The following is a 57,671-nucleotide window of genomic DNA, read 5'->3' on the forward strand; positions in this document are numbered from 1 at the left end:
CTTTACAACTTGCCGACCTGCTTCAATATTTTCACGAATACGTTGGGCAAAGCATAACGCTTCAACTCCCGCTCGCCGAACCAGCAGAATACGCCGCCATCATTCCGTTCGGTCTCGGGCGGGCCGGATTCGTCCGGGGCGAATAACGCTTGTCCGTCCGCGAATTCGACAAACCGGCAGCGATACACCCTCAACTTCCATTGAATATGGCTGAACGTATGCTCCGCATCCATCATCGGCCCGATCGGCTCCACCGTCAACCCGAACTCGTCCTGCAGCTTTTCGCGAAGAAAGCGCATCGCGGCTTCGTCCGAGCCGGCCGCCCCCTCTTCCTGGAGCATGTCCGGGAGTTGAACATGGGGCAGCTCCCACATGCGCGCAAGCAGCCCCTCCTTCGGACGCTGACGAATCAGCACCCGGCCCGCCTCGGCGCCGACGCCCTCGATATAAGCAACCGCCCGCGCTTCCGGACGCGGCGGCTTGGCCTTCGTCTTGACCGGCAGTTCGTCGGCCACGCCTTCCAATCTTCCCGCGCACATCTCCATAACCGGACAAGTCAGGCAATGCGGCGACTTCGGCGTACATACGGTTGCCCCGAGCTCCATCAGCGCCTGATTGAAATCGCCGGCTCTTCCTTCCGGAATAAGCTCGACGGCCAATTTCTCGATGCCGATACGGGTCGAAGGCTTGGCAATATCGTCGTGCAGCAGAAAATACCGCGAAAGCACGCGCATGACGTTGCCGTCGACGGCTGGCTCCGGTTTGTTGTAGGCGATGCTCAGCACGGCCCCCGCCGTGTAAGGCCCTACTCCTTTTAAGGAAGAGATCTCCTCCTTGGCGTCTGGAACCCGACCTCCGTAGCTTTCCTTGACTTCACGGACTGCGGCCTGCAAATTGCGGGCGCGGGAATAGTAGCCGAGCCCTTCCCACGCCTTCAGCACCTGCTCCTCGGGAGCGTCCGCCAATGCCTCGACGGTCGGGAACTGCTCCACAAACCGGTGGAAGTAAGGAATAACCGTCTCCACCCGGGTCTGCTGCAGCATCACTTCGGATATCCATATATAATAAGGATTGCGGCTGCGCCGCCAGGGCAGATCGCGTTTGTGCACGTCGTACCATTTCAACAATTCGGCGGAAAAATGCGTTTTTGCCTGAGTCGCTTCCAAATTCACCGTTCTCCCTTTCATGCTGTCATCTCATGTTCGATTTCTGCTATGATGTAGTTGTTTGCAAGCCTGCGCTTGCCGGAGGCGAAAGGAGCGTTGCGCCGATATGCTCACTACGGGTGAAATCGCCGCCCAATTGAACAAGCTTGTCTTCTCCATCCTGCTGACCGGCCACCGCAAAAACGAGCCGGCCTGGCTTCAGCCGCTGCGGACGGTCCGTCACCATTCCTTCTGGCTGATCGTCCGGGGAAAAGGAACGTTCACGATCAACGGCACGATGTATCCGGCCGAGCCCGGCAAGCTGTTCGTCTTCATCCCGGGCATGCTGGTGGAGCGGCGCAGCGACGCCGATCAGCCGTTTGAATATTACTTTTTACGTTTTCATTATACGGAAACTTACGAAGAGAAGGAACAATGGATTTGCCGGAGCCCGGCCGAGAGCCCTTTCCCGCTGCAAGGGATGTATTCGCTGCAAAATACGCCGCAGTTCATCTACTGGATGGAACAGCTGTTCATTTTGTGGCAGCGTCGCGGGCACATCACGGCAATGCGGCGCAAAATCCTGCTCCAGGAATTTTGGCTGGCGCTGCTTCAGGACTTCCGCGCCCAAAGAAGAGCGGGAGACACTACCGCCTCGATCGAGCTTACCCAGGACTATATGGTTCAGCATTATCAGGAGCAGTTGACGCTGGAATCGCTCGCTCAGCTGGCAGGCTTGAGCGTGAGCCACTATTCGCGCCTGTTCAAGAAGGTGATCGGCTACAGCCCGATCGATTACTTGACCCATTTGCGCATGGACCGCGCCAAGGAGCTGCTCGTCCTGTCCGACTACAGGCTGAAATCGATCGCCCAGAGCGTGGGGTACCACGACGAATTTTATTTCAGCCGCATGTTCAAAAAGATCGTCGGTCTGTCCCCTCGCGACTATGTGAAGCGTCACCGGGCGGAGCCGATACGGTAACCGGCCCGTTCTCCGAAAGGCTCGGGCCCGTTATGGGATTTCCATTCGTCACGCTCGGGGTGTACAATGGCAAATAGGGCTTCGCTTTCCATTCGCATGTCCAACGATCGGACGAGCTGCGCGTGAGTCGAGGACGAGGCTTGTACCACATGGACTTCGCAGGGCGGGGAAAGAAGCTAGCGACGATTCGGGGAGGAACCGCATGAACCTCAATGCCGGAAAGCCTTATTGGGCGATTCCTTATTTATATATTTGGGGCATTCAATGGATGGCCTCTTCACTGTTATATTATTGGTGGATGCTCGATCCGGCGGGGACGATCCGCGCGGTTTTGCCGTGGGTAGCGCTGGCGCTAAGCGCGGCCGTTGCATTCGCGCGCCGTCGGAACAAGCCGCAGGGCGCGCCGGCAGGCGGGTCTGCGCCGACTTGGCGGAACGTCGCGATAGCGGGGCTCTGCGCAGCGGTGGTATTGGCACTGTTTCTTGCCGTTCTGCTGTACGCGGGGGTTAACGCAAGCCCGCTGCTGTACGCCGAGCTGTTTCGCGCCTTCGCGTTAGCTGCCTTCTACGCTTATACGGGATGGCGCTTCGGACGCGAGCTTGTTTTTCTCGGCATATGGCTGATCGCTCTGCTTGTTGTCGTAGCCGGCTGGTACGCCGGATACGCCCCGATTGTGCTCGGCGTGTCCGAAGGAGCCAGCCTGATCGCCTGTGCCTTTATATTGCAGCTATGGCGCAAAACCGCCGGAACCCTATCGCTAACAGCCGGAAGCCCAGGGGCCGGCCGGAATTGACGCGCAGACTGCCGGGCTGCCGTACGGCGGCTGTATCCCGGCGGCTCCGTTCCATAATCCGACCGCCAAACCGGCCAAGCAAACCGCGCCCGGGGCGGTCGTTTCCCGTACCATCGCCAATCCAAACCGCTTCATGACATCCCTCCACGGGTTTGCTATACTTACGAACATACCCCCAAACGGCATTTGAACGTACCGAATTCCCGAAAACAGTCGCCCAGAACGTCCGGTTCCGCTCTCGCCGCCTATCAGAAAAAAGCAAGAGAGGTGTCTGTCCGTGCAATGGATCGCCATCATTCCGTATTTGTTCATCGGAGTAGGCCTATTGAATCTGTTTTTCCCGAGAACGGCATGGTTTTGGAATATAGGCTGGCAGTTCAGAAACGCCGAGCCTAGCGACGCCGCCGTCATGATGGGCAGGATTGGGGGCCTCCTGGCTATCGGTATCGGCGTGTTCCTGCTTGTGGCCGGCGTGTAGGTTTGGCCCCGCGTTAGCGGCGCTTCAGCCGATCCGACGAGAACTATCGTCCTCAAGACCGACCCGACTAACGTCCGTGGCTCTGCGGTGTCGTCCATCCTTTCACCCTACCCGACTTGCTCTTGTAAAGGTGCGTTGCCCCGGTAAGGTTACTACAAATCGCGAATATCCAGCACGCTGCCAGACGGATGGGAATCGTCGAACAGAACCCGAAGCAGCTTGTTCGCCGTCTCATCCGCCCCGGTCAGGGAGCCTGAATCCTTCAGCTCGACGAACCGCTGGTGATCACGGAACAGCTCGGGGCTCGTCTTGCGAATGTCCCGCTGCATATCCGTGTCGACCACTCCAGGCGCGACGGACAAGATGCGTATACCGTCCGTTTCGTGCCGCTGCTCTTCGCCTACGCAACGGGTGAACATGTCGAGTCCAGCCTTGGAGGCGCAATAAGCGCTCCAGCCCGAATAAGCCTTCCTTCCGGCTCCCGAGGAGATGTTCAACACGCGTCGATCGGCCTTCCAGTCCGCCGTCAGTCGCAAAAAGGCGGCCGTCAGCACGACCGGCGCGATCAGATTGACGCTCACATTGCGGGCCAGATCCATACCTGCAGCGACGGCAGCCGGTGCGATCGGCTCCACCATTCCGGCATTATTAATCAGACAAATCGTGTCCGCTTCGCCCGGTTCCACGCCGGCCAGAGCTTTCTCCATCATCTCGTCCAAGGCGGACGCATCGCCCACATCGCCGCTGATCCATTCCAGACCGGCCCCTTTGAGGGCAGCCTCCTCCATTAACGATCCCGCGCCGCTGCGCGCTATTCCGACCAACCGGTGCCCGGGTTCCATCAGTTGACGGAGCATTGCCTGCCCCAGTCCTTTCGAAGCTCCCGTTACGATAAACAGCTTCATTCTTCCGCCTCCATCCTCTTATTCGGTTCTTGTCTATGTATAAGCGCCCCCAACCGGCGTTTCGTGCGTGCCAACCCGGGGCCAGGACCGACATTCTGCCACCGATGCTATCAAATTCCCGCTTTCAAGGCAACTTTTAATGAGAGTATGCCCGTTCTCCTGTCCGAAAAGCTGAAAACAAACGGCAAACAAGCTGTAACACAATTGAAATATCCGTTTCAGCTTTCTTTAAGGGTACTGACCTATACTTCTAAGTAACCCCCTTTTTTCATATAGAATGGATAGATCCGCGGCCCGTTGCTTGCGGATCTCTTTTTTTTGCCGTTCTTTCCGCGAAAAAAGGAACAAATGTTCGCGAGTTATGGTACAATAGCAACACAGGCCGGAAGGCTTGGCCGACTATTCATCCGGGAGAACACCATGCTGCAAAAAACGCATAGCGCGGCCGGACTTGTGGCCGCCGAAGTCGTCATCGTTCAACAACAAATCCCGTTTTTGTCCTGGGAGGCCGGAGGGGCTATCCTGCTGGGATGTCTGGCCGGAACGCTGGCCGACGTGGACAAGCCGGGCTCGACGATGGCTAAAGTTTTGTTTCCGTTGTCTGCGCTCCTTCGTCTACTCGGCGTGAAGCACCGGACAATGACACATTCGCTGCTGTTCATCGCGGCGATCGGCTTGGCGGCGTCGCCGCTGCCGCACCTCTATTTTCTCGTGCTGATTGCCGCTTATGCGTCCCATCCCCTTATCGATCTGTTTAATGAGAACGGAGTCCAGCTGTTTTGGCCGCTAAAGGGGAAAATTCGCCTACTGCCGAAATTCCTTGCGGTCGGCACCGGTTCGCCGCTGGAAACGGCCGTTCGTTGGGTACTCCTCGGCTGGAGCCTATGGATTCCGTTCTCGACGATTCGGTTTTGAGCGCAGGCTCCATTTCGCGCCTTGCCCCGATTTCTTACCGTCTTTGACCGATTTGATAGGAGCTTGAGGTGGCGAGGTGCGCTTTCGTTTTCCGCATTTCTTGAGCGCAGAGCTAGACAAAGGCAGCCCTTCGGCTATCGCGGAGGGGCTGCCTGTTTGGCGCGAATCGATGTTCGGGCCGCATATGGCCCGCCTCTATAGCAGCAATAACGTAATCGCAAGCAGATCGAACAGCGCCAACGTTTGCACCGCTCCCGCTCCACCACCGTAAAAGCCCGGCCCCGGTCCGAAGCCCGCTCCCGGATACGGAAAAAAGCCTCTCGTTGTAGCGCCGGTACCTCCTTGCGGCTGCAAATAAACATGCTCCGCATCAACATGAACGATATGGCCGTCGTAAATATGACCGCTTTTCGTCTGTAAGCGGACAGGCCGGTTCATATACAGCTTGCAGATGCAATACGCATCTTCCTTCAGCATCGGGTCGTCCTCCTCCGTATTCCTGCCGCCGTCCGCCGTGTAGGCGGATGCGGGTCCACGATAGTATACGGGACGAACGCCCTCTCCGCTTGGGCGCTTGTCGGAGAAACGAGCCCATTTCGAATCCAGCTCCGTCGATAAAATGTCGGGCAATGTTCATGTATCGGCGCCCCTGGCGGACGAACCCAACGGCCGAGTTGTGCTAAGATGAGCTTATTGAGCATGGAAGCTTAACGAGCGAAGAGGAGGAGCACAATGAGACGATATGTCGGGAAATCGGCGGCGACCGGGGCTATACTGCTCTCGCTGACGGCGTTTGCTTTGACCGGATGCGGGGCGGATAGCGGAAAAAGCCCGCAAGCGGCGGGCGGCGATGCGGAGACGATTTACAAAAAACAATGCCTCTCCTGCCATGGCGATCAGCTGCAGGGACGCATCGGCCCGAGCACAAACCTGACCAAAGTCGGCGGCAAGCTGGATCGCGAGCAGATCGTCGCGCAAATTTCCAAGGGCGGCAACGGCATGCCCGGCTTCAAAGGAAAGCTCAACGAGACCGAGATCGGCACGCTGGCAGACTGGCTGGCGGCAAAAAAGTGACCCCGTCTGGCGGGAGATATCGTTAACAGGGCCGTCTTTGCGGCCCTGTTTTGTTTGGCGTTAAAAATTTATGACATAAATAATCGGTTTCTGTCCCGCTCGGATGGGCGCCTCTTGTTAATGCTATTAAGAGTATTATCCTCCCCGTTCTTGAGCAATCTCGCGGATATAATGATCTTTCGAACACTAGGGAGCGCCGACTGCCCGAGAAACACGCCATTTTCGGGTGGGAGCCCCTGGTTAATGCTAGTAAGAGCATTATCCTCCCCGCTCGAGAGCAATTTCGCGGATATAATGATCTTTCGCACACTAGGGAGCGCCGACTGCCCGAGAAACACGCCATTTTCGGGTGGGCGCCTCTTGTTAATGCTAGTAAGAGCATTATCCTCCCCGTTCTTGAGCAATCTCGCGGATATAATGATCTTTCGAACACTAGGGAGCGCCGACTGCCCGAGAAACACGCCATTTTCGGGTGGGAGCCCCTGGTTAATGCTAGTAAGAGCATTATCCTCCCCACTCGAGAGCAATTTCGCGGATATAATGCTCTTTCGCACACTAGGGAGCGCCGACTGCCCGAGAAACACGCCATTTTCGGGTGGGAGCCCCTGGTTAATGCTAGTAAGAGCATTATCCTCCCCACTCGAGAGCAACTTCGCGGATATAACGCTCTTTCGCACACTAGGGAGCGTCAACACTAGGGAGCGCCGACTGCCCGAGCTCCGACTGCCAGGGAAATCACGCTACTTTCGGATCGGCCAGCAACACCTCATTACGCCCCAGTTGCCTCCCGACAGGCTCGTCCACGGAGGTCGACGCAAAGGGTTCCGCGCGCTCCCTCTCCTGCACTCTGCACTCGCTCACTCTGTGATCGCTCAGTCTGTCTCCGCCACCGCGTAAGCACCGGCGGTAGTGGCCGAATGGGTGATGCTCAGATGGATGCGGAGCGGCCGCTCCTTGCCGAGACGCGCCCAAGCCGCATCGGCGATCGTACATTCCGGCTTGCCGCAGCTACCCGGCAGGACGCAGATGTCCTGAAAGCCGACTTCGCGGCCTATGCCGCAGCCGAGCGCCTTCACGACCGCCTCCTTGGCGGCAAACCGTCCGGCGACGAATTCGGCGAGCCGTCCGGCCCGACGCAACGCCAGCTCGCGCTCCCGCGGCGTCAGCACCCGCTCCACGAACCGCTCCCCGTGGGGCTGCGCCAGCAGCCTTTTCACCCGGTCGATGTCCAGCAAATCGATTCCGACTCCTGCTATCATGCCACCTGCCCCTTTCTTACGCTCGCTAGCGGCGCTTACGTTTTCATGTCCAATGAGCTATATTATATGTTATCGCAGGGAACGGCGTCCAATCTCGCACGCCTCCCTTCAGTCCGTAATCCCAATACGCACGCCGACAAGGAGGAACGACATGGATCAAGCGACCAAGCGCGAGCTGCTGGACAAGGACCGGCAGCGGGTATGGCACCCGTTCACCCAGATGAAGGACTACGCCAGGCAAGATCACTTGCTGATCGAAAAAGCCGAGGGCATCTTCCTGTACGACGCCGACGGCAACCGCTATTACGACACCGTATCGTCGTGGTGGGTCAACGTGCACGGCCACGGTCATCCGCGCATCAAACAGGCGATCATCCGTCAACTGGAAGAAACGGACCATATTATGTTCAGCGGCTTTACGCACCGGCCGGGGATCGAGTTGGCGGACAAGTTGCTCGCCATAGCGCCGCCCGGGCTCGGTAAAACCTTTTATTCGGACAACGGCTCTACGGCGGTAGAAGTCGCGCTGAAAATGTCCTTCCAATATTGGCGCCACGTCGGCCGACCATCCAAAACGAAGTTCGCCTATTTGGCGAACAGCTATCACGGAGATACGCTCGGAGCGGTCAGCGTCGGCGGCGTCGACCTGTTCCACGCCACGTTCCGGCCTTTGCTGTTCGACGGCTACCGGCTGCCCTCGCCCCTGGTCGGCGAATGGTCTGGCGGACGCCCGACGCCCGAGGCGGCCGAAACAAGCGTGGCGAAGGCGCTCGAAGCGGTGAAGCAACTGTTCGAGACGTCGGCCGGGGAGATCGCCGGCTTGATCGTCGAACCGATGATCCAGGCTGCCGGCGGCATGCTGATGCACCCCGCCGCTTATATCGCCGGCCTGCGCGAGCTATGCAGCCGGTACGACGTTCACCTGATCGCCGACGAGGTGGCCGTCGGCTTCGGACGCACGGGCACGATGTTCGCGTGCGAGCATGCGCACGTCACGCCGGATCTGCTATGCCTGTCCAAGGGTCTGACAGCGGGCATGATGCCGCTTGCCGCGACGCTTTGCACGGACGCCATTTACGAGGCGTTTTACGACGATTACGAAACGCAGAAGACGTTTTTCCATGGCCATAGCTTTACCGGCAATCCGCTTGCTTGCGCCGTTGCGCTGGAAAGCTTGCGCATCTTCGAGGAGGAGGGTGTGCTGGACAACGTCCGGGCTGCGTCCGACGCGCTGCGCGGTCATCTTCCCGGCTTGGAAACGTTCCGCCACGTTGCTAACATGCGTCATCTCGGGCTCGTGGCGGCTTTCGATCTGTACGCGGATGCAGCGTCACAAACTCCGTACCCGCCTAGCGAACGGAGAGGCTACCAAGTGTATCTCGAAGCGCTGAAGGAAGGGCTTATCCTGCGCCCGCTCGGCGATACGATTTATTACTGGCTTCCGCATTGCACGACAGTCGCACAGCTTGAAGATATCGTCAGCCGGACAAGCAGCGTGCTGGAGCGGCTCGGCTACCGGTAACGCCCCGACCGACGACAAAAAAGCACGGCAGTCGTCAGACTGTCCGTGCTGCGGTGCGGCTGCTGTCAGACTGTCCATGCTGATGCGCGGTTATCGTCAAACTGTCCGTGCTGCGGCTCGGCGGCCGTCAAATTCCCGGTATGGGCGACCGCTTGTGCTCGGTCTTCCTGTACTGCTTCTCCAGCTTCTCGCGGACGGCCGGGTCGATGTCCTTGCCCTCCAAGTAATCGCTGTTGTCCCCGTACGTAATGCCCAGCTCGTTCTCATCCGTCTGGCCGTCCCACAGACCGGCGGTCGGCGCCTTGTCCAGAATCGGCTGCGGCACGCCAAGACGTGAGGCAAGCTGACGTACCTGGCGCTTGTTCAGCGAGCTGAGCGGCGTCAGGTCAACCGCCCCATCTCCGTATTTGGTGAAAAATCCGGTAATCGCCTCGGAGGCATGGTCGGTGCCAACCACGAGCAGATTCAGGTCGAACGCCAGCGCGTACTGCATGACCATCCGCGTGCGCGCCTTGACGTTCCCTTTGCCTCCACGGCTCAAGTGGCGCGGAGTACCGAACGATTTGAAGGCGTATTCGACCTCCAGGGCGATTTCGTCAACCGCCTGCTCGATGTTCGTCTCCACCTTGTGCTTCAACTGAAAAGCCTCGGCCACCGAGTAGCTGTCGGCGATATCCGACTGCTCGCCGTACGGCTGGAACACGCCGAGCGTAATATAGTCCTGGCCGGTTTCCTTCGCCAGCTCGTCGGTCGCCTGCTTGCACAGTCCGGTCGCCACGGCGCTGTCGATCCCTCCGCTAATCGCGATAAGCAAGCCGGATACCCCCGTATCCAGCACGTACTGCTTCAAAAAGTCGACCCGTTTGCGAATCTCCGCATCGACATCGATCTCCGGCTTGACCCCAAGCCGGGCGATAATCTCCTGCTGCAAGCTCATCGTCTCCACACCTTTCCATCATCGCGAGCATTTTGGGCACTATTATTGCGTCAGACTTCCTAACATCAAGTATAGTACACCAATATCAGATTTCAAGTCTTTGTTCTACTCCGCAAATGCCACGGCGGCTCCGGCCGCTACGATCGTCCCTTCGTCGATGCCATCGCAAATCCGCTTCATCGCCCCTACGCGATCAAAATTGAAGACGTGGAGCGGAATCCCATAGTCGCGCGCCAGCAGGAACGCCGAGGAATCCATTACCTTGAAATCTTCGCGAATAACCTCTTCGTAAGGCAGGCTCGCATACCGTCTTGCTTGCGGATTTCGCTTCGGATCGCTGTCGTACACGCCGTCCACTCCTTGCTTGGCGACGAGAATCGCTTCCGCGTTCACCTCGAGCGCCCGCTGTACCGAAGGGTAATCCGTCGTGACGTAAGGCTGGCCGTTTCCCCCGGCAAAGATGACGATGCACCCCTTCTCCAAATGATGAATCGCCCGCAGCCGGATGTAAGGCTCGGCTACCGCATTGACGGCAAGCGCGGACATAACGCGAATGTCCCGGTCCGTCTTCGCCTTGAGCACGCCGCGAAGCATCAAGCTATTGATGACGGTAGCCATCGTGCCGATATTGTCGGCCTCCGCCCGCTCGATTCCCCAAGCCTCCGCCATATTGCCGCGAAAAATATTGCCTCCCCCGATGACGAGGCATACCTCGATACCGAGTCGGGTGACCGCCAATACTTCATCCGCGATATGCGCCAGCCGGTCGTGGTCGAAGCCGACTTCCTCCTTTCCTGCCATCGCCCCTCCGCTTAGCTTTACCAAAACGCGCTTGTATCTCATCGACGCATCCCTCCTTCTGGAATATCGGACAAAAAAATAGCGCCGGAGCCCGAAGGCCCGACGCGTGTCGGAACAGAAAATGCAAAAGGCGAACGGGAATGACGGGGAGTCAAGCCCAATGAGACGAGCAGGATGGCAAATGAATGATTGGACCCTGCAGAACGGATTTTTGCCTCCTCCAGCTTCCTCATCTTCTCGCCTCCTCTGCATACTTTTCAAAAGCATACCAAGATTGGGCATGCCGATGCAACTTTTCAAATTGGCCGATCTACCGCAAGAGTTGTTTCACGATATCAATAAATAATTATTATCATATATATAAAAACATTAAAGTTTCATTTATTGAAAAGTTTTCATACAATACAGATAAACTCTCCTCCGGAAAGGTTGATGAACGCCATGAGCCTGAACGACCGCTTGCCCGCTTCGAACGGCCAAGAACCAAACCTGCTTCGCGAGCAATTTCCTTACGACCGTCCCCCGCTCATCGCCTTTGACGGCGTCGAGGTGCCGATGGACCGTCCCACCGATCTATTCATAACGGATACGACGTTCCGCGACGGCCAGCAGGCGCGTACTCCCTACACCGTCGGGCAGATTACGGCGCTGTTCGATCTGCTGCATCGTTTGTCAGGCCCCCGGGGAGTGATCCGGCAAACCGAATTTTTCCTTTACAGCGATAAAGACCGGCAGGCGGTACGGGCCTGTCAGGAACGCGGCTACGCCTTCCCGGAAATTACGGCCTGGATACGCGCGGTGGCGAAAGACTTTCAGCTCGTTAAAGAAATGGGGATTCGCGAAACAGGCATACTGACGTCCTGTTCGGATTACCATATTCATCTGAAGCTCGGCATGAACCGCGCCCAGGCGATGGAACAGTATTTGTCCGTCGTGCGCGCCGCTCTCGCCGAAGGCATTCGGCCGCGCTGCCATCTTGAGGACGTGACCCGCGCAGACGTGCACGGCTTCGTCATTCCGTTCGTGCAGCAGCTTGTCCGGCTATCCGAGGAAAGCGGGATTCCCGTCAAGGTGCGGCTGTGCGACACGATGGGCTACGGCGTCAGCTACCCGGGCGCGGCACTGCCCCGCAGCGTCCCCCGACTCGTTCATGCGCTGCGAACCGAGACCGGCATCGCTTCCGCACAACTGGAATGGCATGGGCATAACGATTTCTACAAGGTGCTGACGAACGCGTCCACCGCCTGGTTGTATGGCTGCTCCGGCGTGAACGGCACGCTGCTCGGCTTCGGCGAACGGACCGGGAATGCCCCTATCGAAGGACTGCTGTTCGAATATATCGGCCTGACCGGGGATACGAGCGTCGACACCCGCGTAGTGACGGAAATTGCCGACTATTTCGAGCGCGAGCTCGGCTATGCGATCCCGCCGATGACGCCTTTTGTGGGCAAGTCTTTCAATGTGACGGCAGCCGGCATTCACGCCGACGGCATCGTCAAGAACGAAGAGATTTACAATATTTTCGATACCGACAAGCTGCTGAAACGTCCCCTAGGCATACTCGTTACCGATAAAGCCGGCACCGCGGGGGTCGCCCACTGGATCAACCGATACTTGGGCCTGTCCGGCGAAGCTCGCATCGACAAGCGCATCCCCGGCGTCCAGGCGTTGTACGAGTGGGTGGTCGGCCAATACGAGGACGGACGCACGACCAGTCTGGCGAACGAGGAGCTGGAGGCCGCGGCCCGGCGGCTGATGCCGGAGGTGTTCTTGTCTTTGCGGGACGAGAAGTTCGAGCCATCATGACCCTTTACATGTTATCAACAAAAAATTAAAAATATCCACATGTTTTTCTTGGTTATCTACATGTTATCCACAGGCTGTGTATGAAATAAACTTGAAGCCTTTTTCGTCTCCTACTGCTTGGGCAATTTCCACAAACCGCCTGTCGTAGTAATATCGTGGAGCCAAACACAGTACACAGTCAGAACAATAAAATAAGGCACGCCCCGAAACCCGGAAGCGCGCCTTGTACAAAACCCTTTATCGTTATGGATTCACTATCACGGTGAACATCTGATTCGTAGAAGCCGACTGACTGTCCGTCACCCGCAGCGTGAACGTGTATGACCCTGCCAGAGACGGTGTTCCCGAGAACACTCCCTTGGAGGAAATCGCCATCCCGGCCGGCAAGGCGCCGCTGATCAAGCTATAGGTCCGGGTGCCGACTCCTCCCGAGCTCTCGATCGTCAACGACTTATACGCTTTGCCTACCTGCCCGTTCGGTAAGCTCGTCGTGTCGAATTTGACTGGATCCGGCGGATCGATCACGACGGTGAACATTTGATTCGCGGAAGCCGGCTGACTGTCCGTCACCCGCAACGTGAACGTGTATGACCCTGCCAGAGACGGTGTTCCCGAGAACACCCCCTTGGAGGAAATTGCCATCCCAACCGGCAAGGCGCCGCTGATCAAGGAGTAGGTGCGGGTGCCGACTCCGCCCGAGCTCTCGATCGTCAACGGCTTATACGCTGCGCCCACCTGACCGCTCGGCAAGCTCGTCGTGTCGAATTTGAGCGGAGCCGGCGGATCGATCACGACGGTAAACACCTGGATTGCAGAAGCCGGCTGACTGTCCGTCACCCGCATTGTGAATGTGTATGCCCCCGCCAGAGACGGTGTTCCCGAGAACACTCCCTTGGAGGTAACCGCCATCCCAACCGGCAAGCCTCCGCTGATCAAGGAGTATGTTCGGGTGCCGACCCCGCCCGAGCTCTCGATCGTCAATGGTTTATACGCTATACCCACCTTCCCGCTCGGCAAGCTCGTCGTGTCAATTTTGAGCGGAGCCGGCGGATCGATCACGACAGTAAACACCTGGATCGCAGACGCCGACTGACTGTCCGTCACCTTCAACGTGAATGTGTATGCCCCCGCCAGAGACGGTGTTCCCGAGAACACTCCCTTGGAGGTAACCGCCATCCCAACCGGCAAGCCGCCGCTCATTAAGGAGTAGGTTCGGGTGCCGATCCCGCCCGAGCTCTCCATCGTCAATGGCTTATACGCTATGCCTGCCTGCCCGCTCGGCAAGCTCGTCGTGTCGAATTTGACCGGAGTCGGCGGATCGATTACGACGATAAACACCTGGATCGCAGACGCCGACTGACTGTCCGTCACCTTCAACGTGAACGTGTATGCCCCTGCCAGAGACGGTGTTCCCGAGAACACTCCCTTGGAGGTAACCGCCATCCCAGCCGGCAAAGCGCCGCTCATCAAGGAGTAATTTCGGGTGCCGACCCCGCCCGAGCTCTCGATCGTCAGCGGCGAATACGCGGCCCCGACTTTGCCGTTCGGAAGGCTGGACGTAACGAATTTCAACGGAGCGACCCCGCTCGTCTTCACGATTTCTGCTGCGGGCTTGGTTTGAATATTCCCGAGGTTGTCCTCGGCTACCACATAAAGCGAATACTCCGTTCCGGCAGTCAGGCCGTTGACCGGAATCGACGTCTCCGTATTCGCGGCGAACGCGCTGACCGCGGTCGAGATCGCCGGGCTTCCGCTTCCGGTTTGACCCGCTTTCACTTGGAGCGAACTCGGCAAGGGATCGCTCGGAAGAGCCGCAAGGGCGTACAGTCGCCCTTGTTTGTTTGCCTTGACCACAATAAACGCGCTCGTCTCCGAGCCAGTCAGCCATTTCGGATACCCTACGTCGAAGAGAGGAGGGGTAGTATCGGGCTGCACTACGGCACCTCCGCTATTGCCTCCCCCCACTGGAGGGACAACAACGCTGCCTCCTTCTTCCCCGTCCATTCGCCCCGGCTTCCGCTCGAAAGTCGTTCCTCGTGCGCCGGCATTCAGCGTGGCCGTTTCAATCGCGCCTTGTCCCGACATCGTGACAACCGCGTCCAGCACAAGATGCCCGATCGAAGCCTCTGGGGTTACGCGGCCGATGGAACCGCCGGAATCCGGACCGAACGTTACGTTTTGAATCGTGCCTTGCTCCAGTTGAAGCTTTGCCCCGGAAGCATTCACGACAACAGTGTCGAAAGCTCCTCTGAGCTCAGCTATGGAGCCACTGGCCATATCGGCCGCCAAAATTACCTCGCGAAACCCGTCCCCCGTCAACTGCTTCTCTTCCAAAACTGCACTGGAACATAAAGTGGTTTGTCCCACCTGCGTACGGCCCGATAAAACGATTCGAATGGGAGCGCTTGACGTACATACATTCAAGTCGCCTAGCGTGGAATCGACGCCTCTCACTAGGCTTGCCCCGCCGGTAATCGACGTTTTCCCGCGCACGAATACGTTTTGGAGCGTTATTTCCCCGCTCGCGCCTTCCCCTTTTATGTCCAGGTCCCCCAAGATCAACAGATTGTTAAGCGTGACGCCGGACGACTGGACAGTCGCATTCCCTATGAACGTAGGGATCCCTGCTGCGGATCCGAACTCCCCGGATTGAGTATACGCCTTCGGTCGTTCGGTCAATATGTAGCGGATGGTGTTGTTCAAGACCACAACCGCTTCCGCCCGCGTAATTTTATTCCCCGGCCGAAATGCCCCGTCCGGGTAGCCCGATAAGATGCCGACGGCTGCCAGCTCGCCGATCGCGTCTTGGCTCCAACCAGCGAAATCCGCCGTATCCAGAAACCGCGACACGTCGCTTTTCGTAGCCTCCACCTGCAGCAACGTATAGACCATGAAGGCCACCTCTTCCCGGCTCACGGCTTGATCGGGCCGGATCGTACCGTCCTCGTAACCGCTCACATAGCCGGCGCGGTTGGCGATGGCAATTGCTTCATAGGCCCAATCATTCTGTTTAATGTCGCGGAATGAAATGTCGCCTGGCGTCGATAGACCTAGCGCCCGGTTCACCAGCGAAATAAACTCCGCCCTCGAAATGTTCGAATCGGGTCTAAACGTCCCGTCCGGATACCCGTGAATCCACTCCTTCGCCCACCACTCCTGCAGCGTATCCGAAGCCCACGACGCGTATAGATCCCCAGGAGCACCTTCTTTGCTTTCCGCGAGTAAGACATGGAACGAAGAGAACAGCACAAATACCGATAATGCCATTGCAATAGCTTTTCGAAACACAGGGAACGTCATCCGAGAGCCTCCCTAAATTTTTACATCTAATCACATTTGTACTCACATCATATAAGGAAATGCATCAGACGCCTATGGGCTGTTGGTCCGGCAACGATTCATGGCTGCGGGAAACGACCGTCATGTCTACTTTATCGCTGTTTCCAGTGTCGATCAACATCGTTCTCCCTAACCGCGAACAACAATGCACTTAAACCAAATCGGTGCACGTCCTCTTTTCTCCTTTGACGTCTTCATTCTCCCGACCAAAGGCCCCTACCACACCTGCGATCACGGCGCTAATAAGCTATGCCGTAGTCGAAGAAAGGGTATTTGTAAACGGCGACACAAAAGACGAAGACAAGGTCTAATTCCGCATAGCAAAAAGACAGCCACCAACGAAGGCTGTCTTTTCATAAATCACGCCAGCATACGGCACGCCTGAAGGAACCAAACGAAGTTTCGAGACCGTTCCACGTTTCAATCGTTCAATACGGGGTTACGGTGTCCCGCTCTTCACCTCCACCCGGAGCGAAAGCGGAATAGCCGCAATGGCCGCACTCGCCGCATCCCGAAGCTCCGCATTCGACAGCTCGAAGCCCCCGAAACCCTCGGTTGTCTTCGCCTCGAACGCGAGTCCGACGAAGGCCTCTCCCTCATCCAGCCGTACCCCGGAGGCGTCCGACCATTGAAGAGTCAGCGTTCCCGGCTCGGTTCCCGGAATCACCTGAAGAAGCGTCGAACCGTGCGAGGCGGTCGCCCCTACAAAGTCGAAGCGCGCGGGGTCGAAGCGTATTGCAGCCTGGCCCCCATAGACGGCGCCGGATACACTTTCCTGTAGAGTATCCGCCACTCCGCTTGCTCGCAAGCTCAGGTCCAGCTGCGCGCCCGCCTGCACCGAAGACGGCCCCGTGAGCGCCAGCTCGGGCCGATGGAGCGGCTTTGCGTCAATATCCCCGGACTGACCGGCAGAGACGAACCCGAAGTAACCGCTCTGGTAGATCGGAGCCTGACGGTCGATCCAGTCGAACACTGGCTGCCCATTCACATAAAGCAGCAGCCGGACCCCGTCCTCCACGTTTACGGCCCCCACATAGACCGGCGTCGCCGTTCCGTCGAATCGGGTATTCGGGTACGTGTTGAAGAGGGTTTGCTTCCCTCCCACCCACTTCTGCAGTTCCCAAACCCCTTCCTTGAAAATCACGATATACGTCGTATCCTGATTGAGCGGACCGGCAGGCTTCTGGGAACGAAGCAGGATGCCCGGCCATTCGGAGGCTACTTGGAGAAAACTGTATTTCAGGTCCAGTACAAACAGACCGCTGCCGTACGGGGCAGCCGTATAGCGCGTATAGTCTTTGGAGAAGCGGGACCAGCCTCCGCTTACGGAGCCGTAGCTCTCCGACCAGCCCTGAGGATGGCCCAGTATGGCATCCAACCGCAGCTTCGGCAGATCGTCTACCGGGGTCGCTACTACACGGGCGTCATAAAGATTCGCTGCCGTATCGAGCTGCTGCATCACCGCCGCCAGTGCCGTCTTGTCCGGGTCCGCATCATTAAACGACGCCTGGGCTAGCGTCACCGCTTGCTGCAGCTCGCTCCTGTCGCCGGCGGCATATTGTCCCGGCAGTGTGCCAGCCTTCGTCTGCTGCACCAGCAATTGGGCGGCTTGAATCGCTCCCAGCAGCGCTCTGCGGGCCTGCAGCGATTCCTCCTTGGCTTTCAGCTGCTCCAGCGCCGCGTTCAACTGCGCAGGCGTAGCAGCCGGGTCATCGGCCGTCTGCCGGGCTTCGTCGATGCCCGCCGCAAAGTCGGCCAGCACGGCGGAGGAGAACTCTCCGGCAGTCGAAGCGCGCGCATGCAGCATTCGAGCATCGAGAATAAGCGCCCGAAGAGCGTCGCCCGCCGACTGATCGTCCAATGGCAGGATCACGCCGATGTCGTCATAGCTGACGATCTGTTCCACCGCCTGCGGCTTGTTGTTCCAGGTCAAGGTCGACTCCGTCCAGCTATCGTCGGCCAGGCCATAGACGGTACTCTTGGCTCCCGCCGCGGCGACGCCGTTCGCCAGCAGCTTCAGCTTCGCTTCCGTAATCGTGCTTCCGGCCAGTTGATCCAGCGGGAACTTCAAATAAAATTCCTCTTGATAGCCGCTGTTCCAGTTGGCCGCATTAAAGGACGTCGGGTTCGCATGGGTCGTCTCCGCTTCGGTCGTGCCGGTACGCAGCCGCACCCCGGCGCTGTCCGTTGCCGCCAGTTCGACCAGCGTCGCCGTGCCGGCCAGCTTCACCACCAGCTTCGGCTGATTGACTCCGCTGCGCTTCAGGGCGAAGGTCGTACGGCTCAAAGCCCCCTTCATGTTCAAAGTGGCCACCCGATCGTCGGCTGCCTGCGCCTGGATAAAAGATGTCACATCGTATTCCAGCCACGCATTGGCCGTTCCCTCCATGGTCCGGGTGTCCAGCTCGACGATCTCGCTGCCGCCGCTGCCCGCCCCGGCCTGACCCAAGTAGACGGTTGCGGAGGTATCCGAAATGCCCGTCGTAAAATCAAGCGTATGCTGCTTCCAGCCTGTGCCGTACACCTGCCGATTAACGGTAGGCCCGCCGTAATCCCGAACGCCGAAGGAAGCAAGCGCTTGGTCGGCACTTGTCTTGGTCCACAGCGAAAACGTATAGCGCGTATTCGGCTGCAGCCCCGTCACCGTCTGCGTCAGCTCGGAGCCTGCGCTCTTGAGCTGAACGCCTCCGCTCTGAATGCGCATGGCCGCCATCTCGGACGACCAGGCTCCTCCGGGCGAATAAATCGCCTTTACCTTGCCGCCGGTTACCGTCCACGACTGGAGATCGCCGGACTCGAACCCGTTGTTGCGTACCAGATTCACATAAGGAGGCGCCTGTTGGACAACCGCGCCGATCACCGGGGGCTGGGCAAAATCATGCCCCGTCTTGAACAGAGGCTGGCCGTATTCGTAAGCGCCCAGATCGGGAGCCGTGCCGGCGTAGCCGTCCGTAATGCCCGGAATGACACGCCCCGCATTAATCGCGGGAGAGGAGGCTTGCAGTCGGAAATCGTGCTGGGCGGCATGTTCAAACAACGGATCGAGGCCGGCAAGCAGATTATGGCTCTGCGCATATCCTCGCGACTCGCCGAAGTCGATGTCGCCGCCGGCGAATATGTTGTTGAAGACACGGTCTCCGAACATGTCGCCGCGGTAGACGATCGCCCAAGTTGCCATCCCTTTCGTGTTCGTTCCCGCCGTATTGTTGAAGACCAAGTTGTAATTGCTCGGCGAGTTGAGCCGGATCGGGTCCGAGTTCGGAATATTCCACAGCACATTATGATGAATGATATAATTGGTGCTCTGGTTATCGGTGTAAATACCCATCCCCAAATGCGTGTACATATCGTGCAGCGTGTTGTAGCGAATCTCGGACTGCCTCGCGTCGTCTCCCGCCGTATAGATCAGACCGCTGTCCTTGGTTACGAGGCCGCCATAGGACAAGTCGTTGCGCTCCACGATCATCTGCTCCAGATTATCGAGCTTCATCACGTCGCGCCCGGACCGGGTAAGCGTGTTGTAAGCGATATAATGTCCTTTCCCTTCCGCTGAGATCAGTCCGTTCCAAGTACCCGCGTAATTGCCGTCGTGCAAGTAGTTGTTCACGATGCGGTGGTTCTGCCCCTTGACGTCCAGCAGGCTGCCGGAGCTGTAGGCGAGCTCGCTGTTTACGATCTCGTTCGCTTCGCCGCGCAGCGTGATGCCGTTGTTGTCCGCGGCGGGGTTGCTTTGCGGATTGCGAGTGTTATGGGACACGTACGAAGCCTTCATCCCGTCGATGCGGACATGATGCGTCGTATCGCTCGTCTTGATGCCGGCCGCAAACAAATCCACGCCCTCGATCACCATATAAGACTTTCCGGAAACGTCGAAGCCGAACAGACGCTTCTTGGCTTCCACCAGCAGCGAGCTGACGGCAGAACCACCGGGAGGCTGCAGCACCAATTGCTGAGCCGCGCCATCGTACCACCATTCGCGATCGACATCGAGGGCGCCTTTGACCCCCGATAAATAATACGTATTGCCAATTTGCGCATCGTAATTGGAATTGCTCGCTCTCACGGAGGCAAAGGTCATGACCCCCGTAGCCGGGTTGAACCCGGTAATCGTACTATCCTGACCGACCCAAGCCGCTCCGCCGGCGAACCAGGCCGTCCCGCCGACCCAGTCGACCCCCGTCGGGATGCGGCTGTCGGTCAACGTCGTGTTGCTGCCCGCCGTCATCTCGGCGAGCGTCGGCTCCAACAGCGAGCCGGTGTTGTTCGGCCACCGGGCTTCGCCCGCCATCGTGCCGTTGATAAACACCTGGTTGCCCGAGCCCAGGCTCCATGGCATCGAAGCCTTGTACAGTCGGCCCGGCGCCTCGCTGTCTTCCGTCCAGCCGCTGAGAAGCTCGGCGCCGCTGATCGTCACCGTCTCGCCCGGGTAGCTTCTGAAGGTCAGCGGAGCTCCCTCGATACCCGACTGGACGGGAACGACCGTTTCCCGGTAAACGCCTCCCCGAATGATGCATACGTCGCCGGCTGTCATGACGTTCGCGGCCTTCTGGATCGTGCGCCACGGATTCGCCAGACTTCCGTCGCCCGCGCTGTCGCTGCCGTCGACCGACACGTAATAGGTCGACGTTGAAGCGCTTACATTTTTTGGATGGATGAGCACTGCCGGCAGCAACCACAATAACGCCAGCAGGAAAGCCAAGCCTCGCCTCGTTCTTAAGCTCTTGACCATGACTTCATCCCTTTCATTGGGTATCTATAGTATAAGCAGCCAAAGCCCCGGTCGGGCGGAATACCGGACCGAGAGCGTTTGGCTTGCCTACCGCGAGGGAATGCGCCGTTATTATTGCTTTTTTCTCCACTCGTCCAGCTGACGCTGGACTTCAACCAGCACCTTGTCGAAACCGGCCGCCTTCATTTTATCGCTGCGCAACTTCAGCGTCTTCTCGGTGTCGTCGAGGCCATTGTCCAGAATCGGCTGGAATTCCTTCTCAATCGCCGTCAATCTCGCCATCTCGTTCTCGACATTGGTCCTATCGAAGCTGAATGAAATCAGCGGATCGATCTTGGCCGTCTCATTGATCTTTTTCGTCTGCTCCCATACGTCGTCAGGCTGGCCCGGCAGCAGGTACGTGTTGAATACGTTGCCGAGGAGCCATCCCGGAACCTCGTAAGCGCCGGGCTTCTTCTCGACCCGGTTCGCCGAGAGCTTCGTATAATCCTGGCCATCGATACCGAACGACAGCAGATTGATCAATTCCTTATCCGTATTGATCAAATGAATCAGCTTCATCGCCAGCTCCGGCTTCTTGGACGTGGAGCTGATCGCCGTCAGCGTGGACAAGGCGGCGCTGCGGCCGATAATCGGAGCGGCTGTCGGAATTTGCACGACATCGAAGCCGTAGGCCGCCTTCAGCTCCGCGTCTCCCCCCGGCTTCTGCCGGCCGTAACGGCTGAATACTTTGCCCGCCTTGATCAGGCTGGTTTCATCCTTCAGCGTGCCGACGTCTTGCGGGAAATAACCTTTCTGGTACCAGTCGCGGAAAGTCCGGTATTCTTCGACATAGCTCTGCGTCTTGTCATACACTTTCCAGTTATTCGTATCGATAGAGAACAAATTTTCCACATTGGGCACATAGTCTTTAAAGCCGAAGGCGACGGACCCCATCCGCGCCGGAATCAGGTTCGACTCCTTTTCCTTGACCTTGGCGTATACGCCGCTAAGCTCATCCAACGTTTTTATTTTCGCTACGTTCAGGTCGTACTTATCGACGATATCCTTCTTGAACCAGACGCCGTCTTGGCTGACCATGATCTGATTGTTGGGAATGCCGTACGTTTTGTCTTTGACCTTCACGGCGTTCCAAACTTCCTTGCGCAGAATCGACTGGAGATCGGGATACTTGGCCAACAAGTCGTCAAGCGGAATATAGGCGCCGCGGTCGACGTTGTTCAAGTAATTGTTAGCCCAGGCCGACGTGAAGGCCAGATCATACTCTTCGCCGGACGACATGATCAGCTGCATTTTATTCTCATAGTCGCCGGGATTGATATAGCGCAGGTCAAGCGTCGCATTAATCTTGCTTTGGATCAGTGCATTCGCCTTTTCCAGCACCGCCTTGGCATTGGCCGGCTCGCTGTAGCGAATATACCAGATCAGCTTCTGCGGAGGCTGCTTGGCCGCCTCCGAACCGTTTCCCTCCGCGGACGGTGCCGCCGGCTGCCCGCCACACGCCGACAGCATCGCACTTGCGAGCAAAACGCCGGCCAACCCTGCGCCCGTTTTCTTCTTCATCTTCTGCATAGAGACCCTCCCTGTTCTGGATAAAATGAAGCTCCTATAGTCAAGCCGGACGAACCGGCGTGAACTCGCCGACTGGCCCCGCTCAGCCCTTCACGGAGCCGACGGTCAGCCCTTTGGCAAAATATTTTTGAAAGAAAGGAAACACGAACAGCATCGGACCGATCGCCAATATACACATGGCCATCCGCATATTTTCCGAAGGGAGCTTTGCCGCCGCGGTCAAATCGACCATTACGTTGTTCTGCATGTTGCGGGCGATTTCATTGATATTTTGCAGCATCACCTGAAGCAGGTATTGAAGCGGATACAAATCTTTCTGCGAAATAAACAGCAGGGCCGGGTACCAGGAATTCCAGTACGTGAGCAGTTGCATCAGCCCGATCGTAGCCAGCACCGGCTTGGATAACGGCAAAATAATGCGGGTATAGATGCGCAGCTCGCTGGCTCCGTCGATGGAGGCGGATTCGGCCAGCGCCTCCGGAAGCTGCTGGAAGAACGTGCGCATAAGAAATACAAACCACACATTGCCGAGGCTCGGGATAATCAGAGCCGCGTACGTATCCTTCAGATGCAAGTAATGCGTCATCAAAATGTAGAAGGGCACGAGCCCTCCGCTGAATAGCATCGTGAAGAACAAATAAAACGTAATGATGCGGCGGTAAGCGAAATCGCGGCGAGATAGCGGATACGCGCAAGCCGAGATCATAATCAAGGAAACAAGCGTGCCTACCGCGGATATGATGATCGTCACCTTATACGCATGAAGCAGCGTCATCGGCGTAGAAAAGATGTAACTGTACGCTTCCAGATTCAGCTTGGCCGGCAGCAGCTTGTAGCCGTTTTGAGCGATATCCGCTTCCGCGGACAAAGAGATGGAGACGATCGCTACAATCGGGATCAGGAACCCGATGCTAAGCGCGATCATCAAGACGTGCGAGATGCCTGCAAATAGTCGTTCGCCGGGCGTAGACCGCATGATGGGCCCCTCCTTTCTAGAACAGAGCGTTATCGGAATTTCGTTTTCTGACAATGGCATTGGTCGCCAAGACCAGCACAAAGCCTACGCAGGACTTGATCAAGCCGGTCGCCGCCGACATGCCGATATCCCCGTTCACCGTTAATGCCCGGAAAATATACGTATCGATGACATCCGTCGTCGCATAGACGGTTGTCGAATTCATTGGAAGCTGGTAGAACAATCCGAAGTCGGCTTCCAGGATTTGACCGATAGCCAAAATCGTCAGAATGGTCATGACCGGATACAGCGCCGGCAGGGAAACATGGACAATCATCTGCAGCTTGTTCGCCCCGTCTATTTTGGCCGCCTCATAATAAGTCGGGTCGACGCCCATCAGCGCGGCGTAATAGATGATCGCGCCCATGCCGATCTCCTTCCACAGCTGGGCGATCGGGAATATATAGATCCACGGCTCCGCCAGGTTGTAGTAATCGAGCGGTGCCCGACCCATCCACTCCAGCAGCTGATTCAGCATTCCCGACCGGGGATTCAGGAAGGCGTACGCCATATAAGCGACGACAACCCAAGAGAGAAAATGAGGGAAGAACATAACCGACTGATACACCTTCAGCAGCTTGCGGCTTGTAATTTCGTACAACAGCAGCGCAACGAAGAGAGCGCCCGCCAGATTGAGCACGATGAAAGCGGAATTATAGCCCAGCGTATTGCGGACGATACGCCATAAGTCGGGAGACTCCAGCAGAAACCGGAAGTTGCTCAGTCCGATCCAGTCGCTTCCCCAAATGCCCTTGTTGAATTGAAATTTCTTGAACGCGACGACGGCCCCAAACATCGGAACATATTTGAAGACCAAAATATACAGGACCATGGGCAGCGTCAGCAGCAGAAGAAACCGGTTCTTCTTAAACGGCTTCCACCACCGAAGTAAGCCTGCGCCCCTATTCGAAGAAGCCAACGTCTGTTGCCTCATCGCAGGCCGGACCTTGCTCATAGGCGATACACCTTCCTTACGTGGGGTTGGATACGATTTGTCTTGACCCCATCGTAGCGGATCGCCCCGTCCTCGGATAAGAGGCAAAATCGGTGAATAGGTATAAAAACAGAGTATGAAGGCGCATTTTTGGTGTAAAAAAGCCCCCTGAACCCGTTTCGTTCAGAGGGCGGCGATCGCGAATTACGACCGGTCGATCTGGTCGACGCTCAGCTTCAAGCGGTATTCCGTCGGAGTCGCCCCGACCTGCTTCTTAAAAATGCGGAAGAAGTATTTCTTGTTCTCCCATCCCACTCGGTCAATGACCTGATCAATCGTCAGGCTCGTCCGGCCGAGCAGTTGCTTGGCCTTCTCTACCCGAACTTCGGTAATAGAGTCGCTCAAGGAACGGGAAGTGCGCTCGCGGCACAGCTTATTCAAATACGCCGGAGTCAGCTTGAACAGATCGGCGATCTGCTGCGGCGACAAAGCCGCATCCGCATAATGCTCCTCAATATAGCGCAGCGCCTGCGCCACGATGAGGTTCGTGCGGTCCTGCTGGCTGCCTTGGATGCGCTGGACGATCGTACGGAACAAATCCAGAAACTCCGCGTCGATCTCCTCGAACGTCTCCATCGCCTTCAACCTCTTGTCGAACTCGGAGAAGCTTAAGCCGAACGAAATCGTCCGGTTGCCCTCCATCACATGAAGCTGATTGAAGATGGCGGCGGACAAATACGAGAGGGTGAACATAATATTATTGTAATCGCTGGCCTGGAGCAGTTCCGTCAGACGGCGGTACGTGTCCTCCATCTTGTCTTGCTTGGCCTCCTTGATGGCCTCCAGCAGCTGTTCGAGCAGTTGATGATTAATATTGAAAAATGTCGGCTGCGCCGCTCCGACCTCCGAGCGAAACAGCATACAGCCATGCCCCGCCTTGATCCGCTCTTGAGACAGCTCCAGCGCATCCCGATACGCCTGCGGGACCTCACGCAGGAGCGCCATCGGCTCGCTGACGAAGACGGAGAAGCTGACGCCGCAATATCGCTCGAAGCTCCGCCGGGCCTGCTCCAAGCTTTCCGCCAGCCGCGCTTCCCATCCCGGGCCATGCTGGCTGTCCGGCTCAACGTTCAGGATCACGACCGTCTGATCCGCGCCCATATCGACCGCCTCGCATTCGCCGCCGGGACGGATGATCTCGCTTAACATATTCGTCAGCGCGTACCGCAGCAGCGCGCGATCGGATTCATTGTAGGTTTCACAAAATGCCGAATAGCGGTCGATACGGAGCACCGCCACAACGGCTGGACGGCGAGGACTGAGGCGAATGCCCGATTCGTCGAGCCACTCCTGCTCGCGGCGTCCGAGCGGCAGCCCGGTACGGACGTAGTCCTCAAGAGTTTTCTGCTTGAGCACCTGCCGCTTGCTGTTCTTGAACTGCTCCAGATCGCGAAGCTTGTGATGAGCCAGAGAGAACGCCTCCGAGATCATCTCGAACTCGTTGGCATGCGGCGCGGAAGTTTGGCCAGCGGGTGCATAGGGACTGAACTTGTTGCGCAGCCGCCTCACCGGCGCGTACAAATTTCTCGTCAACGCAATAGCCGCAACCAAGCCGACGGTGAGCATCAAGATGCCGATGATCAGGGATAGTCCGCGCACTCGCTCGGCTAACCCGGCGACCGCTTCGTAAGGCGTCGCCCCGACCAGCATCCAATCGAGCAGTTCGCTGCGCACGTAGGTGACGACCGAGGTTTTTCCTTCCTGCCTGTCGGTAAAGTAGCCCGACCTCTCCCCCGACTCCATCATCCGCTTGACATCTTCGCGTCCGGCCACGTTTTGCAGAAACAATGCCTTATTGGTATGGGCCAGCACTTCGCCTTCACGGCCCAGAAACCACAAACTCTTCATATCCATCATGCCGGAGCCGCTTTCGGACTTGGCCGCCACGTTATGAAGGAAGCTGTCCACTTTGGCATTGAGGATCAGCGCACTCTTCAACGTTTGGCCATCCCGAAAAAAATCCGGCACAATATACGTGAAAACCTGAGTATCCTTACCCGCTTCCGCCTCTATTCCCGGCAATCTCCGCGGAATAGGCGTTAAGCGCGGGATAGGCGCGTCCCCCTTCAGGACCGCATCAAGCTCGGCATCGAACTCGCCGCCCTTGCGAATGACAGAGTTGGCTCCGACCACATAATACGTATCGCTCCGTCCGTTGTACACGTAGATCGATTCGAGGTACGGATTCGCCTCCAACAGCAGATCCACCGCGCGCATACTGCCCAACGTCTCGTAGACGGACAAATCTTCTCCGAACATCAAATTTTTCACATCGGTATTGTTCGTCAGCGAAACCGAATAACTCCGCAAATAGGCATGAATCTGCTCCGCGTTATGAATGAACTGAACCATCAGGTTCTCGTTCAATTGATTGATCGTCTTAATGTTGTAGTTGCGAAAGCTGGCGTACAGCAGAAGCGACAGAAGCAGGACAACCAGGGTCGTAAATAATGTGAGCTTCACGATCATATTGACGTAGTAGTTTTGAAGCCTGTGCCTCATAGCCTCCGGTCTCCCGTCCCATTTTGTGATTATTATATCGGTCTGCACCAGGCATGTGTAGAGGCTTCGGCTCAAATTGCACCAATTCTTCATTCTTGTACCTGCACCAAGATAGAATCATCGGGGATATGGGAAAACGAGTTGTAAAAGTAAAACCGTCCATATGGTACAATAATAATCATTAAAAGGTCGAAGGGAACTTTGACAACATGAGAAAACCAGTTTCCTCCCTATTCAACTCGCTCCGATTTAAACTGATCGCAGGCCTCATGTTCGTTATGCTGCCGATTGTCCTATTCTTAATCTATACTAACTTCTATTCGATCCAGGTCGTGCGCAACCAGGTGGCGCAATCTAACAGCAACATGATCAGCCTTTATATGGGGTTGATCGACAAGTCGTTAAGCGACATCGATAATTACTTGCTGAAATATGCTTCGGAAGAAACGGGTTTGTACATTCTTGATCGCTCCCCCTGGATCGATATCGATTTGTATAAAATGGAACGCATTTGGCAATTTAAACAGTTAGTGAATAACGCAACGTATTATGAGGGACTGGACTATTTCTTCGTTTATTCGCCCCTAAACCAAGATCTGGTGTATGCGCCAAAGCAGACGGGTTCGGCCAACTTCGACAATCAATCTATTCAAGATGCCATCGTCTCGCTTATTGATGACGGACATTTTGAAACGAGAAGATGGTCCGTATTCCGCCTTTCTGACAGGGATTATTTGTTATATACCATCAAGGTTGGCGGTTTATATATAGGGGCTGGCGTAAATGCGCGTGATGTGACGGGGCCGCTCGATCTCCTGGATCTCGGCGCGGATGGTAGGGCGCTTCTGGTCGATGGCAACCATGAGCCGCTAAAGAACGAATCCTTTTTCAGAGAACGTGGAATCGATTTGTCCTATACGCCTAATTCGTACCGATTAAGCGGTATGGATGATCGGTATCTGGTGATCGGTGATCATTCAGACAAAGGGGATTTCGGGCTGGTCGCGGTTGTCCCCGATCAAGGCATTCTCCAGAAGCTGCCTTATTTGCAGAGGATTATTTTATTCATCGCGCTAGGGAGCGTCTTCATTTTATTACTGACTTTTTATTTCATGCGAAGAGTCGTGCTCCGTCCGATTAACCGGATCGTACTGGCTATGCGCAGGATCCAAGAGGGTCAGTTAGAGACAAGAATCGCGAAGAAGCCGACTTCCAATGAATTTGAGCTGATGAACGAGACGTTCAATAGCATGGTGACAGACATACAGAAGCTGAAAATCGATGTCTACGAAGAGCAATTGATCAATCAGAAAGCGGAGCTGAAGCATATGCAGCTGCAAATCAACCCGCACTTCTTTTTGAACAGTCTGAATATCGTTTATTATTTGGCCCAGGAGAAGAAATATGGCTTGATCCAAGAGCTCTCCCTCTCTTTAATCCGATATTTCCGCTTCATGTTCCGCAGCCACACCGATCATGTTCGAGTTCAAGACGAACTGGGCCATACGAACAATTATTTGAACATTCAGAAGATCCGCTTTCCGAGAAGCTTAACGTACACCATTTCAATCCCGGACGACCTGCTCGATTGCTGCATCCCGCCGCTGATTATTCAGAGCTTTGCGGAAAACACGATCAAGCATGCGGTCAACACGGACGAACCTACCCATATCGAAATTTCAATCCAACAGGTTAGCCGGGACGATGGGGATCAGCTTCATATCCGCATTCGCGATACGGGTCCAGGTTATGAGATCGAAGTACTAGAGAAGTTGAGACAAGAGATTAATTTGACGACAAAGGAAGGCGAGCATATCGGGATCTGGAATGCCCGACAAAGACTGCGGCTGTTGTATGGAGATCAAGCAACCATCGCATTTTCAAACGATAACGGCGCTATCGTCAATATTTTTATGCCGATCATGAAAGGATAGGAACAGGAACATGTACCGGTTATTGATTGTAGACGACGAAGAATATATCGCAAACGGCATCAGGGCAAGCGTGAACTGGTCGAATCTCGGTATCTTTTACGTATCCATAGCGAACAATGCTCGACAAGCGAAGGAGTTATGTTCCAAACATTCGTTCGACATTATGATATGCGATATCGAGATGCCTCAAGGAAACGGACTCGAGCTCTACGAGTGGGTGCGAACAGAGCAGCCTTGGACGGAGTGCGTCTTCCTGACTTGCCATGCTGACTTCCAGTACGCGAAGAAGGCGATCCAGCTAGGGAGCTTCGAGTATATGCTCAAGCCTGCACTGCCCGAAGAGCTGGAGCAAGTCGTGAAGAAGCTGATCGAGAAAATAAGCAAAGACCGAAAATCAGCCTCGATCGTCATCGAGCGATTCTGGCAGGATCTCCTGAATCAGGTCTTTCCGTCTCAACCGGAGAGCATTAGGGAAGCAATCTGGAAGAACAATATCCCGTACACGGACGGGATGAAGTTTTTGCCTGTCTTGATCGGCATCCAGCACTGGGAGCAAGAACCTGGCGAACGCGATGCGCCCGTTATGGAGTCTGAGCTGACGAATGCCTTGGAGGAGATCGTTATCCGACCGGTGGCCGCGGCTCACCTCGTTCGCGTCAAGGCCAATCAGTTGTTGGCTCTCTTTCCTACGGGACATGAGATAGATGCGGAGAGCGGTGAGGAATTCCGTCAAGAAATCATGAGACGCTTCGGCCTGTTCATCGAAGTGTGCAATCAACGCTTGAATTGCCATTTGTCATGCTATATCGGCCTGCCGGCTGAAATATTCCGTGTGCGCGACATGGCGGACGATTTGGAGTCGCTAAGAAAGAAGCAGGTGAACGCCGTCAATCGGGTCGTGCTCATTGACGAGAAGATCACGCAGGAAACGTCGTTTCCTCTGCCTCCAATGAAACTATGGTCGGAGCTGATTAAGCAGGGGGACAAGAAGAAGCTTATCGTCGAGTCGCAGCAGTTTGTGGAGTCGCTCAAGCAGATCGAAGGGTTGAACTCGAAAAGCCTGCAGCAGTTTTATTTGAGCTTCCTGCACATGGTGCTTCAGACGCTTCAGGAGAAAGGAGTTCATGCGGACGAGATGTTGGCGGATCATTTCGCGCCAGAACGTATTTCATCCGCCGTCGAAAGCGTCAAGGATCTGCAAGATTTGGTTACAGACGTACTTGAACTTGCGATGACTTCCATCGAAACGCTTGGCTCCAACGAGACGGTGGTGGACAAGATCAAGCGGCATATAACGGCAAATATCGACCAGGACATGTCCAGGCAATACATTGCCGACTACATCGGGTTCAGTCCCGACTACATGGTCAAGCTGTTTAAGAAGGAAACAGGTCTTTCGATATCGGAATATGTGCTGAAGGAACGGATTCATCTTGCGAAAGAACTGCTGGCCAAATCGGAAACGTCGATCAGCAACGTCGCTTTGGCGGCAGGCTTTGCGAATTTCTCTTATTTCTCCACTCTCTTCAAAAAGGAAGTGTTGATGACGCCTCAGGAATATCGAAAACGTTTTTCGGGCATGTAAACCTATTATGAACTTCAAGACGCCGGAAAGGCGTTTTTCTTTTTATTTGGACGGAAACTCAAAACTGCGAGAACGGATTCTTGAAAGCGGGTGAACGGGCACTCCAATAAAATAAGAAGTAGCAAGCGACAACACAACTTCTAATGGGGGGTACTTACACGAACATGAAGGTAAGCATGAAGAGAGCCGGAACGCTTCTGATTTCCGTGTTGACATCGTCGATGCTCGTCACCGCCTGTAGCTCGGGCCCGGTCAGCCAACCGAATGCGGGCGAGACTTCCAAGCCGTCGAACAGTGCAAAGCCGGATCTGAAGCCTGTCGAATTGACGATGGTGTTTCCCGTTTCTACCGAACAAAAGGACTTGAAGGCCGTACAAGACAAAATCAACAAAATAACGCAGGAAAAAATCAACGCCACCGTGAAGCTCGTACAAATTACGAAAGGCGCTTGGGCGCAGCAAACCACGCTCATGCTGTCCGGCAACGAGAAAATGGATCTCATCGTAAGCGGTCGCGGCACATACGAGCAGCAAGTGGCCAAGGGCCACTATCTCGCCATTGACGACTACTTGGACAAATACGGTCAAGGCGCAAAAAAAGCGGTGGAGGACCAGAGCCCGGTCTACTTGAATGCGACCAAAATCAACGGAAAGACATATGGTATTACGAGTATCCGGGACCTGGCGGCCGACTTCGGCGTCACGATGCGCAAAGATCTTGTGGACAAGTACAAGATCGATACGAAAGCGATCAAAGCGTTGGATGATCTGGACGCCGTATACAAGACGATCAAGGAGAACGAGCCCGATGTCGTTCCGGTCATCAAGTATGCCAACTCGGTTCTCGGCAATCCCTTCTATGGAGGCTTTATGGATCCTTTGGGAGACGCGTATGGCGTGCTGCCGGGGCACGATAACGGGTTGAAAGTGGTTAACTGGATTGAAACTCCGGAATACGCCAAAATGCTGGACACGACAAGAAGGTGGTATTTGGCCGGATACATCGCCAAAGATGCCGCAACCAATACGGAAATTTGGCAAAATCTGTTCAAGTCGGGTAAAGCCTTCTCGACGTTCCACCACATGAGTCCGTTCAGCGAAAAGCAGAATTCCTTATCTTTAGGGGTAGAGTTGGTCCAAGTACCCCTGCTGCCGGCCGTCGCGTCCAATGTCAACATCACCGCGTATATGTGGAGCATTCCGAGAAACGCGCAAGACCCGGAACGGTCCATGATGCTGCTCAATTTGATGTATACGGACAAAGAGTTGATCAACTTGCTCGATTGGGGAATCGAAGGGCAGCATTACGTAAAAAAATCGGATAACGTCATCGACTTCGCGCCGGGCGTCAACGCATCGAATAGCGGTTATTATCCTTACCAAAACTGGCTGTTCGGGAATATGTTCCACTCCTATTTGTTCAACGGGGAAGAACCGGACCGGAACAAAACGCTGGCGGAATTCAATAAAAACGCCAAAAAATCGAAAGCGCTCGGTTTCAGCTACAATCCGGAGCCTGTTAAGACGGAAATCGCGGCGCTTGTGAATGTGACGAACCAGTACACCCTTGCTTTGGAGACCGGAACGGTAGATCCCGCGAAAGTATTGCCCGAATATATCAAGCAAGTAAGGGCGGCGGGCATCGATAAGGTCATCGCCGAAAAACAAAAACAGCTCGACGCTTGGGTTGCGGCGAACAAATAATGCAAACGCCCCCCCCGTCAAAGACGGAATGTCCCGGGCGGGGGGATTATTTGTGCCTTCGCGGATAAAGAGGGGGATAACAATGCTAGAAAGGAAAATGTCGGTATGGCGGATCGAGACGAGAAAAGCCAAAAAGTATTGGATTCTCGTGCTCATGACGCTGCCGGGCCTGCTTTATTTTCTTATCAACAACTATTTGCCGATGTTCGGCATCGTTATTGCGTTCAAGAACGTCAATTTCGCAAAGGGGATATGGGGGAGCGAGTGGATTGGCTTCAAAAACTTCGAGTACTTGTTCAAGACGAAGGATGCTTACATCATTACTCGCAATACCCTGTTGTATAATCTGGCGTTTATTATCTTGAATACGGCTATCGCAATTGCGCTCGCGATCTTGTTGAATGAAATCCGCAAGCGCGTTTTATCGAGGGCGTACCAAACGATACTTCTGCTTCCGCACTTGATCTCCATGGTGATCGTCGGCTACCTTGCACTCGCTTTCCTGGACGTCGAGAAAGGCTTCATGAACAAGACCCTGCTCCCCCTGTTCGGCCTTGAGCCTGTCTCCTGGTATAGCGAAACGAAGTACTGGCCATGGATCCTGACGATCGTACACGCATGGAAAGGCGTCGGCCATCTTTGCGTCATCTATTTGGCTGCGATTATCGGCATCGATCAAGAGTACTATGAGGCGGCCAAAATAGACGGCGCGAACCGTCTACAGCAAATCCGGATGATTACGATCCCGCTTATTGCGCCGGTTATTACGATTTTGACGCTATTGGCGATAGGACGCATTTTCTATTCCGACTTCGGCCTGTTTTTCCAAGTGCCGCTCAACACGGGGGCCTTGATGCCCGTCACGAATACGATCGATACGTATGTATACCGTGCATTGATCAATATGGGCGATATCGGAATGTCATCGGCCGCAGGCTTGTATCAAGCGCTCGTCGGATTTGTTCTAGTACTGGCTTCCAATGCGGTAGTGAGAACATTCAACAAAGACCATGCGCTGTTCTAGAAAGGAGCGCTCCATGCCATCGTCTGGAAAGCTTTATCAATGGTCGATCAACATCGTTATGCTGGTATTTTCAATTTTCTGTATCTTGCCATTCTGGCTGCTGATCTCCGCTTCTCTTACGGACGACATAGAAATCATTCGCCATGGATACGCCTTCGTCCCCAAATCCTTCAGTTTCTCGGCGTATGAATATTTGTGGACGAACTCATCGAATATACTCCGTGCTTACGGGATTACCATTCTCGTGACGGCGATTGGAACAATTGCAGGATTGTCGCTAACGGCGTTGCTGGCCTATCCGTTGTCGCGGACCGAAATGCCTTTTCGCAACATACTGGCATTCTACGTATTTTTCTCGATGTTGTTTAACGGAGGCCTCGTACCGACCTACTTGCTGTATACCAATTTCTTCAATTTAAAAAATACGATATTGGCGCTTATCATTCCAGGCTTGCTGATGAACGGATTTTTCGTCATCCTGATGCGAACGTTTTTCGCAACCTCGATTCCGAAGCCGATCATCGAATCAGCTTATATCGACGGGGCGAACGAGTGGAAAATCTTCACGAAAGTCGTATTGCCTCTGTCGACGCCGGTACTGGCTACGGTCGGGTTGCTCTACACGATTCAGTACTGGAACGATTGGTTTAACGGACTGATTTACTTGACCGACAGCCGGTACTTCAGCCTGCAAAACATGCTCAACCGGATGCTGCTCGATGCGCAGTTTTTACAGTCATCGATGGAGGTCGTCGTGACGAGCCAACTTCCACTCGCCTCCATGCGCATGGCCATAGCTGCAATCGGGATTGTTCCGCTGCTGATCGTATTCCCCTTCTTCCAAAAATATTTCGTGAAAGGCTTGACGGTAGGCGCCGTCAAAGGTTGACGGCAGTATCTTGGAGGCGGTTCCTAACATTGACAAAGAGGTGCATAGGCATGCAACGCATTATTCCTTTTGAGGGCACGCATAATTTTCGGGACATGGGCGGCTATCCAACGATAGACGGACGCAAGGTGAAATACGGTTTGTTTTATCGTTCCGACGAATTGTCCAGATTGTCGGAAAAAGACTTGGAGTCTCTGCAATCCTTGAATATTCGAACAATCTTCGATTATCGTGACGATGATGAAGCGCAAAAAAAGCCGGACCCGGTTATTCCGGACGTTATGAATATCCGAATTCCGGCAATCGAAGCGGAGCTGCGTCCCCGAATGAATATGCCGTCCGATTCGGAAAGCGCAGGGAAAGAAGGATACTTCTTCATCAATTTGATCAAGAACGGTTTTTTCAAGTCGTTTCGGGGCGACGAGACGATGACGACCTTGTACACGAAGCTTCCGATTAAAAATCCGTCGTACAAACGGTTGATGGAAACGATTCAGAATCCGGATAACCTCGGGCTCCTGCATCATTGTACGGCGGGCAAAGATCGGACGGGCATCGGAGCCGCACTGATCTTGCTGGCGCTTGGAGTTCCGGAAAACACGGTCATGGAAGATTATTTATTGACCAACGAAACGATGAAAGCATTCAACCGAAACCTTCTCGAGCGTCTTGCCGCTCATGCGGACGAAGCTGAGCTGCAAAATATCGGACATATGCTCGAGATCAAAGAGGCATACATGGACGCGGCTCTCGGATCGATTAAGCAGACGTACGGCGACTATGAGACCTATTTCTCCGAGGAATTCGGCCTGACGAAATCGAGACGAGAAGCTCTGCAAAATAGGTGTTTGGTCTAAAGGGGGAGCCGGTAGTGCCCGGCCTCGTTTCGAAGGTTGGCGTCTTTAAAATCGGCAGTCGCTCGCAATCGTCCCATAGTTGTAAACTGTAAATATTTTGTATAGAGGGGAAAATAGCAGATGATGAGATTCGTACACCTGACCGACACCCATTTAAATGCCCCAGGGAAGAATGGACAATTTCCCACTTCCAACCACTTTGAGAAGGTAGAGCAAACCATTCGTCATGTTCGCGAAACCGGAGTTGACCCCGAGTTTGTTCTTGTTACAGGAGATCTTTCTCATGGAGGGGACGTAGAGGACTACATCTTCATTCGTTCTCTTTTCGATGAAGCTTCCCGGCAACTCGGAGTACCCGTCTATGTTGTCCTCGGCAATCACGATCATCTGTCCGCATTTCGCCAAGGCTATCTTGGTGAGTCGCCCTCAGAAGATCCATTCTATTATGTTCAATACATTCAAGGCTTGCGTCTTATCGGCCTGAATTCCCAAGTATCTGGTCAGCCCGGCGGTCGGATCGACGATGTACAACTGTCCTGGTTGGAGAATCAGCTTCAGACGCCGGCGCCCAAAGGCACAATCGTCGCCCTTCATCATCCGTTGATCAGTCTGGGCGGGTATACAGCCAAAGGATTGCTCGTCGAGAACCGCGAGCAAATCGCCCGCGTTATAGCTGGGACGGATGTAAAGGGTGTTTTTGCTGGGCACGTTCATTCGAACTTATTCGGAATCAGCCAAGGTATCTTCCACATCGTAGCCGCAGGCACCGCTTTCACCGCGGAGTTGGAGGAAGGCAGGCAGCATTTTCAGTTTGTCGATATGTGCGGGTACAATATCGTTACGGTAAACGAAGAAGGGATTATGGTTCAGGCAATCGATCTTCCACGTTCGCGCACCGAATATATGCGAATTCCGAGCAAGGGAGCTTTGTCCAAATAGCAGATATTGACGGAAGTTCGGCTTGCCTGCCTAGACGTAGGTATTATCTGCTAGCTTCATACCAAAAAGCCGTCGGAATTCCGACGGCTCTCGGTGCTTTATGCCTTAACGGCAATAACGGTCGAACGCTTCTTCGAGGTCCGCGGCGATCTGCTCGGCCGAGCGGTTCTCGATCTGATGGCGCTCGATCATGTGGACGAGTTCTCCGTCCTTCATCAGCGCGATCGAAGGGGAGGACGGCGGGTACGGCGAGAAAAACTCGCGCGCCTTGGCTGTCGCTTCCTTATCCTGTCCGGCGAACACCGTGAACAGGTGATCCGGGGTAACGTCGTGCTGCAGAGCTTGGGCAACGCCCGGACGGCATTGGCCGGCGGCGCAGCCGCAGACGGAATTGACGACGATGAGCGAAGTTCCTTTCGCTTGATCGAATTGCTCGGAGACTTCTTCCGGAGTCCGCAGCTCCTGAATGCCGAGACGCGTCAGCTCGTCGCGCATCGGTTGAATCATATCGCGCATATATGCTTCGAATGACATGGCCATGGTGGCTTCACTCCTTCAAGATTCGAAAGGCTCGAATCGAAAATGTATGGGTTTCCCCTTATTATACATCTCCAACTTGCCGAAGCAAAGACCTTTGCCGAAAAAGCTCCCCCGGGCAATACCCGAAAGCTTGCTTACGGAGTGTCGGTTTCCCTGTCCAACAGCTCCCCGTCATCATCAGGCTCTCCGTCATCGTCCGGCATCTCGTCATCATCGACCTTACCCGTTGCGCTTTCGTAAGCGGCATTTTTGTCCGGGTGCATAAAGCGTTCTCCCGATGCTCCGGGAGCGATACCCTTCTCGAAATAATCGCGGTTTTCCGCCGTCTGGAAGCCGATGTCCTTGAACGGATGCACCCAGCGGTCCCCTGTCATAACCATCGGATCGGTATCCTTGCTCCATTGGCTGAGCGGCGATTCCCGGGACTCGTAGATATGATCCCCGATCGTCACCCCGAATTCGTTGACGAACGGGCGGCGAGGCCCTCTGTCTTCGGTAAACTGCGGCAGGAAGTTGATCTCGAACGGATCGAGCGGCTCGTCCTGCCCTTTGTTGTGCGGTTGATCGTCCATAGGCTGCTCCGTGACGTTACACCGAAGGCCGATTCGGTCCGGCCAGCTTCTTGTCGGCGGACACGTCGGCATTGCGGCTTTTTTTGGCGTTTTGGCTGTCCTGGCGGTTTTGCTCCAAAGACTTCTGCGGATCGGTATGCGAGTTCGACACGGAAACGTTCATCTCCTTTCCGACCTTATTATGCATCGAAGGCGGGGAAATAATGCCTATGCCGGCCAGAACGAGCATCCGCCATTGAAAGGCCGAAAGCAGCCCGTACGTTCGCTCCGGCGGAACGTCCCAGAATGAAACCAGCAGCAAGCCGCTTCCCATATAAAGGGCGGCGGTGCGGAACATAGTCCCGTCTCCGGCCGTCCCCCGTTTGAGCCAAAGCAGCAGCGTCACCAGAACGGCCACGATCAGCGCATAAGCGGAAACGGGATGGTAGCGGTACTCTGGATCATTCAGCATGACGCCCCATGGAACCGTGGTCCGCTCCCCGTATTTCCATGCTATGGCGCAATAAACCGCTGCGGCCGCCGTTGCTCCAAAGGCCGTCAAATCGGCAAACAGCCGCCAAGGAATCCCCGAACGCTTCACCTTGACGAATAAATAGAAAATAGCCGCCGCAACCGCCAGGCTCGCCTCCCTTCCCCCTCCGTTCATCATCAGCAGCGCAAGCGGACGGTCCCAGACGACAGAGGGCGCGAATAGAACATGCCCAAACTTCCAGACGATCAGTACGAGAAAAGCGGCGTTTTGCAGCAATTCCGCCGACGCCTTGGCGGGAGCCCCCTTCGTCAGGGATAACGCCCGAACCGCGAGCATGGCCGTTACCGAAGCCGCAACAACCGCCAGCAGACCGGTTTGAATCGTGAAAGGGCCCCAGGAAACAAGCTCCGGCAATCGCAATCACTCCAATTCTCATGTATAAGTAAAAGAGTTCTATACAACCTAATGAAAAACGGCTTTGGCGTAATTCGACATATTTCTGTGTCAATTTCAGCCAATCCGGGGTAATAACAACTGGAGACATTGAACAAATGGAGGGAACGCCTTTTGAGAAAGATACGCTTCGCCGGTTGGTCGCTTGTCGTAATCGGAACGTTGGCTTGGGCGGCGTTCTCGATTGCAGATCCGTCTTCCGCTCCCCCGGAGCAGTCCACCCATCTGGACCGGCTGCCTCTTGTTCAGCTTTTCGCAAGGTCGTCTTTCCCGGATTTTTTGGCCAAAGCGGCGGAAACGGGTTTGCGGTCAGATGAGGTTGATCCGGGAACTCTCTACCCGGATACAGGCAGTCATACGGCGATTGAAGCCGGGAAAGCCCGGGACGCCGAACGGCCGCTTGCTACCTTCTCGCTATTAAGCGACATCCATGTGCAAAAATCCGACATCGAATCGCAGAAGATGTTCGTGAAAGCGCTTCAAGATCATTATAGCATAAAGCCGGACGCGGATATGCTCATTTTAAACGGAGATTTGACGAACGGGCTGCAAGAAGATTTCGACACGCTCCGTACATTGCTCGATCAGAACCGGCACGCCCCCGTGCAAGCGACGATGGGCAACCATGAGTATTACCGGATGTGGCTGCACGGCGACCATTACGATTACAGGAGTCTGGGTGCGGCATGGAGCTCCATGCAGGCCGTCGACCAGTTCACGCGCTTCTTCTCGTATGACAAGCCTTACCATGAAACGTCGGTTCGCGGTATCCCCTTCCTGTTTATGAGCGGCGAAGCGTACCGGGACGTCGACGAGACGATCGGCGAGGACGCTTATTTATCGGAGGAACAATTGGACTGGCTCGACGAGCGGCTGGCGGCTCACCAGGCGGCAGGCCGTCTTCAGACCGTAGCCGACGGGGAGTCAAGTGAAACCGGTGCGGAAGCCGGGACAACGAAAACCAGCCCCCTCCTGCCTGCCCTCGTGTTTCTCCATCAGCCGCTCCCGGGTACGCTCCCGGGCAGCACGATCGAGCGAAGCGTCGTTCAGCACGAGCGGCTTCGCGCTATTTTGGACAAGTATCCGTTTGCCGTTCTGTTCTCCGGTCATACGCACTGGGACCTGGCGACGACCGAGCAGGTATGGCAGGGTGCATTCGCCGCCGTCGGCAGCGCCTCCGTGCGTCTCGTGTACGGCACGGACAACCAGCCGCTCGATCCGGTCAAAAGCGAAAGCCTGGTCGTCGTTGTCTACCCTTCGCGCATCGTCGTCCAGGGACTGGATCATGGCGACGGAAGCCGCATCGGAGAGAAGAAGATAATTTCTTTGGACAACCCGAAGAAGCAGTCGCGAGTAGCCGGAGATTCGCCTCGCTAAAGATCGGCAGAACAGTCGGCGTAATGTCAGAGTCGGCGTCCGGACTCCATTTCTTCCGGCGTCCAGATTTCCCGCCCATAGACGAACGGGCACTCCCCGAGCGGGCAGCGCAAAGGCGCGGCCCGTTTTTCTTTTTGCCCAAAACGCGATACAATGGGTGTCATTAGGAAGCCGGCTGGCGGCAAAAAGCGAAGCGAAGGAGAAAGAACCCTATGGTGGACGTAATTGTAGTGGGCGGCGGCCCTTCCGGTCTGATGGCCTGTATTGCGGCCTCGGCCGCCGGAGCGAAGGTGCTGCTCGTCGACAAAGGGGACAAGTTGGGGCGCAAGCTCGGCATCTCCGGCGGAGGAAGATGCAACGTCACGAATGCCAAGGAGCTTGACGATCTGATCCGACACATTCCCGGTAACGGCCGTTTTTTGTACAGCGCCTTGAATGCGTTCGGCAACCGGGAAATTATTGCGTTTTTCGAAGGAATGGGCATCAAGCTTAAGGAGGAAGATCGCGGGCGGATGTTTCCGGTAACGGACAAGGCGAAGACGGTCGTCGATGCGCTGGTCGGGAAGGTGCGCGAGCAGGGCGTGGCCATTCGCGTCAACAGCCCTGTCGAGCGGATCGACTATGCGGATGGCCGGACCGCCGGCATCCTGCTGCGCTCGGGCGAGCGGCTGCGTAGCCACTGCGTCGTGGTGGCGACGGGAGGCAGATCGGTGCCCCATACCGGCTCGACCGGGGACGGCTACCCGTGGGCGCAGGAAGCCGGACATACAATCACGGAGCTGTACCCGACGGAGGTGCCGATTACGTCGGCCGACGCCTTTATTCAAAGCCGGGAGCTGCAAGGGTTAAGCCTGCGCGGCATTCATCTGTCCGTATGGAACGAGAAGGACAAGCTGATCGTGGAGCACGAGGGCGATATGATCTTCACTCATTTCGGCATATCCGGACCGGCGGCGCTGCGCTGCAGCCAATTTGTCGTCAAGCAATTGAAGAAAACCGGAGACCGCACCGTGCGGCTGACGATCGATCTGCTGCCCGGCCGTTCCGCAGACGACATCTACGCGGAAACGATGCAGTTGGCCCGCGAGGAATCGAAGAAAGCGATCAAAAACGTACTGAAAAACCTCTTCCCGGAAAAGCTGATCCCGCTGCTTCTGGTCAAGGCCGGTCTTCGCGAAGACACGACCTATGACAATATTCCGAAGCAGCCCTGGCTGGAGCTTTGCCGGCTCGCCAAGGCATTCCCTGTGCGGGCAAACGGGACGCTCTCCATCGAAGAGGCGTTCGTAACCGGAGGAGGCGTTCATCTGAAAGAACTCGATCCTAAAACGATGGAATCCAAGCTGATGCCCGGCCTGTTCTTTTGCGGAGAGGTGCTGGACGTGCACGGCTACACCGGGGGCTACAATATTACCGCGGCGTTCTCCACCGGGTATACGGCCGGGAAAAGCGCGGCGGAAGCCGCGCACGCATTCGCTCCGGAGGCGGGTCCGAGCTCGGAGTAACCGCAGTTCTTGCCGTTTTATCCAACTACACTCGCACTCCGGCCGAAAAGCGGTCGTAATCGTCCCCTGACGGGTCAAACCGTTCCAGCCCATCCCGCTCGTCTTCCAATGGTGCGGACAGGCCGGCCGACTCTCCGGTATAATAGGACTCCGGCCAGTCCTCGTTGACGACGTGTGCCGGAATCGGCACCGCATCCAGCTCGTAGGCAGATGCGTACGAATCGGCGTAAGCGTCGCCCTGTTCGGTATCCAGCAATAATCCTCCGTACGCCTGGGCAATTTCCAGAGCGGACGTCAAATCGTTGTGTTCAATGAATAGCTGGATGACCGGCGTCCCCCGGATAGTCTGGACATGGGCGTGATAGCCTAGCTCGCCCAGCGTATCGAGAGCGAGGGAGGCCGTGGCCTGCTCGGAAAACTCGAAATAGATTGGTACCTGGCTCATGCGGGAAGTCCCCTTTCTTCGTGGCATCAGCCTCTAGCTTTTTCTTTCCGCCCCTTCCTTATACATCCAGAAGTTTTCGGAACCAGCCTCATGCCTTAACGGTCTCCCGCATTACCAACTGTTGAACAGCTCTCCGAGCGCATAACCGACAAACCAACCCGCCGGTACAAGCAGCAGGCCAGTCTCCCAGCCGTAGGCCGACCAGCCGAACGCCAGTCCCGCCATTACGGCGAACGGCACGAATACCAGCGGCGTCGCCCGGGCTATCGCCTTGAGACGGTCCGGATTCTCCCAGGGGAATAAACCGACGAACGGAGAACCCAGTACTTCCTTGCCGAACAGCTTGGTCCAATAAGCAAGCAGACATGAAACGCCCAGCCAGAATATCCATTTGACCGCCACCGGCACCAGCAGCAGTCCGATAACGCATGCCAGCAACAGTTGAATATACAGCTTTATCTGGGTACCGCTGCGGTAAAACGACTTCACGATCGTCTCGGCCAGTACCCGATCCGGCGTCCGCTTGCGGAACAACCGAGGGGATCCGCGGAAGAGAAGCGGCTTGGACCGTTTGCCGATCTTCGAAGGCAGGGGGACAAGCTGGCCCATCAATAAAGCGGCATATTTCATTCGCTGGTCGTATTCGTACGCCACATCCCGGTAAAAGCTCCCCTTTGTCTCAAGCCTCCATCTCGCGAGAAGCGCTGTCGATACCGCAAGCAGCACGGTCAAGCCGATTGTCCACCCCCAGGGCGCATCGGGCAAAGCCGCCGTCAGAAACAGCCAGCCGGTGATGGCGAAAGCGACCGTATTGGCGATCCACCCCAAGATCCGCGGCAGCAGCAGCGCCAGCCAGCGCCCGCAGAGCAGCCGATTCGTCCCGGTGACCGCAGCAAGAATCGCAAGCAGAATCAGGCGGTATACGTCGTACCCATGCGCCAGCATGAGAAACGGGGCGAGCACGCCGACGGTCAGGAACGACAGCACGATACGAACGAATAACGAGTAACCGAGCCCAAGCCGCTTCAATCGGCTCATCCAGGCCTCGTTGCGAAGCAGGAACAGTTGATCGGCCTCCTCCACGAACAGCCGGACCGAGCCGAATCCCGTCGTCACGTACAGCGCAGACAGCATGACGCCTACCGGCAGCATGCCTGCCCAGCCGGGCGTAGCCTTCCACCACGATACGTACTGGTAGACGGCGACGAGTAAGGCCGGAATTACAATATATAAGGCAACTGTCCAGTCGACAGCCATTTTCCATACGCGGTATTGAAACCGCCATTCCGATTTCAGCCTTCTTGCGAACAACCCGCCCGCATTGATCATCCCGTCTCTCTTCCCTTTCCGGTCAAGTCAGCGCATGAAAGCATTCGAACAGCGTCGCCTCTGGCATGCCGCACGCTTGGCGGATATGCTCCAGATCGCCCTGGGCTACCGTCCGGCCGCCGTCCAAGAGTATGAAGGAATCGCAAATTCGCTCGGCGGTGTCCAAGACGTGTGTAGACATCAGAATGGCCGCCCCCCGTTTCCTTTCGCCGTTAAGCGTATCGAGCAATTCTCTGGTTGCCTTCGGATCGAGTCCGATGAACGGCTCGTCCACAATATACACGTCCGGCTTGGTAAGGAAGCCGAGAATGAGCATTACCTTCTGCTGCATGCCTTTGGAGAAGGACGTAGTCAGCTGATCCCGGGCATGAGACAGGCGAAATTGGGCAAGCAGCTCGCCGGCCCGTTCCCGGAACGCTTGCTCGCCGAGACCGTATGCGGCGGCGGCCAGCTCCAGATGCTCCCATAGCGTAAGCTCCTCGTATAGAATCGGATGCTCCGGGATATAGGCATACGTCCCTTGCGGGCCGCTAAAGACGATCTCTCCCGACGTTCGTTTCAGCAAGCCGAGAATCGCCTTGATCGTCGTGCTTTTTCCTGCCCCGTTCGGGCCGATCAGTCCGACCAGTTGACCGGCCTCCAGCGAAAACGCCACGTTGCTCACGACGTCCCCACGCTCCTCGTAGCCGGCCTGTTCGATATTCACTTTGAGCAGTTCCATGACTGCCGCCCCTCTCCGTCACGCCTAGTATGCCATCACGCAAATCCGTACGCACTCCTCCAAAGACCGGCCAACCGTCTCTCCGGCAGGCGGCATTCACGGCTCCTCGCATTAACATTGGACCATCGTCATTATTGAATATTAGCATATTATACTTTCATAGCGACCGTCCAGTCCGCTCCATGGCTCGCCCGTCTCCAACACAAAAAACCGCCCCTGATCGCGCGTATCGTCCACTTCCCACGATCACGCCGTCCGGGCGGTTTTATCGATGTCGTCGTTCATAGTCCTCCTGGCTGTTTCAGGCTCCTTCGCCCGATCTGCGGCGCACCCGCTCGTACTCGTTCAGCTTCTTGTCGAGAAGCTGGCTCACCCTCACGACGCAAGAGTGCGTCAAATCTCCGTGACGAGCCGCAATGAGAGTCAGTTTCCGTTTAAGAATTTCGATTTCGTTTAACAGTTTCATAGCCGTTTCCCTCCCGCTCCCGATGGTTTTGCTGTTGCTCGCGGTACAACCGGTTCAGCAATTCCACCAGCTCCGCGTCGAACAGCACGTCGCTCCAGCAGTAAAGCTCCTCCAACGCCTCCCGATGGCTGAGGCCGATCGACGTATGCGCGTCGGTCATGGTTGTGTAGTTGCCGGCAATTCGCAAAATACGCGCATTCAAGGATAACGTTTTCCAGGTCAATCCGAACGGATAGCCTGTCCCGTCCAGATTTTCGTGATGGTGCAGCACCGCTTCACCGTCGACGGCGCCTTCCTCGATCAGCGACCGCAGGATGGCTGCTCCGTGCTTCGGGTGCTCCTGCAGCTTCCACAGAGCGCCTTCGTACAGTCGGCTGCGGTTATCCAACAATTCCTTCTCCACGTGCAGCTTGCCGATGTCGTGCAGCAGCGCGGTCCGGAACAGCACTTGCTTTTCCTCGTCCGTATACGAAAGCCCCTCGGCCATCAGTAACGCGTAGTGGGCTGTCATCAGGCTTTGCCGATAAGTCGGGGGATGATGCCGCTTCAACCGTTTGAGCAGAAAGGCCGCTTCCGGCTCCTGCTTGTCCCATACGGCCACACTTTGTTCCATATGCTCTACGTTCATGCCGATCCACTCCTTCAATCCGTCCGTCTTCTTCTGCCGGCTTCCTTGTTGTACCTCCATTTTCCGTTTTTTACGGCGAAAAGGGTATCCCCGGCATTTCTTATCTTTTCCTTCGGACGGATTCGCGTCAGTCCCACTCCTTTCCTATTGGCGGCTGGAGATCGTTCAAGCGAGCAGGACCACTTCCTACTGGAGCTAGTTGTAAGGGGGTTTTTCCGTAAAATACTGGTAACATAGTCGTTTTTGCCCTTACAGTACACTAAACGCCAGACACATCGGCGAAACAGGACAAAAGACCGATTAGCGCCACTCCTCGAAAGCGCAACAAAAACACCGCCTGCGATCTCCTTCCGGCAACCGTCAACGGTGTTTTAGGGGGTTAACCATTCGCAGCGCGAATTATTGATTCCAGCCGGCTTTGTAGACCAGCGCGATCGCCTGGGCCCGGTCGGTTACGCCGAGTTTGTGAAAAATATTGGTCATATGGTTTTTGACCGTATGCTCGCTAATAATCAGCTTTTCGGCGATTTCGCGGTTGCTTTTCCCCTCCAGCACTTGCCCGAGCACCTCCTGCTCCCGCGTGGAGAGCGGCGGAAGCTCCCGCAGCTTGCGAATATCCGGAAGCTCCGAGCCGAGAGCCTCGCGCGAGCTGGCCGGTTCCGCCTCCTCGCCGAGCGATATTTCCGTGTCCACGACCTCGCGCGAGTCGCAGAACACCCGGAACGACTGCCTGAGCTCGGCGGACACTGCCCACAGCTGATCCAGTGCCTGCAAATCGCGATTAAACTGCAAATAAAAATAGATCATGGCAATAATCTGACCGCCGATCCCGTATAACGGAGCGGCTGTCCGCGGCTTGTTCTCCTCCAGCAAAGCGATAATCGAGTGAAAATCCTCGATCAGCTGCATCTGCTCGGGGCTCGGAAGCAAGTCGTTGCCAAGAAACGACGGGGAATACGGGTAGATCAGACATGCTTCCCCGATATGCTTAATATCGCTGTCGGGCAGCTTCAACGCCCGGGCGAAAGGGAGCGCAAGCTCCTGCGCCTCGTGCGTCATCTGATACGCATAGGAGTCCCAGTAGCCAAGCGCCCGGTTCAACAACTGCACGGCATCGCCGCGCTCGACCCGCCCTTTGTCCCACAGCCGGTACAGCACGGTGGCGGCCGCCTGGGCGACAATCGTCATATATTCCCGGTACAAGGCGTATTGTCCGGCCTCTTTCAGCGCGATGCACCATACGCCAAGCAGCTCGTTCTGGTAGAACAACGAGCACTCCAGCACCGGAGGCAGCGAGGCGCTCTCGTACAGGTCCGCGGCGGGGGCAGCCGTTCCGCCTCCCCGTCTGGAGGACCATCTCGCCGCCACCTCCTTCACGTATCGTTCCGCCTGCTGCTGCCCGATCCCGCGCGATACGAGCTGCACCTTGCTGGCCGACTGTTTCAGGACGACGCAGGAGAACGCTCCCTCCACCAAGTTTAGGCTCATATCGATCAATATAAAAGACAACCGCTTCGCATCTTGGGCCTGATTGATCGAACCGCACGTCTCCACGAACGTGGACAGTCTGGTGAAATTCGTATCGCGGTCTTGCCGGACCGCGCTCAGCGTGATCTGCATCGTCCAGTGGGCGGCGAACGCTTGCACCCACGACTGGATGCCTTTCCCAAGCGTCCGCTCCGTCACGCTGCCTCCGAATAGCACGCCGAACAGCTCGCGCTCCCGCATGACGGGCACGCAAAATAGCGCTGTCGGGCAAAGACCGCGCTCCGCGAAGATAAACGTTCGGGGGTCCCGGTCGACCCGATCCCAGAAGGCCGCCTTGCGCGCCGTCGCCACCTGTCCGACGAACCCTTCGCCGAGCGAGAAGGACAAGCCCCGGATACCCTCCGTGCCAGGACCCGTGTAATGCCCGATGGTAAACTGCTGCCCTTCCGTCTTCTTCGCAAAACCGACAAAATCGACCTTGTCGGTCGCATCCGCCAGGGCGTCCATCCATTCTTCCGGAGATCCGACGCCGGCGGACAATTTGCGCAGCAGCTCCGCCCGCCGATAAAACCGCTGCTCCTCCTGCTTCGAGCGAAGCAAGCCTTCGGCAACCGAGGCCAGCCGGCCGATCTGGGCGACCGCCTGCTCCGTATGAGCTTCGCTGCCAAGCGGAACCGATGGCCACACCTTCAGCCACGGGAACGGCTCTTCTTCGGCGTCGGGCTGACCCTGTGAACGGGACATCGCCTGCTCGTCCACCAGACAGCCCGCCCAGATGTAATACGTCTGCCGCTTGCTCATGTTGACGGGAGCCATTAATAGACGAACGCCGGGCGCCACATCGCATACGATCCCTTGCCTCGCGGCGGCGTATCCTTGCACGATCGTTTGCAGACAGGTTTCAAGACGGCCCTTCAGCGGCCCTAATCCCCGTTCGAACGAGGCGGTCATGCCGGACGGTCGCGTTAACCATTCCCCGCGTTCGTTCGTCAACAGGACCGACAAGCCGCTCTCGCTAGCATACAAATCCTGCAGGCCCAGCACGACGTTCAGTTGAGATTCCATTGCACGTCCATATCGCCGCAGAAGCTCGGCTCGATGTACCGGTAAATGGAACGCGACCCATTCCCCGTTCTCTCCACAATAGCCAGTGAGACGAGTCTGCCCAGCACCGGATCGAGATGTTCCATTTTACGGCCGAGCCGCAAGGATATTCCCTCCACCGTCTCCATGCTGTACGGATTGTTCTGAAAGAACCGGGTGCATTCCATCTGCAGCTGCCATATATCTTCTTCTGTCACACGCTCGCCTCCCGTTCAAAAGCTCGTTCCCCTTGGCTCAAGTCAGTCTCATAAACGGAGCCTGGGTCGTCGTCTCCACGACGTAAGGCTCGGAAATGACGCCGTTCGGCGACTTGACCACTTGCAAATATTGATAGGCGCCGTCTACCCATGTGCGGATAACGCCGTTGCACGTTCGTTCCAAAAAGGCAGATACCTCCGGACCTACCTCGCTGAAATTGCACAATACAAGCATCGTCATGCCCAGCGCCTTAATGCCAGCCGAGTCTTCCGCGAAATATTTGGTCGCATAGTCCCTGCCTCGTTCCGCAATAATCGTGTTCAGATCGTAATAGACGAACCAGTCGCTGTGCTGCTCGATCAGCTCAGTGATCTTGCCCTGTACGACCTCTCGATATTGCCGGTTGTCCAGGCCGCTGACGTCCATCACGCTCGATTCGCAGTCTGTCGGGTAAGGCCGGGTATAATGCTCGATAAAGAAAATGTTGTTCTCTTGTGCCATCTGGCCTATGGACAGGCCGTGAAGCGCTAACATTTTGCCAAGATCCTGCGGAGTCAGGAAGCTGGACAAGAGCGCCAGCACCTTCTCCCCGGCCTGGAAGCGGTTAGCCAGCACGGAGGCGATCAAATATTTATAGTTCGCTTTGCTATTCGTATCCAGCAAGTAAACGCTTCCTTTAGTGATGCCGCCTTCCAGCAGCTCGTCCAGCAGCGCGATTCCGGTGGGGACTTTGCCCTGACCGTTCAGCAGCGCCAGATCCTCGACCATCGAGCGGGCCGGGATTAGCCGGATACCGTTGTCCGTCATCCGGTAAATATGCTCGCCCTCGCGTATGCGGCGCCCTCTCATTTTCAATATTTCCAGCGTGCGGACGCGGTATTTGTCCATCTGCTCCTTGAGCTGCAATTGTATAAAGCCGTCCGCTATGTAAGCTTCGAAGCCGGATTCTTCCTTCCGAGTCCCCCGTTCCTTGATGAGCAAGGAAGTCAAACCGAGCTTGCGAAATATATTTCGGAGCCGATACAGCATGCGGCGGTGCTCCTGCTCGTCGGTCGTCCCGTAACGAAACAGGCTGATGCTGTCGACGACGATTCGTTTGCAGTTCAATTCGCCGATCAGCTTCTCGATCATGCCGCCCGGATCGATCACATGCTCGAGAAAAATATCCGGAGACATGCTGATCACGCGGAGCAGCCCTTCCCTCTCCATCTTGCGAAGATCCCAGCCCAACGCCTGAGCATCCGCATACAGTTGGTCGGGAAACTCTTCGAAGGTGATGTAAAATCCGGCTTCTCCATCCTTTAACGCGCCGTAGTACAAAAACTGCATTCCCAATGTCGTCTTGCCGGTTCCCGGAGCGCCCTCGATCATAATGGCCGAGCCTTGAGGAAAACCTCCGTCCAGCAATACGTCCAATCCGCGAACGCCTGTCGGCACTGTGCCCATTTCGATCACCTGCGCGTCATCAAAGATATCGTTTCCTTCCTATTTTAGCATATAACCCGTACAAAGTCAGACCTTAAACGGTATTCTGGCATGAATTGATCTTTGCACCATAGGAAATTCCGTTCTTAATCCCGGCAATCGGATAGGAAAACAGCGCAAGCCGCCAGGCCTGCGCTGTTATGCATGATCGGATACGAGCAGCCTTCACGGTACCGTTTCCCTTTTTACAGGACGCGCCTGGCGCCTATGTATCTAGAGCCCCAATAGGAGCTGTACAGCGAATCAATCTTCGTTCCGCGCGAGGTCGTCGCCGATACGAACTGGCCCTCGCCCAAATAAATGCCGACATGCGTCGCAACCGCACCGGTGTTAAAAAACACCAGATCCCCCGGCTCCAGCCCGACAACCGGCTGACCGGACGAGTCGTACATGGAACGGGACGTTCGCGGCAGATCGACGCCGTTTTGAGCGAACACGTACCGGACAAAACCGGAGCAGTCGAAGCCTTCCGGAGTCGTTCCGCCCCACATATAGCGGATGCCGGTCATGCTCTTGGCCATGGCGACGATCGGTTCATTCTTGACGGTCGGCGGCTCCGCCTTGGGCATCAAGTTGTCCGCCGCAGCAGTCTTGTACCAGGCCGGCGCATGATAGCGTCCGTCCTGTCCGATAATCGCAATACGGTTGTCTTTATCCCACTGCACGATATAGCCGAGCGTCTCCGACAGGATGCGCAAAGGCACATAAGCCGTTCCTTGCCGGTTTTGCACGGCCTCCGCCTCAAGCTTGACCGGCTTGCCGTCCAGCATTAACTCGGCCGCCCCAGCCTTCACTTCCATCGTTCGTTTCTTGTCGTCCTGAACGGCAACCTTCAGTTGGCCGTTATCCGTACGCCAATCGAGCGTATAGCCCAACGCCTCGAAAACCGGACGCATCGGGACCAAGGTCTGCCCGTCGCCGTCAATGAATGGCCCCGCTTCCGGGAATTCCACCAGTTTATCGTTAATCTGAATTTTGACGCCCGAATCGGCCCCGGTGGTGGGCGAAGCGGAGGCGATCCCGCCGGACATGCCGGTAACGGTAATGCCTACGACGCACGACAAAGCAATATGTTTCCACAAACGCTTCAAACGGTTCCCTCCCGCGGCCTCCGAGGTTAGCTGACGGGTTAGGGAAGAGGTTGTTCCCTTGCCGGCATAGAAGCGCCGGCATTCACCCCGAGTGAATCGTCCCCCGTACCAAATATTCGGAATATTCGGATTCGGCCTGTTTTAAAGTTGAGTTTTAAGGGTATCATACCGTTTTCGTAAAGGTCAACCTACAATTTTTGGAATTATGCGACATTATACCGGTAAATCCCGGATATCGTCGCGGCTGATGCGCACCGTCCGGTCATTGATCCATTCCACGCCGGGTCCTTGCATCGATTGCCCCACAGCGGTCAAATACCCGATTTCGAGCGTATAAGGAGCCGCTATACCGGTAAAAGGGGGAATTTCCGCCATGCGTCGCACCGACTCCGCCGCTCCCTCCCGTACGGCATGACACGCTTCCTCGCCGTCCAGATGTTCGGCGGCTTCTATGCCCAGTCCGCGCTTGACGACCGCCGTCTCGATCTCCGGCACGAACAGCAGCGCCTCCAAAGCGGCTTTGTCATCCCCTGATAGGAAGATGACCGGCACGCCCTGCACCCCGGCGACGAGAGCCCTGGCTCCGAACTCGCCGATCAGCACCCCGTTCAACCGGTAATACGCTACCGACCGCGACGAATACGTATGATTCAGCGGGGCGTTGTACGTCCCGGCCATCGCATGTTGACCGACGAACAGCAGCGCATCGTAGCCTTCCAGCTTTTTGTAAGGATGTCCTTCCCGCAAATACGTCCCGCCGACGATATCTTCGGCGAACAGGCCGCCCGGACCGTGTCCGTCCCATACGTCGATTCGCGCATTCGGGTAGACGCTGCGAATTCCTTCGATGCATGCATTCACTTCGCGGGCCAGCAGCTTCTTTGCGGCATCGACCCGCTCGGGGTAGCCGTCTCCCGGTCTTGTCTGGGTGAAGCTGTCCACGCCGGCAGGCCCTTCCAAATCGGTCAAAATAAAAAAAGATTTCATGTTTTCGAATCCCCCATCATCAAAATAGCCTATCGCTTGGGGGTATAGTTCGCGAACCATTGGCCATTTCCTGCTAATAAAAGAGAAAAAAACTCCAACCGCTTGGCCGATAGCAGCTTGGAGTTTTGGCGTTTTCTTTTATAACGTTAAGAAGTATCGGTCTCCGCCCCGGCCAAGCGACGCGGACTTCAAGTTTCGGTCATCGTCCCGCCGTTTACGTGGAGCACTTGACCGGTGACGAAGGACGAATCGTCGGAGGCGAGATAAATGTAGGTCGGTGCAAGCTCGAACGGCTGTCCGGCACGCTTCATCGGCGTATCCGTTCCGAACGTCCTGACATATTCTGCGGAATAGCTGGATACGATTAGCGGGGTCCAGATCGGTCCCGGCGCCACCGCATTGACGCGAATTCCTTGCCCGACGAGCTGTAGAGACAGCGAGCGTGTGAACGACACGACCGCCCCCTTGGTGGAGGAGTAGTCGACAAGCAGCGGAGCGCCCGCGTAAGCCGTCACGGAAGCGGTGGAAATGATCGTGCTGCCCGGCTTCAGATGCGGCAGCGCCGCCCTCGTCAAATAAAAATTCGGCCAAATGTTCGTCCGGTACGTATCCTCCAGTTGTTCGTCGGTTATGTCCGCTATGCTGTCCTGAGGAAACTGCACGCCCTGATTCAGAATGAGCACATCCAGCTTGCCGTATGTCTCTATCGTGCATTGCACCACGTGCTGCGAAAACTCGGGCTTGCGCAAGTCGCCCTCGATCAACAGACAGCGTCCCCCGTAGTGCTCGACGAGCCGCTTCGTCTCCTCGGCATCTTCGCGTTCGTACAAGAACACGATCGCCACGTCGGCGCCTTCCTTAGCGAAGCCGATCGAGACGGCCCGCCCGATTCCGCTGTCTCCGCCGGTGATGATGGCGATTTTGCCGTCCAGCTTGCCGCTCCCCTTGTAAGCGGGGTTATCCGATATTGGAGCGGGGTTCATCAAATATTCCAGTCCCGGCTGTACGTCCTGATGCTGCGCGGGAAAGGTAATCGGCACCTGCCGGCAGCGCGTCTCGGTGCTGTAGTAGGGATACATGGGAATCATGGCGATACCTCCATTGCTCTTGATTCTTTCCTTATAGAGCAGGGTATTCGCCTACCGGCCGGAAAGTGCTTGCCGCTTGCCCTCCGGCTCCTCGTCCCGCCGATGGTTATCCGGCCGGGGGAAAACCGAGCGTGAACACGGCCCCTCCGTTGCTGCCGTTTCTCGCGGTAATCAGACCGCCGCATCGTTCCACGATCGCCCGGGCTATAGCCAGCCCGAGGCCGGAGTCGCCGTCTTTCCCTTTCACGAAGCGGTGAAACAAATAAGGCAGCAGCTCATCCGGTATGCCGTCCCCGTCGTCGGAAACGGTAATCTCGACTTTCCCGTCACGAAGCGCCGCCCGCAGATAAATGTCGCGGCGGGCATAGCGGACCGCATTGGACACAATATTCAGCAAAGCCTGCAGCAGCTTGTCGCGGTCTCCGCGTACGACCAGCCCTATCAGGGCGTCGTGCTCCATGTGCAGAGCGAGTCCTTTACGGACCAGCAGCGGGTTGATGCGCTCCGACGTTTCGTTCAATACATCCTTCAACTGCACATCGTCTATGCGGAAAATATGCTCTTCGCTGTCCAGCTTGGCAAGCAGCGTCATTTCGGTCACGATGTTTTTCATCCTGTCGCTTTCGCTCAGAATAATGTCCAGCCCTTTGCGTACGCCCTCCCCTTCAAAAACCCCGTCGCGTATTCCTTCGGCGTATCCGGCAATCGACATCAAGGGCGTCTTCAGTTCGTGAGAGGCATTTTGGAAAAAGTGCTTTTGCACTTGAATAAATTTGTTCAGCTCGCCAGCCATGTCGTAAACGGTTTGCGCAACCGAACCGATTTCGCCCCCGGTCTCGATCAGCTCGACGTCCGAGAATCGGCGTTCCGTCACCTTCCGCAGCTCCGTCCGCAAACGGTTCAACGGCTTGATCAGCCGGTTCGTGATCAGCAGACTGAGCCCGAACATTAGCGCCACGCCTGCGCCGAATACGATCAACAGCCGCCCGAGCAGCTCCTGCTCGATCGCTTTGATTTTATTCATCGGCGTATAAAGCGTCAAAGTGCCTTGGGGAATCGGGTTCCTTTGCACAAGGTAGCCGGTTGCTCCGGTTGTGGTGAACTGGATGTCCATCGGCTGCGCCAACCGAACCGCCTGCAACGAGATCGCTGTGGAACTGGCCCCGACCGCCGCCGTCGTCGAAGTGACCGTATCCGTTACGATATTGCCCGCATCGTCGGTTACGACGGCGCTCATCCCAGAGACAAGAGGAATGACCGGGACCACGGCAGTCCTTTCAAAAGCGGTTCCCGTCTTCATTTCGTCATCCTGCAGCGTTGCTTTGGTGAACGAGGCGGTCAACGCCTCTCCGACCGTGCGCATATCTTCCTTCTGGGTGCCGATAAAATGGCCGAGCAGCACATAATGAATGACGATACCCGTAATGGCCAAAACGAGCACCAGCGATATCCCGAAAGCCAGATTAATTTGATGGACCAGCTTCATACCCCAGTTCGCCTCCTTCCGTTCTCATGCGGTATCCGTGTCCCCATACTGACTCGACCGGCAAATTGTCTATTTTTTTGCGCATTCGCTTGATCAAATGATCGACGGCTCGGTCGCTGCCGAAATAATCTTTTCCCCATACTAGCGTCAACAGCTCGTCTCTTGTAAAAGCGCGGTTCGGATACTCGACGAACACTTTGAGCATATCAAACTCCTTGCTCGTCATGTCGATCTCGGTTCCTTGCCAAAACACGCGCCGTTCCTCCACCATCAATTGAAGCTGGTTCACGGTCAGCGCGGAAGCTCCCGCCGTCTCCGGCTCTTTGTCCTCGGCATGCTTGAACTTCTCCAGGCGCTGAAACTGCCGTTTGACCCTCGCCACCAGCTCGCGCGGGCTGAACGGCTTGACCATATAATCGTCGCTTCCGAGCTCGAGCCCCAATATTTTATCCACATCGGTATCCTTGGCCGAGATCATGATGATCGGCACGTCCGCCTCGGCACGAATACGCCGGCAAAACTCGTACCCGTCCATACCGGGGAGCATGATGTCCAGCACCCACAAGTCCGGCGGACTCGACTTCCATAAATCCCAGGCTTGCTCGGCGCTTCTCAGCCCGATCGTACTGTAGTTTTCCTTCTGCAAATAAGCTTCAACGAGGTTGCGTATATGTTCATCGTCGTCCACCACGGCGACGCAATAAGCGCTAGTCATTCCGGTACCTCCTGTGGGTTATCTGCTTTTTATTATAGCAAGTCGCCGGGTGAAAAAGGGCCGTGCCATCGTTTTTCCACAATTCCACCAACGGTCTGCCACAGCTGCCCGAACTTCGTACCAGAAAAAACCGGGCATACCGAAAAGGACAGCGCAACCTTATCCTACCGGCATAAGGCTTTGCTGTCCTTCTGTTATGTAAGCGATTGGCTATTTCATTTAACCCTATAATGTTGAACGAAATGATTGACGCCCGTTGCATTCCGAAAAGAATGACCTTGCCGCTTCAAACATGTTGTTTTGAACTCCTTTTTTGGAATAAGCCAAAACTCACTTGCAAGGCTCATCCTTTTTCTCCATTTCACTCCGCTTTTCCAAGAAGCTTTTTCGTTCAACTTATGTAGTTTAGGTGGACATCCGGTTCAACAAGCTGACCAAATAGCGATCCAAACTCTCCATCACCGTCTCTGCGGTAAGTCCCGTCATCCCCAAGGCGGTCCACCCGCCGTATACTTCCGGCCGCTCGTAAGCGAAATCGATCAAAGTGACGAGATCCCAGTAAGGATCGTATGCAAAGGATGCTCCGGCATGATTCTCGTAACAAGCCAAAAATTCATCGGCCGCCCCAATGCCATGCAATTGCGCCAGGTTGACGCGACAATGGCCGACATCGATGCCGACCGGGCCGACACAACCGTTGACCCAATCGACGACGCCGCTTACCTTGCCGGCATGCCATAGTACGTTGGCCGGATGATAATCGCGGTGGATGAAGCGCATCGCGGCTCGGGGGCGGGTTCCCGTCACGATATCGGCCGCTTTCCTCCATAAGTCCGGCACCTTCGACCAAGAGGTTGTATCCAGCGTCGCAGCGTTGCTGTAAGGCGCGAATGTCCACGGATGATCGCCGGCTTCTATCGTGTGAAGACGCGCCAGCGCTTCTGCCATGCCATCCAGCCATAGCGCCCGGTCCGGCGGCTCCAGAACGACTCGGCCCTCCAGCCGGGTCATCACCACGACCGGCATGCCGCACTCGCTCCCGCTTTGGTCACAAGCGATCAGCGCGGGCGTCGGCACCTCGCCGGCTTGCGACGCTCTACGCAAGCTCTGAGCTTCTTGCAAAGCGAGATCGGGCTGTTCCCGCACCCAGTCGGCATTATCGAACTCCCGCACCACGACGGCTCTCTTGTCTCCATGAGAACGCAACACCACGGCGTGGACCCGTGAAGACACTCCCCCTTGCAGCTGTTCGACGGCAAGCACGCTTGCTTCGGGGTCTACTGCATCGACCACCCATTCGAGGGTGTGATCGGATAACGTTTTGCTGATCGGAACCATCAGTCTCCGCCTTTCTGTAACCATTTAATGCCGTGAACGATCGTCTTAAATCGGCTCCAAGCCCGACGCGATCAGTCCCTCCTTCTGCACTCTCGTCCATATTTCCTCGACGGTTTCCTCAGGCGTCATGTCCGAAGAGTCCAGCCACATGCCGATTCGAGGAGTTTGCTCGCGATGCAAGCGATCCAGCCCTTCCACGGTCCAAGCTCCGTATCCTTTTTTGGAGCGGGCCGCCTCCCTTTGCGCGACGGCTTCCGGCTTGGGACAAAGCACCACGGCGTAGAAGGGGCGGCTTCGCACGAACGAGATGAACTCGTTCAGTACGGGACCGACTACCACATCCTGGACGACGACGGTGAATCCGGCTTGGACATACAAATCTGCCGTTTGCGCGGCCAGCCGGTATCTCAGACGCAATTGATCCAACTGCTCTTCTCCCGCATCCGGATTCATCTCCTGGCGGTTGTTCACGATCATTCTCCGAAACAGATCTCCGCGGACATGCACTGATTTCTCGAACCGTTCGGACAGCAGCTGGGCTACCGTCGATTTTCCGCTTGCCATAATTCCGGTAACGAGAATGATACAAGGGCCTTCCGTAAACATAAGATGCCTCCCCTCTATTTCCTTTATTATACTCACAATTCATATACGGTTTTAGGGCAAGTTCGTCTTCATTTAAAATACACACAGTCCGCCAGGTACGTCAAAATCTAAAAAAGGGTAGCCGGAGTAACGAAATTGCCGCATTCAAAAAACCAGTCAAATCAAAAGTTTGATTTGACTGGCCTTGTTAAAACAGGCGCTGCTGCGGCCAACGCCTTCAATTCACTTTGAACGCCTTCATCGCTTTGACCAATTCTTTGAAAGAAGGGCGCTTACCGTACATCAGGACGCCGACGCGGTATATTTTGGCGGCGAGCCAGCCGAGCAGGACGATCGTTCCGGCCGTGACGACGATAGACAGCCACACTTCCCACAGCGCCGGATCGCTCATGCCGATCCGCAGGAACATAATGAGCGGCGAGAAGAACGGGACGAACGACATTGCTACTACGAATGGCGCATCCGGGCTTTGCAGGCCGAACATCGCGATCATGAAGCCAGCAATGATGAGGAACGTAACCGGCATAATCGCCTGCCCGACCTCCTCGGTGCGGCTTACCATGGAACCGACGGCAGCGAACACGGTAGCATAGATAAAGTAACCGAGCACATAAAAGACGACCAGGTAGCCAAGCAGCGAGAGTTGCACATCCGCCAGATCGATATGCAAGCTGCCTATTATCTCCCGGTTATGCGGAAGAAGCAGGTTGGCCGCGCCTACGGCAACGAATAGGACGATTTGCACAAAGCCGAGCAGGCAAATCCCGATAATTTTCCCGAACATCTGCTTCAGCGGCGAGACGCTGGCGATCAGCACCTCCATGACGCGCGAGCTTTTCTCGGCGGTAATTTCCGTCGCGACCATGTTGCCATATCCGATGACCGTCATATAGAGCAGGAACAGCAGCACATAGACCAGCCCATAAGCTAGTATTCTTTGCGATTCCGTCTTCCCGGACGATCCTTCCTGGATCTGCACGGTGTCGACCGTTACCGGCGCATTTAGCATCGTCCGCTGGGCCGGGCTCAGCCCGAGTCCTTTGACGACGGCTTCCGTCTTGATTTCCTGCAGCGCGCTTCTCAGCTGCGACTCGACGGACCCGCCCAGCGAGCTTTTCCCATAATACGTCGCTTTCGGAAATCCGGTCGCGGCATCGTCGGCAAACTCCAGATAGCCTTTAATTTCCTTCGCCTGGAATTTCCCTTGCGCCAGCTTCGCATTCGCTTCCCGCGATCCCTCATCGCCCAGCATGACGATTTGCAAGCGACTCCCTTGATGAGAATCGTACCAATCCTTCAGCGCCTTCGTAATCTCGGTTTCTTTGCCCGCAATCCCGACCTTCACCGGATCGTTGGAGGAGGAGAAAGAAGCGATAATAGCAGGCAAATTAATGAGTGCCGATACGACCACGGCCAGAATGAGAGTCGTTACTATGAACGCTTTGGCTTTCACGCGATTCATAAACGTAAAGCGGATTACTGTAGACAGCTTATTCATGACCGGTTCTGCCCCCCTACCGTCTTGATGAAGATTTCGTTCAAGGTCGGCTCCATGATCTGAAACCGGTATACTTCCGATTGCTCCGATGCCGTCCTCAATACGTCTTGTGCCACTTCCGGCTTGTCGATGCGTATTTCCGTCCACGCTTCGCGGCGCTCGACGGAACGAACGCCCGGAATGCGATCCAGGCCGCGAATCTCCAGCTCGGTATCCAGCAGCACCCGCTCCCGCGGAAACGAGCGTTTGATCTCCCGCAGATTGCCTTTCAGCACCGTATTGGATTTGTGCAGAATACAGATGTTCTCGCACATTTCCTCGACATGATCCATCCGGTGGCTGGAGAACAGGATCGTTTTCCCGTCCCGTCTAAGCTCGGT

General features: G+C 55.9%; 49 protein-coding genes and 1 riboswitch (1 of these 50 only partly in view). Of the genes, 16 read left to right on the top strand and 33 right to left on the bottom strand.

The features are described from left to right. Positions 1-2: 2 nt before the first annotated feature. A complete protein-coding gene (gene mutY, locus ABD796_RS25650; protein WP_344913374.1) occupies positions 3-1,187 on the bottom strand; it encodes an A/G-specific adenine glycosylase in 1,185 nt (394 codons plus the stop codon). Positions 1,188-1,272: 85 nt separating this feature from the next. Between mutY and ABD796_RS25655 the strand changes: the two genes are divergently transcribed. From ABD796_RS25655 to ABD796_RS25665, 3 genes are all read left to right on the top strand, one after another. Then, positions 1,273-2,127, top strand: coding sequence for an AraC family transcriptional regulator (locus ABD796_RS25655; RefSeq protein ID WP_344913376.1), 855 nt, complete (start codon positions 1,273-1,275; stop codon positions 2,125-2,127). A gap of 202 nt (positions 2,128-2,329) precedes the next feature. Then, the gene (locus ABD796_RS25660) at positions 2,330-2,920 is read left to right on the top strand and encodes a hypothetical protein (protein WP_344913378.1); all 591 of its coding nucleotides are present in this window, start codon (positions 2,330-2,332) and stop codon (positions 2,918-2,920) included. Between the two features lie 277 nt (positions 2,921-3,197). Further along, entirely contained in the window at positions 3,198-3,398 is a 201-nt protein-coding gene (locus tag ABD796_RS25665) for a DUF6199 family natural product biosynthesis protein (protein WP_344913380.1), read from the top strand. Positions 3,399-3,550: 152 nt separating this feature from the next. Here ABD796_RS25665 and ABD796_RS25670 read toward each other — a convergent pair whose 3' ends face one another. Next, positions 3,551-4,303, bottom strand: a complete 753-nt coding sequence (locus ABD796_RS25670; RefSeq protein ID WP_344913382.1) for a (S)-benzoin forming benzil reductase — start codon at positions 4,301-4,303, stop codon at positions 3,551-3,553. 420 nt (positions 4,304-4,723) lie between these two features. Here ABD796_RS25670 and ABD796_RS25675 point away from each other — a divergent pair, with 420 nt between their 5' ends. Next, on the top strand, positions 4,724-5,218 hold the full coding sequence (locus tag ABD796_RS25675) for a metal-dependent hydrolase (protein ID WP_344913384.1): 495 nt from the start codon (positions 4,724-4,726) through the stop codon (positions 5,216-5,218). 195 nt (positions 5,219-5,413) lie between these two features. Here the strand turns inward: ABD796_RS25675 and ABD796_RS25680 are convergent, their stop codons facing one another. Then, on the bottom strand, positions 5,414-5,695 hold the full coding sequence (locus ABD796_RS25680; protein ID WP_344913386.1) for a hypothetical protein: 282 nt from the start codon (positions 5,693-5,695) through the stop codon (positions 5,414-5,416). 255 nt (positions 5,696-5,950) lie between these two features. On the opposite strand from ABD796_RS25680, the gene ABD796_RS25685 reads away from it, so the two are divergent. After that, a complete protein-coding gene (locus ABD796_RS25685) occupies positions 5,951-6,292 on the top strand; it encodes a c-type cytochrome (protein WP_344913389.1) in 342 nt (113 codons plus the stop codon). Positions 6,293-7,164: 872 nt separating this feature from the next. On the opposite strand, the gene acpS is transcribed toward ABD796_RS25685, so the two are convergent. Then, entirely contained in the window at positions 7,165-7,551 is a 387-nt protein-coding gene (gene acpS, locus ABD796_RS25690; RefSeq protein ID WP_344913391.1) for a holo-ACP synthase, read from the bottom strand. Positions 7,552-7,702: 151 nt separating this feature from the next. Here acpS and bioA point away from each other — a divergent pair, with 151 nt between their 5' ends. Continuing rightward, on the top strand, positions 7,703-9,073 hold the full coding sequence (bioA, locus tag ABD796_RS25695; protein ID WP_344913393.1) for an adenosylmethionine--8-amino-7-oxononanoate transaminase: 1,371 nt from the start codon (positions 7,703-7,705) through the stop codon (positions 9,071-9,073). A 127-nt stretch (positions 9,074-9,200) separates the two neighbouring features. On the opposite strand, the gene nadE is transcribed toward bioA, so the two are convergent. The 3 genes from nadE to ABD796_RS25710 form a co-directional block, all read right to left on the bottom strand. Then, the gene (gene nadE / locus ABD796_RS25700; RefSeq protein WP_344913395.1) at positions 9,201-10,010 is read right to left on the bottom strand and encodes an ammonia-dependent NAD(+) synthetase; all 810 of its coding nucleotides are present in this window, start codon (positions 10,008-10,010) and stop codon (positions 9,201-9,203) included. A 105-nt stretch (positions 10,011-10,115) separates the two neighbouring features. Then, complete coding sequence (gene pyrH / locus ABD796_RS25705; protein WP_344913397.1) at positions 10,116-10,853, bottom strand: UMP kinase; 738 nt, start codon at positions 10,851-10,853, stop codon at positions 10,116-10,118. Further along, the gene (locus ABD796_RS25710) at positions 10,850-11,044 is read right to left on the bottom strand and encodes a hypothetical protein (protein WP_344913400.1); all 195 of its coding nucleotides are present in this window, start codon (positions 11,042-11,044) and stop codon (positions 10,850-10,852) included. The genes pyrH and ABD796_RS25710 overlap by 4 nt, the downstream gene beginning before the upstream one ends. 208 nt (positions 11,045-11,252) lie before the next feature. Here ABD796_RS25710 and ABD796_RS25715 point away from each other — a divergent pair, with 208 nt between their 5' ends. Beyond that, positions 11,253-12,617, top strand: coding sequence for a beta/alpha barrel domain-containing protein (locus ABD796_RS25715; protein WP_344913402.1), 1,365 nt, complete (start codon positions 11,253-11,255; stop codon positions 12,615-12,617). A gap of 243 nt (positions 12,618-12,860) precedes the next feature. On the opposite strand, the gene ABD796_RS25720 is transcribed toward ABD796_RS25715, so the two are convergent. From ABD796_RS25720 to ABD796_RS25745, 6 genes are all read right to left on the bottom strand, one after another. After that, complete coding sequence (locus tag ABD796_RS25720; RefSeq protein ID WP_344913404.1) at positions 12,861-15,884, bottom strand: putative Ig domain-containing protein; 3,024 nt, start codon at positions 15,882-15,884, stop codon at positions 12,861-12,863. A 511-nt stretch (positions 15,885-16,395) separates the two neighbouring features. Further along, positions 16,396-20,685 (bottom strand): CBM96 family carbohydrate-binding protein, encoded by a 4,290-nt coding sequence (locus ABD796_RS25725; protein ID WP_344913406.1) that lies wholly within the window; start codon positions 20,683-20,685, stop codon positions 16,396-16,398. A gap of 111 nt (positions 20,686-20,796) precedes the next feature. Then, a complete protein-coding gene (locus ABD796_RS25730; protein ID WP_344913408.1) occupies positions 20,797-22,257 on the bottom strand; it encodes an ABC transporter substrate-binding protein in 1,461 nt (486 codons plus the stop codon). An 82-nt stretch (positions 22,258-22,339) separates the two neighbouring features. After that, positions 22,340-23,233 carry a carbohydrate ABC transporter permease gene (locus ABD796_RS25735; RefSeq protein WP_344913410.1) on the bottom strand — a complete coding sequence of 298 codons (894 nt, stop codon included), beginning with the start codon at positions 23,231-23,233 and terminating at the stop codon, positions 22,340-22,342. A 16-nt stretch (positions 23,234-23,249) separates the two neighbouring features. After that, entirely contained in the window at positions 23,250-24,227 is a 978-nt protein-coding gene (locus ABD796_RS25740) for an ABC transporter permease (RefSeq protein ID WP_344913412.1), read from the bottom strand. Between the two features lie 183 nt (positions 24,228-24,410). Beyond that, the gene (locus ABD796_RS25745) at positions 24,411-26,768 is read right to left on the bottom strand and encodes an AraC family transcriptional regulator (RefSeq protein ID WP_344913414.1); all 2,358 of its coding nucleotides are present in this window, start codon (positions 26,766-26,768) and stop codon (positions 24,411-24,413) included. Between the two features lie 209 nt (positions 26,769-26,977). Here ABD796_RS25745 and ABD796_RS25750 point away from each other — a divergent pair, with 209 nt between their 5' ends. The 7 genes from ABD796_RS25750 to ABD796_RS25780 all read left to right on the top strand — a co-directional run bounded on the left by ABD796_RS25750 (position 26,978) and on the right by ABD796_RS25780 (position 35,699). Continuing rightward, entirely contained in the window at positions 26,978-28,702 is a 1,725-nt protein-coding gene (locus tag ABD796_RS25750) for a sensor histidine kinase (RefSeq protein ID WP_344913416.1), read from the top strand. 10 nt (positions 28,703-28,712) lie between these two features. Further along, complete coding sequence (locus ABD796_RS25755) at positions 28,713-30,287, top strand: response regulator transcription factor (protein WP_344913418.1); 1,575 nt, start codon at positions 28,713-28,715, stop codon at positions 30,285-30,287. A gap of 164 nt (positions 30,288-30,451) precedes the next feature. Further along, on the top strand, positions 30,452-31,990 hold the full coding sequence (locus ABD796_RS25760) for an ABC transporter substrate-binding protein (protein ID WP_344913421.1): 1,539 nt from the start codon (positions 30,452-30,454) through the stop codon (positions 31,988-31,990). Positions 31,991-32,072: 82 nt separating this feature from the next. After that, complete coding sequence (locus tag ABD796_RS25765) at positions 32,073-33,014, top strand: ABC transporter permease (RefSeq protein ID WP_344913425.1); 942 nt, start codon at positions 32,073-32,075, stop codon at positions 33,012-33,014. A gap of 13 nt (positions 33,015-33,027) precedes the next feature. Further along, entirely contained in the window at positions 33,028-33,903 is an 876-nt protein-coding gene (locus ABD796_RS25770) for a carbohydrate ABC transporter permease (protein ID WP_344913427.1), read from the top strand. Between the two features lie 50 nt (positions 33,904-33,953). Then, the gene (locus ABD796_RS25775; protein ID WP_344913429.1) at positions 33,954-34,760 is read left to right on the top strand and encodes a tyrosine-protein phosphatase; all 807 of its coding nucleotides are present in this window, start codon (positions 33,954-33,956) and stop codon (positions 34,758-34,760) included. A gap of 120 nt (positions 34,761-34,880) precedes the next feature. After that, positions 34,881-35,699, top strand: a complete 819-nt coding sequence (locus ABD796_RS25780) for a metallophosphoesterase family protein (RefSeq protein ID WP_344913432.1) — start codon at positions 34,881-34,883, stop codon at positions 35,697-35,699. Between the two features lie 105 nt (positions 35,700-35,804). Here the strand turns inward: ABD796_RS25780 and ABD796_RS25785 are convergent, their stop codons facing one another. The 3 genes from ABD796_RS25785 to ABD796_RS25795 all read right to left on the bottom strand — a co-directional run bounded on the left by ABD796_RS25785 (position 35,805) and on the right by ABD796_RS25795 (position 37,697). After that, positions 35,805-36,239 carry a BrxA/BrxB family bacilliredoxin gene (locus ABD796_RS25785; protein ID WP_344913435.1) on the bottom strand — a complete coding sequence of 145 codons (435 nt, stop codon included), beginning with the start codon at positions 36,237-36,239 and terminating at the stop codon, positions 35,805-35,807. Between the two features lie 134 nt (positions 36,240-36,373). Further along, a complete protein-coding gene (locus ABD796_RS25790) occupies positions 36,374-36,811 on the bottom strand; it encodes a DUF3905 domain-containing protein (RefSeq protein WP_344913438.1) in 438 nt (145 codons plus the stop codon). A 16-nt stretch (positions 36,812-36,827) separates the two neighbouring features. Then, complete coding sequence (locus ABD796_RS25795; RefSeq protein ID WP_344913441.1) at positions 36,828-37,697, bottom strand: prolipoprotein diacylglyceryl transferase family protein; 870 nt, start codon at positions 37,695-37,697, stop codon at positions 36,828-36,830. A 153-nt stretch (positions 37,698-37,850) separates the two neighbouring features. Between ABD796_RS25795 and ABD796_RS25800 the strand changes: the two genes are divergently transcribed. Together ABD796_RS25800 and ABD796_RS25805 are read left to right on the top strand one after the other, a co-directional pair. Continuing rightward, the gene (locus ABD796_RS25800) at positions 37,851-39,113 is read left to right on the top strand and encodes a metallophosphoesterase family protein (protein ID WP_344913444.1); all 1,263 of its coding nucleotides are present in this window, start codon (positions 37,851-37,853) and stop codon (positions 39,111-39,113) included. Positions 39,114-39,325: 212 nt separating this feature from the next. Next, positions 39,326-40,618: a BaiN/RdsA family NAD(P)/FAD-dependent oxidoreductase gene (locus tag ABD796_RS25805; RefSeq protein WP_344913447.1), complete on the top strand. Its 1,293-nt coding sequence runs from the start codon at positions 39,326-39,328 to the stop codon at positions 40,616-40,618. A 25-nt stretch (positions 40,619-40,643) separates the two neighbouring features. Here the strand turns inward: ABD796_RS25805 and ABD796_RS25810 are convergent, their stop codons facing one another. The 17 genes from ABD796_RS25810 to ABD796_RS25890 all read right to left on the bottom strand — a co-directional run. Beyond that, positions 40,644-41,063 (bottom strand): hypothetical protein, encoded by a 420-nt coding sequence (locus tag ABD796_RS25810; RefSeq protein WP_344913449.1) that lies wholly within the window; start codon positions 41,061-41,063, stop codon positions 40,644-40,646. Between the two features lie 111 nt (positions 41,064-41,174). Then, the gene (locus ABD796_RS25815) at positions 41,175-42,392 is read right to left on the bottom strand and encodes an ABC transporter permease (protein WP_344913452.1); all 1,218 of its coding nucleotides are present in this window, start codon (positions 42,390-42,392) and stop codon (positions 41,175-41,177) included. Positions 42,393-42,414: 22 nt separating this feature from the next. Next, complete coding sequence (locus ABD796_RS25820) at positions 42,415-43,113, bottom strand: ABC transporter ATP-binding protein (RefSeq protein WP_344913455.1); 699 nt, start codon at positions 43,111-43,113, stop codon at positions 42,415-42,417. 301 nt (positions 43,114-43,414) lie between these two features. After that, entirely contained in the window at positions 43,415-43,579 is a 165-nt protein-coding gene (locus ABD796_RS25825; protein WP_344913458.1) for an aspartyl-phosphate phosphatase Spo0E family protein, read from the bottom strand. Then, a complete protein-coding gene (locus ABD796_RS25830) occupies positions 43,548-44,267 on the bottom strand; it encodes an HD-GYP domain-containing protein (protein WP_344913461.1) in 720 nt (239 codons plus the stop codon). The genes ABD796_RS25825 and ABD796_RS25830 overlap by 32 nt, the downstream gene beginning before the upstream one ends. Positions 44,268-44,606: 339 nt before the next feature. Continuing rightward, a complete protein-coding gene (locus tag ABD796_RS25835; protein WP_344913464.1) occupies positions 44,607-46,760 on the bottom strand; it encodes a LuxR C-terminal-related transcriptional regulator in 2,154 nt (717 codons plus the stop codon). Continuing rightward, complete coding sequence (locus ABD796_RS25840) at positions 46,745-46,996, bottom strand: hypothetical protein (protein WP_344913467.1); 252 nt, start codon at positions 46,994-46,996, stop codon at positions 46,745-46,747. Before ABD796_RS25840 ends, ABD796_RS25835 begins: the two co-directional genes overlap by 16 nt. 37 nt (positions 46,997-47,033) lie before the next feature. After that, positions 47,034-48,443, bottom strand: a complete 1,410-nt coding sequence (locus tag ABD796_RS25845; RefSeq protein ID WP_344913470.1) for an ATPase domain-containing protein — start codon at positions 48,441-48,443, stop codon at positions 47,034-47,036. 224 nt (positions 48,444-48,667) lie between these two features. Beyond that, positions 48,668-49,573, bottom strand: coding sequence for a C40 family peptidase (locus ABD796_RS25850; protein ID WP_344913473.1), 906 nt, complete (start codon positions 49,571-49,573; stop codon positions 48,668-48,670). Position 49,574: 1 nt separating this feature from the next. After that, a riboswitch (cyclic di-AMP (ydaO/yuaA leader) is annotated at positions 49,575-49,720 on the bottom strand. 66 nt (positions 49,721-49,786) lie between these two features. After that, complete coding sequence (locus ABD796_RS25855; protein WP_344913476.1) at positions 49,787-50,560, bottom strand: M55 family metallopeptidase; 774 nt, start codon at positions 50,558-50,560, stop codon at positions 49,787-49,789. 188 nt (positions 50,561-50,748) lie between these two features. Then, entirely contained in the window at positions 50,749-51,648 is a 900-nt protein-coding gene (locus tag ABD796_RS25860) for an SDR family oxidoreductase (protein WP_344913480.1), read from the bottom strand. Between the two features lie 106 nt (positions 51,649-51,754). After that, positions 51,755-53,134, bottom strand: coding sequence for a sensor histidine kinase (locus tag ABD796_RS25865; protein WP_344913483.1), 1,380 nt, complete (start codon positions 53,132-53,134; stop codon positions 51,755-51,757). Beyond that, the gene (locus ABD796_RS25870; protein ID WP_344913486.1) at positions 53,112-53,849 is read right to left on the bottom strand and encodes a response regulator transcription factor; all 738 of its coding nucleotides are present in this window, start codon (positions 53,847-53,849) and stop codon (positions 53,112-53,114) included. Before ABD796_RS25870 ends, ABD796_RS25865 begins: the two co-directional genes overlap by 23 nt. 405 nt (positions 53,850-54,254) lie before the next feature. Next, positions 54,255-55,187 carry a phosphotransferase family protein gene (locus ABD796_RS25875; RefSeq protein ID WP_344913489.1) on the bottom strand — a complete coding sequence of 311 codons (933 nt, stop codon included), beginning with the start codon at positions 55,185-55,187 and terminating at the stop codon, positions 54,255-54,257. 45 nt (positions 55,188-55,232) lie between these two features. Beyond that, complete coding sequence (locus ABD796_RS25880) at positions 55,233-55,793, bottom strand: AAA family ATPase (RefSeq protein ID WP_344913492.1); 561 nt, start codon at positions 55,791-55,793, stop codon at positions 55,233-55,235. 217 nt (positions 55,794-56,010) lie between these two features. Beyond that, complete coding sequence (locus ABD796_RS25885) at positions 56,011-57,291, bottom strand: ABC transporter permease (RefSeq protein ID WP_344913495.1); 1,281 nt, start codon at positions 57,289-57,291, stop codon at positions 56,011-56,013. Further along, positions 57,288-57,671, bottom strand: partial view of an ABC transporter ATP-binding protein gene (locus tag ABD796_RS25890; protein WP_344913498.1) — the 3' end only. It continues 522 nt past the right edge of the window; only the last 384 of its 906 coding nucleotides appear in the window; the start codon falls outside the window, past its right edge; the stop codon is at positions 57,288-57,290. Before ABD796_RS25890 ends, ABD796_RS25885 begins: the two co-directional genes overlap by 4 nt.

The organism is Paenibacillus hodogayensis, assembly GCF_039536325.1.
Taxonomy (GTDB): domain Bacteria; phylum Bacillota; class Bacilli; order Paenibacillales; family NBRC-103111; genus Paenibacillus_AB; species Paenibacillus_AB hodogayensis.

Excerpts from the sequence above, each read along its gene's own strand:
- ABD796_RS25825 (WP_344913458.1), bottom strand. The coding sequence starts at position 43,579 with ATGAAACTGTTAAACGAAATCGAAATTCTTAAACGGAAACTGACTCTC.
- ABD796_RS25845 (WP_344913470.1), bottom strand. The coding sequence starts at position 48,443 with ATGGGCACAGTGCCGACAGGCGTTCGCGGATTGGACGTATTGCTGGAC.
- ABD796_RS25870 (WP_344913486.1), bottom strand. The coding sequence starts at position 53,849 with ATGACTAGCGCTTATTGCGTCGCCGTGGTGGACGACGATGAACATATA.
- ABD796_RS25860 (WP_344913480.1), bottom strand. The coding sequence starts at position 51,648 with ATGATTCCCATGTATCCCTACTACAGCACCGAGACGCGCTGCCGGCAG.
- ABD796_RS25835 (WP_344913464.1), bottom strand. The coding sequence starts at position 46,760 with ATGGAATCTCAACTGAACGTCGTGCTGGGCCTGCAGGATTTGTATGCT.
- ABD796_RS25720 (WP_344913404.1), bottom strand. The coding sequence starts at position 15,884 with ATGGCATTATCGGTATTTGTGCTGTTCTCTTCGTTCCATGTCTTACTC.
- ABD796_RS25815 (WP_344913452.1), bottom strand. The coding sequence starts at position 42,392 with ATGATCAATGCGGGCGGGTTGTTCGCAAGAAGGCTGAAATCGGAATGG.
- acpS (WP_344913391.1), bottom strand. The coding sequence starts at position 7,551 with ATGATAGCAGGAGTCGGAATCGATTTGCTGGACATCGACCGGGTGAAA.
- pyrH (WP_344913397.1), bottom strand. The coding sequence starts at position 10,853 with ATGAGATACAAGCGCGTTTTGGTAAAGCTAAGCGGAGGGGCGATGGCA.
- ABD796_RS25680 (WP_344913386.1), bottom strand. The coding sequence starts at position 5,695 with ATGCTGAAGGAAGATGCGTATTGCATCTGCAAGCTGTATATGAACCGG.
- nadE (WP_344913395.1), bottom strand. The coding sequence starts at position 10,010 with ATGAGCTTGCAGCAGGAGATTATCGCCCGGCTTGGGGTCAAGCCGGAG.
- ABD796_RS25745 (WP_344913414.1), bottom strand. The coding sequence starts at position 26,768 with ATGAGGCACAGGCTTCAAAACTACTACGTCAATATGATCGTGAAGCTC.
- ABD796_RS25750 (WP_344913416.1), top strand. The coding sequence starts at position 26,978 with ATGAGAAAACCAGTTTCCTCCCTATTCAACTCGCTCCGATTTAAACTG.
- ABD796_RS25885 (WP_344913495.1), bottom strand. The coding sequence starts at position 57,291 with ATGAATAAGCTGTCTACAGTAATCCGCTTTACGTTTATGAATCGCGTG.
- ABD796_RS25660 (WP_344913378.1), top strand. The coding sequence starts at position 2,330 with ATGAACCTCAATGCCGGAAAGCCTTATTGGGCGATTCCTTATTTATAT.
- ABD796_RS25755 (WP_344913418.1), top strand. The coding sequence starts at position 28,713 with ATGTACCGGTTATTGATTGTAGACGACGAAGAATATATCGCAAACGGC.
- ABD796_RS25740 (WP_344913412.1), bottom strand. The coding sequence starts at position 24,227 with ATGAGCAAGGTCCGGCCTGCGATGAGGCAACAGACGTTGGCTTCTTCG.
- ABD796_RS25710 (WP_344913400.1), bottom strand. The coding sequence starts at position 11,044 with ATGAGGAAGCTGGAGGAGGCAAAAATCCGTTCTGCAGGGTCCAATCAT.
- ABD796_RS25760 (WP_344913421.1), top strand. The coding sequence starts at position 30,452 with ATGAAGGTAAGCATGAAGAGAGCCGGAACGCTTCTGATTTCCGTGTTG.
- ABD796_RS25875 (WP_344913489.1), bottom strand. The coding sequence starts at position 55,187 with ATGGTTCCGATCAGCAAAACGTTATCCGATCACACCCTCGAATGGGTG.
- bioA (WP_344913393.1), top strand. The coding sequence starts at position 7,703 with ATGGATCAAGCGACCAAGCGCGAGCTGCTGGACAAGGACCGGCAGCGG.
- ABD796_RS25805 (WP_344913447.1), top strand. The coding sequence starts at position 39,326 with ATGGTGGACGTAATTGTAGTGGGCGGCGGCCCTTCCGGTCTGATGGCC.
- ABD796_RS25880 (WP_344913492.1), bottom strand. The coding sequence starts at position 55,793 with ATGTTTACGGAAGGCCCTTGTATCATTCTCGTTACCGGAATTATGGCA.
- ABD796_RS25730 (WP_344913408.1), bottom strand. The coding sequence starts at position 22,257 with ATGCAGAAGATGAAGAAGAAAACGGGCGCAGGGTTGGCCGGCGTTTTG.
- ABD796_RS25685 (WP_344913389.1), top strand. The coding sequence starts at position 5,951 with ATGAGACGATATGTCGGGAAATCGGCGGCGACCGGGGCTATACTGCTC.
- ABD796_RS25830 (WP_344913461.1), bottom strand. The coding sequence starts at position 44,267 with ATGGAGGTACAACAAGGAAGCCGGCAGAAGAAGACGGACGGATTGAAG.
- ABD796_RS25725 (WP_344913406.1), bottom strand. The coding sequence starts at position 20,685 with ATGGTCAAGAGCTTAAGAACGAGGCGAGGCTTGGCTTTCCTGCTGGCG.
- ABD796_RS25675 (WP_344913384.1), top strand. The coding sequence starts at position 4,724 with ATGCTGCAAAAAACGCATAGCGCGGCCGGACTTGTGGCCGCCGAAGTC.
- ABD796_RS25785 (WP_344913435.1), bottom strand. The coding sequence starts at position 36,239 with ATGGCCATGTCATTCGAAGCATATATGCGCGATATGATTCAACCGATG.
- ABD796_RS25770 (WP_344913427.1), top strand. The coding sequence starts at position 33,028 with ATGCCATCGTCTGGAAAGCTTTATCAATGGTCGATCAACATCGTTATG.
- ABD796_RS25735 (WP_344913410.1), bottom strand. The coding sequence starts at position 23,233 with ATGCGGTCTACGCCCGGCGAACGACTATTTGCAGGCATCTCGCACGTC.
- mutY (WP_344913374.1), bottom strand. The coding sequence starts at position 1,187 with ATGAAAGGGAGAACGGTGAATTTGGAAGCGACTCAGGCAAAAACGCAT.
- ABD796_RS25790 (WP_344913438.1), bottom strand. The coding sequence starts at position 36,811 with ATGGACGATCAACCGCACAACAAAGGGCAGGACGAGCCGCTCGATCCG.
- ABD796_RS25780 (WP_344913432.1), top strand. The coding sequence starts at position 34,881 with ATGATGAGATTCGTACACCTGACCGACACCCATTTAAATGCCCCAGGG.
- ABD796_RS25810 (WP_344913449.1), bottom strand. The coding sequence starts at position 41,063 with ATGAGCCAGGTACCAATCTATTTCGAGTTTTCCGAGCAGGCCACGGCC.
- ABD796_RS25855 (WP_344913476.1), bottom strand. The coding sequence starts at position 50,560 with ATGAAATCTTTTTTTATTTTGACCGATTTGGAAGGGCCTGCCGGCGTG.
- ABD796_RS25655 (WP_344913376.1), top strand. The coding sequence starts at position 1,273 with ATGCTCACTACGGGTGAAATCGCCGCCCAATTGAACAAGCTTGTCTTC.
- ABD796_RS25715 (WP_344913402.1), top strand. The coding sequence starts at position 11,253 with ATGAGCCTGAACGACCGCTTGCCCGCTTCGAACGGCCAAGAACCAAAC.
- ABD796_RS25765 (WP_344913425.1), top strand. The coding sequence starts at position 32,073 with ATGCTAGAAAGGAAAATGTCGGTATGGCGGATCGAGACGAGAAAAGCC.
- ABD796_RS25670 (WP_344913382.1), bottom strand. The coding sequence starts at position 4,303 with ATGAAGCTGTTTATCGTAACGGGAGCTTCGAAAGGACTGGGGCAGGCA.
- ABD796_RS25820 (WP_344913455.1), bottom strand. The coding sequence starts at position 43,113 with ATGGAACTGCTCAAAGTGAATATCGAACAGGCCGGCTACGAGGAGCGT.
- ABD796_RS25865 (WP_344913483.1), bottom strand. The coding sequence starts at position 53,134 with ATGAAGCTGGTCCATCAAATTAATCTGGCTTTCGGGATATCGCTGGTG.
- ABD796_RS25775 (WP_344913429.1), top strand. The coding sequence starts at position 33,954 with ATGCAACGCATTATTCCTTTTGAGGGCACGCATAATTTTCGGGACATG.